The organism is Micromonospora inaquosa, assembly GCF_003857055.1.
In the GTDB taxonomy this organism is placed as follows: domain Bacteria; phylum Actinomycetota; class Actinomycetes; order Mycobacteriales; family Micromonosporaceae; genus Micromonospora; species Micromonospora inaquosa.
In genome coordinates this window covers 1-55,170 of record NZ_QGSZ01000206.1, presented here as the reverse complement: position 1 = coordinate 55,170, position 55,170 = coordinate 1, and the positions used below count along the sequence as shown (strand labels likewise).

Here is a 55,170-nt window from a genome sequence, read left to right as displayed (position 1 = left end):
AACGCCAAACCACCGCCATCTGACCCAGGTGGGGCCACTTCAAGCCGTCACACCACGACCCCGCAACGACCCCACCGGGGCCAAATCAAGCCGTCACAGTGGGGCCAGACCAAACCGTCAGAGCCACCATCGTGATCAACAAGGTGCGGCCCGAATCGCTGCGACAACCGGTTCAACACGATGATCCCCAGATCCAGGGCCACCTGCTGGCAGGCGATCGCATTGACCAGTCCCTCGAAGACGGTCGGAAAGCGAGGCGGGCGCAGCCCGCGGAACCGCTGCACCAGCGGACCGATGGCAGGGTCGTCATCGGCGAGCTCGTAGAAGGGCCGCAGATCGACCGCTAGCCCGAACATCTTCTGGACGAGCAGGCCGGCCTCGTTCAAGGCCCGCTCGCTGATGGGTGTTGCCGATTCCACGGTGACCATCAGCGTCGGTTGGACGCCGGTCGTCGCCTGAACGGCTGTCAGCCGTGCGGGGTGTCCGTCGGCGATGATGACGCGGCTGTACTGGCCGTCGTCCCACCGGTCGACGGTGTTCTTCCAGCGTCGTCGCAACGCCCGGGCCGTCAGATCCAGCCGAAATGGATAGGGTGCAGGCAGAACAATCGTGGCTTGTGCCATATCCGGTCTCAGATACTGTAGCGGCGGGCGCGGCGTACCCGTTCTGGTGACGGCCCGGGGACGGCTGCGGTGAGCCGGAACCGCCCGGCCATCGGCGACCCGCGCTGCAAAGGTCGTCCGGGGTGTTCCGGGAGGGAATGCGTCACGGAACACCGCTCGTCCGGTCGGCGAGCATCATGCGGCTACACCGAGTGTGCCGCGGGCCTCGCGGATCATCTGGTGGGTGAAGCCCCATTCGTTGTCGTACCAGGCCATCACCTTGACCAGCGTGCCGTCCACGACGCGGGTCAGGTCCAGGTCGATGACAGCGGCGCGTGAATCTCCGACGATGTCGGCGGAGACCAGAGGATCCTGCGAGACACCGAGAATGCCGCGGTAGCGCTCGTCGGTGGCCTCTTGCCGGAACGCGGCGTTGACTTCCTCAACGGTGGTCGGCCGGCTCGCGACAAACACGATGTCGGCGACCGACCCGACCGGGATCGGTGCGCGTACCGCGATGCCGTCGAACCTGTCGGCCAGCTCGGGTACCGCGCGGGTGGTCGCCCGGGCCGCCCCGGTCGAGGTCGGCACGAGGTTAGCGGCCCCGGCCCGACCGCGCCGGAAGCTCTTGGCGGGGCCGTCGACCAGCTGTTGGCCGGCGGTGTAGGCGTGGATGGTCGTCATCACCGCCCGTTGGACACCGATGTGACGGTGAGCGATTTCGATGACCGGGGTGATGCAATTGGTGGTGCAGCTGGCGCAGGAAACGATCTGTGGTGCGCCGTCGGGACGGTTCACGCCGTGCACCACGGTGGGTACCGCCTCCGACGATGTCGGGGCGGACAGGATCACGAAAGAGGCGCCGGCTTGCAGGTGCTTCTTCAGCTCGTCCTCGGCTTTGAAGACGCCGGTGCATTCCAGGACCAGGTCGACGCCGAGGTCGGCCCACGGCAGCTTCGCCGGGTCGCGTTCGGTGAACGTCGCGATCCGTCGACCGTCGACGAGCAGCGCCCCGTCTTCGGTGCTGACCCGGCGGTGGTAGCGGCCGTAGACGGTGTCGTACCTGAGCAGGTAGGCCAGGTTGTCGACGTCGGCGAAATCGTTGACCGCGACGAGGTTCAACCCGTCGGCGTCCAGCAGGATCCTCAACGCCGCACGGCCGATGCGGCCCAGCCCGTTGATCGCCACGTTCGGCATCTCAGACCACCTTCCTCTAGGTTCATTGGGTTTTCGTTCCGCGCGTACCTGCCGGTGAAGGATGTAAGGCAGTCGCCGGCGACGGTCGGGGCGTGTGGTGATCATCTGGCACCCGGGGGTGTCAGCTAGTCCATTCGGTCGCCGTGCTCCGCATGCAGGTCGCTCAGGTACTTGTCGGCGCAGCGACGCGCGCAGTAGCGGACAGAGATCAACGTGACAACGCCCAGAACCAGCCCTAAGCCGATCTTGTCGGCGTTCAGCAATGCGACAGCGATCGTGATGAGGGCGATGGCGAGGGTGAGCGCGGGTAGCTGGCACTTGGGGCCCATCCGTTCCTCCATCCCGGTGGCAGCGACAGGTGATACTCGAGGCTGCGTCGGCCGATGACGTGGCTACCGGCAATGACCTGATCGGAATTCCGCCGGTGGGTCCACGCCCGGCGCGATCTGGCACCATGTTCGTCGCGCCTACGCCGGCAGGGCAGGTGGGCGCCGCACCAATCTGGACTCGCTTGGTTGCCGACGGGCGGCAATCTGCCCGGTGCCGCCCAGCCGGACAGGACCGGAGCGGCGTCTGAACCGGGGCGCCTTTCGTCGCTTCTCTGGCGATGCTTGCTCATGACCGGCAATCCGGGGCCACCAATGTGTCCGTCGCCGACCCTGTGCGCACAGGGCAAACCGATTCACCGTTGAGGAGAGCGGCTGCGCGGTGGACTGGCACCAGAAGCTGCGCGTCTTTGCTCGCGGGACGGGTTGGGCAAACCCGGGCGGGGACGAGAGTTTACCGCAGGGCCGTCCCGGACCTTCGCCGCAGGGCTGGTTACGGCGACGCCGGCCATCCGAGTCCTTGCCGGTCGCACCGAGCTGCGGTGCAGCCGCCAATCAGGCTCTGGCGGGCGCTGCGGAGACACCGCGCCGGAGCGAGGAACGGAGACCAAGCCCGACCGTCTTCGACACACGTCCAGAAGAAGGGGATCATCATGCATTTCTATATGCATCGACCGGCATCACTGCTTGCCGCTGCGCCGAGCCATCGCGTCTCATGTCCCGCGACGGGCGGCGACGTCGGCCGGGCCCCCAAGGCGCCCGCCGGCAACGCCGACTTGAACGTCGTGTCGTGCTCCCTGCCGCGCGGACGTTCGCTCGGCACTAGCGCAGTGGTGGAGGTCTTGCGATGAGCAGGCTCGTGGTAGTCGGCTTCGACGGTTCGGCGACAGCCCGGTCCGCGGTTCACTACGGCGCGTGGGAGGCCGTGCGGCGCGGCTGTGGCCTGCGCATCGTGCATGCCTTCGGCTGGCCGGTGATCGGGCCGCCCTTCCACGCCCCGTACGATCAGCACGATCAAGGGCCGCGGGCGGCGATGCTGGACCTGTTGGCGCGAACCGCACAGCAGGCCCGCGACGATCATCCTTCCCTGTCGGTGACCACTCGCCTGATCGACGGTTCGCCTGGCGGGGTGCTGGTCGACCTCTCACGCGACGCTGAGCTGCTCGTCGTTGGTCATCGCGGCCTGGGCGGGTTCGCCGGGCTCTTGGCGGGCTCGGTGGCTGCCCAGGCCTCAGCGCATGCGTGTTGCCCGGTCGTGGTCGTGCGCGGCGACACCCCTTGCGATGACGCGCCGGTCGTGCTCGGCACCGATGGTTCACCCGGGGCCAACAGGGCGGCAGAGGTCGCCTTCGCGCAGGCGCAACTACGCGACGTCGAGCTGATCCTGGCCCATCATCAGCCGGCGCGCAGCAGCTCCGCGGGTGCGATCGCGGTGGGCGACCCCGGGTTCTGGGTCACGGTCGGCGATCCTGCGGCAGGCGAGCTCGGCGTCGGCGCCCGCTATCCGGACGTCAAGTACCGTACCGAGGTCGTGCCGGGCGATTCCGTCGCCGCGGCGTTGATCGCCCTCGTCCGCCGCACGTCGGCCGGCCTGCTGGTCGTCGGCTCCCGGGGACTCGGGGGCTTCCGTGGGCTGGTGATGGGCTCGACGTCGCGGAACCTGATCGAGCACGCCCCGTGCCCGGTGATGGTGGTTCCGGCGATCTACGACGGGGATTGACGGCGTGCCGTCATATCGATGTGTCGGGCTCGGCCGGGGCTCGCGTCCACCGACCGGGTATGAGGTGTGACGGGCGGTTCCCGTGGTTCGGCAGGTCCGACTTTCGCAGTTTGCTGTTGTCGGCCCTGTCGATGGGATCAGGTCAAGCCGGATGCTGTCCGTGGACAAACGACGGATCGGCAGGCGGCGGCTCGCGTCCGCCGCCTGCACCGGTCACATCAAACGGAGACGCCACGAGGCGGGCTGCACGGTAGGTCGTTGCGGACGGTCGCCAGTCGGAAAGGAGCAGAATGCTCAGCGACGCAGAACAGCGCAGGTTGACGGAGATCGAACGCGGACTGCGGTCAGAAGACCCCGAGTTCGCCGATCGATTCGGCCATGCCATGCAGAGCCGCCCGCACAAGTGGCGCGGCATGACTCCACGCACCTGGCTGATCGCAGCCGTGCTGATCATGGGCTTGGCGGTGTTGACGACCAGCCTCGGAATCGCGCTCATCGCGGTCGGTGTGGCCGGCGTGAGCGCGGCCATCTGGATCACCGACCACACCCGATGGACTAATGATCGACGACCACCACAGCCATAGCGCTGCGGCCCGCTCACAGACCGACCGGTGACCGCGCCCGCGGACGATGCAACAAGAGTCCGGGCGCCAGTGCGGGTCTGCATGGTGAATGCCGGGCGCCGCTCGACCAGCGGCATCCGACGAGAGGGCCTGCCCACCGCTCGCAGAGCCACGCCCATCGACCGAGCCCCGTTCATCCTGACCGACACGATGATCGGCGATTCGGTTGCGCAGGTAGAGCGACACTGTCGTCCCCCGCATACGGAGCCGTGCCGCGTCCGCCGGTGGCGCCGCCCACGTGCCCATGCCAGTTCGGTCAATGACAGTCGCGTCTGCGCACGGCGGCGTGCGAAGGGAGCACCATGACCACCACCGCTGCGTTGCGCGTCGGTCAACGGCGACCGGACAAGGATCTGGTCGCCGCGGAACTTGCCGCCGCCACGTTCCTCACCGCCCTCGGTGTCGACCTGACAGCCGGTGGGCTTGCCGAGACACCCGCTCGGATGGCGCGCGCCTACGCCGAACTGCTGAGCCCACGCGAATTCGCCTTCACCACGTTCGCCAACGACGAGGGATACGACGAACTCGTCGTGACCCGCGACATCCCGATCCGGTCGGTGTGCGAACACCACCTGCTGCCGTTCGTCGGCGTCGCCCACGTCGGCTACCTGCCCGGCGACCGCATCGTCGGGCTGTCGAAACTCGCCAGAGTGGTGCAACTGTTCGCCCACGGCCCCCAGCTGCAGGAGCGCCTCACCCGACAGATCGCCGTCTGGCTCGACACCCACCTGCGGCCCGGAGCCGTCGGGGTCGTCATCGAAGCCGAACACCTGTGCGTGACCATGCGAGGCGCACACGCCGCAGGCGCCCGCAGCATCACCTCCGCGTTCCTCGGACGTCTGCGCGACGACGCCCGCGCCCGCGAGGAGTTCCTGACCATGGCCGGTGTCGGCTCCCCCTTGATCGCACGCCGCACCGCGACACCGCGACACCCCAGGTGACCGATCAGCGCATGTCCCGATCGTCGTCGCCGGCATGCTGACGCCACAGCGGCCTCACTTGGCGCCGCACGGCCGTCCGCACCGGGTCGTTCGCACCCGGTCGCTGAGGTTGCCGGGCACCGGAAGGGTCAACGCCGGTCGTTCTGCCCGTGACGGCTCCTGCGCTTACCCGATGAGTCCCGCACGCTTGACACAGCGGTCCCGCAGGTGAGGAGACACATGATGACGACGAGAGCGTGACCTCCAGCCCCACCGTCGATGCCAGATTCGTCCGGCCGGGCGGCGCGGCCACGCCGCTGCGTCGCGGACGGTCGGACCCGACGCCACGGGTGTTCGCCGACCGGCGGCGCGATGCGGTTGCCCTCACCTGGGACCTAACGGTCCACCAGTTGCATCAGGCGTTCGGGCGGTGCGTGGCCGCGCCGTCGACCGAGGCGCTGGACGACGTCATGTCGCAGGAGTTGGCGCGGACTCGGCTTGCCGCGGCGCGATATGCCGTCGACGACATCCAAGCCGCGCTCAGTCGCATGGCCCACGGCACCTACGGCATATGCCAACAGTGTGGCTGCAGCGTCACCGCTCATGGTCTACAGGGTTCACCAACCGCTCAACGGTGTGCCACCTGCCAGGTGTAACAAACTCGCGGGATTGCGCACGCCGCAGGGCGCGGCGAGACCGTCCCATCCGAGCGTCGGTAGAAATGAGGTCGGCATGTCCGTATCCACCACGGTGGTCTCCGGCCAGCAATCCTCCAGCGGCCCGGCGGACGCGGCACCCGCCGATAGCCGGGCGAGTGCCGAGACCTCGCCCACCGCGATAGCCGTCAGCCTCGGCAGTGGCCAAACCCACATGTGGGTGGCCGGCCGCGGCGGCTTGAGCTGCCCGAGCGGCGACACCGTCGGCACCTCCCACGCTCCGGTACGCCGGGGACGCGTCGCCGACAGATCCGGCTGTATCGATGTGCTGGCAGGGCTGATCCGCCGGTACCGCGACCCGATCCCGGCCGGCTCGGTCGTGGTCGTCTGCCGGCCCGTGCTGGCCAGCGCGACGGAGCAGGACGCGCTGCGCCAGGTCGCCGCAGCGGTGTTCGCCCCGTCGCGGTTGGTGTTCATCGACACCGTACGCGCGGCAGCCTCATCATCGCCGACGTCGGCGCCGAAATCATCGAGGTAGCGGCGCTGCGGCACGGCAGAGTCCTGGCGGCGCATCGCACGGACATCGGCACCCGCGACCTCAAGCGCGGTGCACCCACCGAACTCCTCGCCCACGCCACCACCCGGATGATCGATGAGCTGCGCCAGGACCCGGCCGTCGAGGCCCTGGTCCCCGCCGCGTTGACCCGCGGCCTCATGGTGGTGGGCGACGGCGCCATGACTCCCACCCTGATGGTGAAGATCGCCGCGAACCTGCGGATCCCGGTGCGGTCTGCGGTCGCACCATGGACCGCCGCGCTCAACGGCGCCGGACTCGCCGCCATGTCCGTGGCCCGTCACCCGGCGACCCGATGACCGGCCGACGCAGCGACGCCTGCACCCAGCTCACTTACGGTCGGCGATGACATCGCGATTCTCCCGCTCCATAGTTTCTACAACCAGGTCTTGTGTAAACTCTAGATCATGATGTGCGCGATCCTCCAGCCGTGTGCGGGGCTTGTGGACCATGCGCGCCGACGGATGCCCCGTGGACCGCGCGTACGAGGTCATTCGTTCCTTACCTCCAACCCGACAAGTGGTGCACCACGGGCCCTGCAGGCTGGTTCATCGGCGGAGGTGATCGCCTTCCAAGACGACCTCGCGAGCCACCTGATGACTTATCTGCCCGAGAAGGTGTCCTGCTCGCTGCTGCTTCCCGGTCGTGCCGGTGCACGGCGACCATCCGGTGGGGCCGCAAGCACGGCTCGCCCCGCGATCACGATGATGGTGGTCGGCCCGCCGCGCCGAACCTAGGTGGAGGAAATGCCATGACGTTGCCGAAGCCGGGCCAGCACGCGGCAGGCCGCCGCGGACAGGTGTTGCGGCTGCTGCGGGACGCGCGCAGCCCGATGGCTATCGCCGAAATCGCCGAACGGCTCGGGATCCACGTCAACACCGCACGGTTTCATCTCGAGAGCCTGGTCAGTGACGGTCGGGTCGAGCGCACAACCACCGACTCCCGCAGCCCGGGACGTCCACCGCAACTGTTCCATGCGGTACGGCGCATGGATCCGATGGGCCCTCGGCATTTCCGGGTGCTCGCCGAAGTACTCGCCGAGGTGATCGCGACCGATCCTGATCCGAGCAGCCGGGTCTTGGCGACCGGACGCCTCTGGGGACGTCACCAGGCGTCCACCATCACCCACGCCACCGCACCGGACGAAGCACCCAACCCGGATGAATCTGTTGAGCGGCTGATGCGGTTGCTCGACGAGTTAGGCTTCGCACCCGAGCGACCCGCCGGTGGCGACCGGCCACAGATCGACCTGCGGCACTGCCCGTTTTTCGAGCTCGCGATCAGTCGGACCGACGTCGTGTGCCCGGTACACCTGGGCCTGATGCAGGGCGCGATGCAGTCGTGGGCCTCGCCCATCACGGTCGACCGACTCGACCCCTTTGTTCAACCAGACCGGTGCGTGGCCCACCTGAGCGCTGTCGGAGGATCCTGATGGATGCCCTGTCGTTGACCGCCCTGGCCGAGGAGCAAGTCGCCGCGGCTCATGCCTCGTCGGCCGGGCGTAGCGCCCGCACGATCCACGGCGGGCAGACACATGCCCTGCGTCAGACGGTGCTCGCCCTAGCGGCGGGCCAGAGGCTCGGGGAGCACGAGAGCCCCGGTGAGGCAACGCTGCAGGTCCTGGCCGGGCGGGTACGCCTGAGTGCCGGCGACGACTCCTGGGAAGCGGCCACAGGTGACTATCTGATCATCCCACCGGCCCGCCATGACCTGACCGCGATCGACGACTCCGCGGTCTTGCTGAGCGTCGTCACCGACCGACGGGAGTGACCGCCTCGGCCGACCACCCGGCAGGGCCGAGCAACCCGCCGGCGCAGCAGTTGAGCGCGACGTCGCCGCCCGCCCCGCGGCGCGGTTCACAGCCGAACCCGGCAACCGTCCTGACCGCGATCGGCGTCTGTTCGGTGGTGATCGGTGGCCTGGTCGCCGCGGTCACCGAGCCACTCGATCTGGCGCACGGCAGCTGGCTCGCGGCCTATCTGGTGCTGGTCGGTGGCATGACGCAGTGCGCCATGGGCCAGGCCCGGATCCGGGGACCCGAGGTCATAGCGCCGCGCGGCAGCTGGGCACAGATCGGCTGCTGGAACGTGGGCAACGCCCTGGTGATCGGTGGAACCCTGACCGGTGAACCCTTGGCGGTCGATTTCGGCTCGGCGCTGCTGGTCATCGCGTTGGCGATCGCCTTCCGCGCCACACGACCCGGTGTGGGTTCGGCTACTAGCTCGGCCGCCGGTGGGGTGTCAGCGCTGGTCGGCCATGTCCACCGGACGCTGCTGCTCGTGCTGGCTGTCAGCATCCCGATCGGCATGGCGCTGGCACACCTGCGACACCCCTGACCGCCGTCGCCGACTGCCGCTGCTGCTGAGCGGCTTCGCGCCGCAGCGGATGATTCCGCTCCATCGCCGCGACACTGCATGCACACGTTGGGCGCACGCCCCCATCGGGCCAGCCCGAGCTGCTTGTCGCCTCGGTGAGACATCCGGCGAATCACAGCTGGGCCGGCCCCTTCCCTACTCGGCGGACCCTTCGGTGCTGCCGGGCGTGGCCGCGTCGATCTCATTCAGCCGGTACAGCTCAATCGCCCTAGCGGGCGAGGACGCGTCGATTTCTCCACGGTCGGCGAGTTGGGAGAGGACCCGCAGCACGATGGAGGGTGCGTCGACGTGGAAGTGGCGGCGCAGCGCCCCGCGGGTATCGGAGTGCCCGAAGCCGTCGGTGCCCAGGGAGGACCAGGTGCCAGGCACGAACGGTGCGATCTGGTCGGGGACGGCTCGCATCCAGTCGGACACGGCGGTGACGGGGCCTGGCGCCTCGGTCAGCCGGCGGGTGACGTAGGGGATTCTGCGTGGCCGGTCGGGGTGGGTGAGGTTCCAGGCGTCGGCGGCGATGGCCTCGCGGCGCAGTTCGGTCCAGGACGTCACCGACCAGACGTCGGCGGCGATGCCCCAGTCGTCGCGCAGCAGCCGTTGTGCCTGCAGCGCCCATTGCACGGCGATGCCGGAGGCCAGGATCTGCGCCCGCGGACAGCCGGTTTCCTCGGCGGTGCTGTAGAGGTGCATGCCGGCGAGGATGCCGTCGACGTCGGTGTCGGCCGGCTGGCCGGGCTGGGTGATGGGTTCGTTGTACAGGGTCAGGTAGTAGAAGACGTTCGCGTCCTCACCGTTGCGGGTTTCGCCGTACATGCGGCGCAGGCCGTCGCGGACGATGTGGCCCAGTTCGAACGCGAACGCGGCGTCGTAGGCGACGCAGGCGGGGTTGGTGGCGGCCAGAAGCAGCGAGTGGCCGTCTTCGTGTTGCAGTCCCTCGCCGTTGAGGGTGGTCCGGCCGGCGGTGGCACCGAGCAGGAAGCCGCGGGTCATCTGGTCGGCGGCCGCCCACAGGCCGTCGCCGGTGCGTTGGAACCCGAACATGGAGTAGAAGATGTAGATCGGGATCATGGGTTCGGCGTGGGTGGCGTAGGAGGTCCCGGCCGCGGTCCAGGACGCGGTGGCGCCGGCTTCGGTGATGCCCTCGTGCAGCAGGACGCCCTGGGTGTCCTCCTGGTAGCTGAGCATGAGTTCCCGGTCCACGGACAGGTAGTGCTGTCCGTGCGGGGAGTAGATCTTCTTGGACGGGAACAGGGCGTCCAGGCCGAAGGTGCGGGCCTCGTCCGGGATGATCGGCACGAACCGGTGACCGATGTGCGGGTCCTTCATCAGGTCCTTAAGCAACCGGACGAACGCCATCGTCGTGGCGACCTGTTGTCGGCCGGAACCGCGGGCGGCGACCGCGTACGCCCCGGCGCCGGGCAGGGCGAGGCGCAGGTTTCGCGTGGGACGGTCCGGCAGATAGCCGCCCAGGACACGGCGACGCTCGTGCAGGTACTCCAGCTCCGGGGAACCGTCGGATGGGCGGTAGTACGGCGGCAGTATCTCGTCGAGTGCCGTATCGGGGATCTCGAGATGTAGCCGGTCCCGGAAGCCCTTGAGGTCGTCGAGGGTGAGTTTCTTCATCTGGTGGGTGGCGTTGCGTCCCTCGAAGTGCGACCCGAGTGTCCAGCCCTTGATGGTCTTGGCCAGGATCACGGTCGGCTGGCCGGTGTGCGTCACGGCGGCCTGGTACGCCGCGTACAGCTTCTTGTAGTCGTGGCCGCCGCGGGTGAGTCCCCAGATCTGGTCGTCGGACATGTCCGCGACCATGGCGGCGGTGCGCGGGTCACGGCCGAAGAAGTGTTCCCGTACGAACGCCCCGGATGCGGCTTTGTAGCTCTGGTAGTCGCCGTCCGGGGTGACGCTCATCAGGTTGAGCAGCGCGCCGTTGGTGTCCGCGGCGAGCAGCGGGTCCCACTGCCGGCCCCAGATCACCTTGATGACGTTCCATCCGGCGCCGCGGAAGTACGCCTCCAACTCCTGGATGATCTTGCCGTTGCCGCGGACCGGGCCGTCGAGGCGCTGCAGGTTGCAGTTGATGACGAAGGTGAGGTTGTCGAGGTTCTCGCGGGCGGCCACGCCGATCGCGCCGAGCGCTTCGATCTCGTCCATCTCGCCGTCGCCGAGGAACGCCCACACCCGCTGGCGGCTGGTGTCGGTGATCCCGCGGTGGTGCAGGTAGCGGTTGAACCGGGCCTGGTAGATGGCGTTGATCGCGCCGAGGCCCATCGAGACGGTCGGGAACTGCCAGAAGCCGGGCATCAGCCGCGGATGCGGGTAGGACGGCAGGCCGCCGCGGGGATGCGACAGCTCCTGGCGGAACCCGTCGAGCTGATGTTCGGTCAGGCGGCCCTCGAGGAAGGCCCGTGCGTAGATGCCCGGGGAGGCGTGGCCTTGGAAGTAGATCTGGTCGCCGCCGCCCTGCGCGTGGGGGCCGCGGAAGAAGTGGTTGAACCCGACCTCGTACAGCGACGCGGCCGAGGCGTAGGTGGAGATGTGCCCGCCGACCCCGATCCCGGGTCGCTGCGCCCGGTGCACCATGATCGCGGCGTTCCACCTGATGTAGGCGCGGATGCGCCGTTCGATGTCCTCGTCGCCGGGGAACACCGGCTCCCGCTGCGGCGGGATGGTGTTCAGGTAGTCGCTGCTGTGCAGTCCGGGAACACCGACGTGCTGTTCGCGGGCCCGCTGCAGCATGCTGAGCATCAGATACCGGGCCCGATCGGTTCCGGCGTGTTCTACGACCGCGTCGAGGGAGTCCCGCCATTCCTGGGTCTCGGCGGGGTCCAGGTCGACCAGTTGGCTGGGCAGCGCGCCGCTGATCAGTGGCTGCCGGTGGAGTTCTGCGGTCATGGCGTGGGCCTTTCTCACAGCGTTGCCGTGCTGTTGTCTCGACTGCCTGATCGGATGGTGCATCGCGCACGCCCGGGGCAAACGTTGACGTCCATGGGTCCAGGTGACGGGATCGTCGTGGTGGTTGAGCACGGCCGGGCCGATGGTCGCCGGACCGTGCGGATTGCGGTCGGCGCGCTGGCCGGGGGACTCGGCATCGGGTGGCGGACTCATGGCATGAGCCGTAGGGCGACCACGATCCCGAGCGTGGGCAGGAGAATGACTTTGGCGCATTCGGCGGCGGTGTAGGCCAGGTGAAGACGCGATCGTGGTGGTACCTGCCCGCCGATGATTTGGTGGGCACGACGGTCCAAGCGGGGGCGTAACACCGCCACCTGGACGACCAGGAACGCCCAGAGCCCGATCAGCACGGTCGTCGGGACGCCCGCGATGGTGGATCTGCCGGCAGTGCTCGTGAGCACCGCCAGTGTGAGCGCGGCGGCGAGGAGGAGTTCTGCGGCGTTGAGCGCCCGGAAGACCAGCCGGCCGATGCCGAGCCCGAGCGGCAGGGTGATGCCCGGCGCCCGGAACTTCAACGGGGTCTCCAGGAACGAGATCGCCAGGACCATGCCGAGCCAGACGAACGGGACAGCGAGAAGCACCACGGCAGCCAGGCGAGCGGTCACGGCTTGCCTCCGGAGCCGGTCGACGGCGGGATCTGTCGCCCGGGGGACGGCGCGGTCACGGGAGTGATCCGGGCGAGGCACAGATGCGGCTGGACGAACGGTTGCAGACTGACCGCGGCGGGCGGGGCATCAACGTCGGCCAGAGCCCGCCGCAACAGACCCCGATGCATCGAGCAGACGACGTCCGGGTGTTTTATAGCGACCGCGCGGAACGGGCAGGCATGCAGCCGGATCTCCAGGCTGTCACCGTCGCGGACGAGATCGGGCTCGAAGCCCAACTCCGCGAACAGCGCGTTCACGTGTACCGCCGCCTCGGCCAGCGTCGCGGCGGGGACCGCCGGTCCCGGTTCCTGGTGTCCGGCCCAATCCCAGCCGGCCTGTTCGGCCCGCCGCGCCCGTTGCTCACTGTCCCCGGCCCAACGCGCGGCGAGGATCCCGGACAGCAGTTCGTAGCCGGTCTGCCCGCCGGCGACGGCGCGGCTGGCCGGCAGATAGAGCCGTCGAGGTCGCCCGCGTGTACCGGACTGGACGGCCCGGCTGGTCACCAGCCCCGCGTCGGTGAGGACGTCCAGATGGAAGCGGGCCGTGGTGACGTGTAGGCCACACGCCGCGGCCAGCTCACGCACGTCGAGCGGGTCGTCGGCGGCACGCAGCGCGTCCAGCAGTCGTAGCCGACTGGCGACGGCCAACGCCCCATGCGTCTGGCTACGCACATCCGCTCGATCGTCATTGCTCACCCCACCATCATAATAGAACTGATGCTGATAGTCTAAAATCGTTGAGCACTTCACCCGTGCACGGAGGAGGTCGGCGTGACGTATGTGATCGCGGAGCCCTGCATCGATGTCGTCGACCGGGCCTGTGTCGAGGAATGCCCGGTGGATTGCATCTACGAAGGAGACCGGGCGCTGTACATCCACCCCGACGAGTGTGTGGACTGCGGCGCGTGCGAGCCGGTCTGTCCGGTGGAAGCGATCTACTATGAGGACGACCTTCCCGCGCAGTGGTCGGTGTTCACCGCGGACAACGCCCGGTTCTTCGCCGAGCCGCTGCCGGGAAAGGCAACGGCGTTGGACTCCCCCGGCGGGGCGGCCAAGCTCGGCCGTGTGGGACTGGACACTCCGCTCGTCGCCGGGCACGCGGGTCCGGCCTGACGCGAGCACCGAACGGAGCGTGCGCCACGGCCGCAGACCGGGCAGAGCGACGGTGTGTGGCGCAGGCGGCGTGTTGAGGTTCTGGCCGGGCGAGTGGTGTGGGCGGCGGCTACGGCGATGAGTTGCTTGGTTTTCTCGGGCAGCGCACCATCGGCGAACACGGCACGGGTGAACGCTTCGAACGCGTCGTGGGTCTCGGGTGCGAGCTCTTTGCGCTGCGCGGCGATCTCGGGAGTGGTCGGGTGATACATGGGATCGCTCATGGGTGGGCTCCTGTCCAGGTAAACGGTTTGAACATCGAGCAGGGTGGGCGGTTCTGTCAGTAGCGCAGGGTCGCGGCTATCGGGTTGGCGTCGGGCATGCGTGGGGCGGGCACGGCGTAGACGGTGCCGGCGTGGCGCAGCGTTGCCGCGGCGGCGAGGTCGAGTTGATCGCTCGTGGTGGGTGTGTCGGTGAGCAGGATCAGCGGCTCGCGGTCCGTGCGGGTGCGCCATGCGGGGGTGTCGGTGCAGAGGAACAGTGTCTCGACCTGGCCCTGCCGGGCTGCCGCGAAGATCTCGTCGGGTGTGTTGCTGGTGCGTCCGGTGCCGTGCAACGCGCGGTATCCGGCGGCGGCTGCGGTCTCTTGGCCGCGCAGCACGGGTTCGACCAGCGCCCACGCCCGGCGGTGAAGTTGATCGGGATTCGTGTCCCGTGGGCTGCCGTCGATGCCGTCGGGCAGTAGCTCAGAATGCGTGTTGGCCTGGTGGTAGATGGCTTGCAGGTAGCGCACACCAGCGAGGACGACGGGGGCTTGGTCACCGGCGAGGAGCTCGCGCAGGGCCTGGTCGACCCGCCGGAAGTGCTGCAATATCAGCGGCTTGACGTCGTGGTCGTCCCCGCCGTGGAACACGGCCCGGCCGCCAGCGCCTCCGCGGTCGGCGAGGAAGGCGTGCACCTGTGGTCGCCGGCGCGGCATGCTCAGCCACACCGCCAGCGGGAGCCCGTCGAGGTTGACCTGGTCGAGGCCGAACCGGGTGCCGTGGAACAGCCGGATCTCGTCCTGGCTCAGCGCCAGGATGTAGAAGTGGCCGCCCGCGTTCAACAGCGGTAGCAGCGGTCGGACCATGAACCGGTCGCCGACGGTCACCAGTTCGGGTAACCGCAACGCAACCCGCAGGTGTTCGAGGCCGTCCGGTCCGAGGAACACCGCCAGACCGTCGCTGGGCTGGTCCCACAACCCCACCAGGTCGAGGAGTCGATGCCCGGGCTCGAGTATCGCGTCGGTCCGAGCGGTGGGCATGCCGTCGGTGCGCAGCGCGTGGTGCGCGTGCTGGAGCTGGTTCTTCAGCCGGATGCGGTTACGCTCGGTTTGAGGCCCGCCGCGGTGGGTGGGCAGGAAGATGGAGACCCGTATGCCGCCGCGCTGGTCGGCAAGCCGGAGCAGATCATGCGCGTTCAGGATGTCCATGCTCATCTCTCATGGGAAGTCGTCCGGCGCGCCCATGGGGCAGCGCCTCTCCGATTCGATGCCGGCATCTTCGTGGCTGGACCAGCGTTTGCGCGCGTGCCCCAGGCTGGGTGGCCCTCGCAGTCACCATCGGCATCGGCATCGGTGAGTGGTCACCAGTTGGCCGGTGGGTCACTCGCCGGGAATGATTGCCTGCCCCATTCGTCGACAATGTCACCGGCGAGCCCGCTGGAGTCGTCGTCGATTCCCGGCGGCTGCCGGGGCGCATCCGGTGTTCGGTCGTGCAGATCGATGATCGTGTCGTGGTGTTCGCCGTCCGGATGCGATGACACCGGCGATGGGCGCGGGTCCGCCTGCGGCCTGGTCATTGCAGTGCCGCCGATCGAGTCACGATCTGCTGCTCGTGGTCGCCGATCCGGTCTGCGGGTCCGCTGCCGGCTGACCAGGCGGGAAGGCGCCCGATCCACCAGCCGAGCAGAGGATCACGCTCGGCCGCCTGACGCGCGGGAGCCGCCGCGACGGTGTCGTCGACGTCAAAGGTGAGCTGGTCGACGACGCCGGTGACGCCGGGGACAGCCTCGTTCAGCCGGGCGGCGGCGACGACGGTCGTCTTGCGCGCGGTGGGCCCGGTGAGGGTGACGACGCCGTCGTCGACGGCGACCTGGACATCCCCCGGCGGGATCCACAGCGTACGACGCAGGACCTGGTGGATCACCTCGTCGCGGATGACGGCGTCGAGCCGAGCGTGGACCTTCAACAGGTCCGACCGGGTGACGATGCCTCGCAGTCGGCGGTCGCCGTCGACGACCAGCAGCCGGACGACCTCGCTGCGGTACATCACCCGGGCCGCCGCGGGCAGCGGCGCGTTGGCTTCGATGGTCAACGCCGGGCCGCTCATCACCTCCACGGCGGTGCCCTGCTGCCACCACACCGGCGGCGCCGCCCACCGGCGCCACCAACCGACATGCGGCGGGCTGCCCGGCGCAGCGATGTCGATCTTCCTTCTCATGTCGGTCCAGGAGACCACGCCGAGCACCACGTCGAAGCCGTCGACGATTGGCACGGCGGTGATCTGCCGGCCGGTGAGCACAGCGACGATCTCCGCGACCGACGCGTCCTCGGGTGCGGAGATCACGTCCGTGGTCATCACATCGCGTACCCGCCACTGCGGCATGCTGTTCCTCCTGTCGGCGACGATCTTGTGAGGTGCGCGGCGGCGCAACCGATCGGTGGTGACGAATGCTGGCGTGATGGGGGCGAGACCGTTGGGGTTTGGGTCGACCAGACCGCCGTCTGCGTGGGTCCCGCCCATGCGTGGTGGTCGCTTGGCCGGCATACGCGTCAGGGATGCGCTCACCTCCGGTTGCGAACACGACGGCAACACGCGGCGCTGGTAGCGCCGGATGCGGTCACGTCTCGACGGCCGGCCACAGGCACAGTGCTGACCGGTTCGCCGTCAGGGTGCCGTCGCCGCAACTCCCAGCGGCGGCGGTACGGCAGCACGGCGCGGGCGTAGCGCCGCAAGTGGTACAAGCCGGTTAACGCGGCGACGATGGCGATCATCAACAGCGCATCGATGACACTGCGGCTCACGAGCAGCGCCACGGCGAACACGAGGACAGCCGCAGCAACGGCGATCGTCAGCCACAGTCGAGATTTACGGAACCGCATGACGTTCTCCCCTCTGCGAGCAAAAGTCCACCGGTGCCATGACATGAAGGAGCTAGGGCCTGCCGGGAATCTCATCGACGCCTACGCGCCGGCGTCCGCGCTGCGGATGCAATGGCCTGAGGTCAAAGTCCATCGTCGTCTCGCCGGGCCTGTCCTCGGCAGGGCCCTGACCCACAGACACGACGGGTCTAGACTGCCGACTGTCAGCAACAATGGACTGAACCCTCGGCGTCGCCGGACACCGCCGACATGCACACAAACGGGTGCCGAGCCAGCGGAGATACGAATATCTGCGCCGGCCACCACCACGGGTGGCGTGACAAGTGGCGGTTCGAGGAGGCGAGGCGGAGATGACCGACAGCACGCGGCGACGCGGCGAGCGGCGGCCTGCGACACCGGAACCGGAAGATGCGTGGCTACTCAAAGTCGCCGAAGGAGCCAGCCGAGACGCCGGCGGAGTCCCGGTGGAGCTACTCGGCGACTACCTGCGGATGCTCGCCGACGCGGCCACGCACGGCCGCCAAGCCAAAAGTAGAGAACTGGACGCGGTCGGCCTGCTCGGCCGCCGCGCCGCCGAACAGGGCATCTCCGCGGGGCCGGTCGTACAGCTGTATCTGTCCGCCGCGCGGCGGCTGTGGCAGGACCTGCCGATGGTGGTGCGCTCCCGCGACCGTGAAGCAGTCCGCGCCGCCGCGACCGCCGTCCTGCAGGTCATCGACGACGCGGTCGCCACCCTCGCCGAGGGATACGCAGTCGCCCGCCGCGACCTCGTCCGCCGCGAGGAGACCCTGCGCCGCGAACTCATCGACGACCTGCTGCGCGGCGACTCCGACCTCGGCACCCTCGTCGAACGTGCCGAACCGTTCGGGCTCGACCTCGCCAGGGTCCACCAAGTGGCGCTGGCCGCACCGAGCCGACGACTACCCGACGCCGACGCGGCGATCAGCGCCCTTGAGGCGGTCATGTTCGACCGGCTCGGCGACCGCGACGTCCTCGTCGCGACCAAGGACGGCCTGCTCGTCGTGCTGGCACCCGCCGACACCGGAACAGTCGACCGACTACCGCCGGCGATGGACGCGAGCAATGAACTCGGCCGCCTCATGCACCGCGAGCTGAGCCGACTGCCCCGGGGAGGACCCTGGCGGGTAGCTGTCGGCCGGTCCCATCCCGGTCTGTACGGCATAGCCCGCTCCTACGAGGAGGCCCGCGAAGCACTCGCCATGGCCGGGCGACTCCACACAGACACCCCCGTCATCAACGCACACGACCTGCTCATCTACCGAGTTCTGCTACGCGACCAACCTGCCATCGTGGACCTGGTGCAAGCCGTACTCGCCCCACTCACCCGGGCGCGCGGCGGCGCCGAACCGCTACTCGACACCCTGCACGCCTACTTCGACACCGGTGCGGTGGCCACCGAATCGGCGAAACGCCTGCACGTATCGGTACGCACCGTCACCTACCGCCTGGCTCGTGTCAAAACATTGACCGGCTACGACCCCACTGACCCCAGCCACCGTTTCACGCTGCAGGCGGCGGTGCTCGGCGCCAAAGTCCTCAACTGGCCGCAGGAACTCCTACCCATTCCCACCTGACCCTCAGATTGTCGGGCACCGCCACGCCCGACACGAACAGAACACGTGACCAGCGGACACCCACACGCGATGTCCGCGTCCCTCGGGTCTGTGGATCTAAAGGTGTTTCCGGCCTGACCTGCTGGGCGTTGTGCCTGGTGAGGAGGGTGCCGTGATGACCGCCACGCAGAACGATCAGTCCGGACGTAAGAAGCGGGCGGAGCCGTCGGCGGAGACGAAGGCCGCCGTCGAGCTGGTCCGGGCGGCCAAGGAACAGGGCCTGTCGCTGACGGGTCCGAATGGGCTGCTCCGGCAGTTGACCAAGACGGTCCTAAAGACCGCGTTAAACGAGGAGATGACCGAGCACCTCGGCTATGATAAGCACGACGTGTCGGATGCCGGAGCGGGCAACATCCGCAACGGCAGCCGGTTGAAGACGGTGCTGACCGCAGCATTGGCCCGGTGCAGATCGACGTTCCACGCGACCGGGCCGGCACCTTCGAGCCCCAAATCGTCAAGAAGCGGCAGCGGCGCCTGTCCGGCGTTGACGAAGGGTCGCCGTTGAGTTGAGTTCGACTACGGTTCGAGCGGCCGGCCGATGCAGGATTGCTCGCAGTTACCGACGCGAGAATGCCCCCTACACCAGGTCGCGAGCGACCTTGGTTGGGCGTCCTCCGGACGGCGGATTCTCCAGCTGCCGTTGGCCGAGCGAGCTGGTCAGTGCTGCGCCTCAGCGCAGTCTGCACTTCGTCAATCAGGAGGCCGGGGTCCGAGTTCGCAATCGGTTCAGAGGTCGATGGCGGCCATGTTGGCTTCGTCGTAGCGGTCGCCGGAGGCCGACGCCAGGTTGTTCAACCGGGCCACGTGCCTGTCCGTGAGTTGGACGCGGTCAGCGGCGGCATTTTCTTCCAGCCGGTCGATGCGCGTGGTGCCGGGGATGGGCACGATGTCGTCACCTTGGGCGAGCAACCAGGCCAGGGCGACCTGTGCGGGTGTTGCTCCGGCTTCGGCGGCGACGGCGCGGACCTCGTCGACGATGCGCATATTGCGTTCCAGATTGCCGCCGGCGAAGCGTGGGTTGGTGCGGCGCCAGTCGTCGGCGTCGAGATCATCCAGCGTGCGGATGTTGCCGGTGAGGAATCCGCGGCCGAGCGGGGAGTACGGCACCAGGCCTATCCCCAGTTCGCGCAGGACCGGCAGAACCTCCGCCTCCGGATCGCGGGCCCACAACGAGTACTCCGACTGCACCGCGGCGATCGGATGAACGGCATGCGCCCGCCGGATCGTCGCGGTCCCGGCCTCCGACAGGCCGACGTAGCGGATCTTGCCCTGCGCCACCAGTTCGGCCAGCGCTCCGACGGTTTCCTCGATCGGGGTGTCCTGGTCCACGCGGTGCTGGTAGTAGAGGTCGATGTAGTCAGTTCCGAGGCGTCGAAGCGATCCCTCTACCGCGAGCCGGATGTTAGCCGGGGTACTGTCCGAGCTCGGCCGGCCGGTGTGCGAGACGAGACCGAACTTGGTGGCCAGCACGACTTCGTCCCGGCGCCCCTTGACGGCGCGCCCCACCAGCTCCTCGTTGGTGTAAGGGCCGTAAGCCTCAGCCGTATCGACGTGGGTGACGCCCAAGTCCAGGGCGTGCCGGATCGTGCGGATCGACTGATCGTCGAGCCGCCCGGCTCCGGTATAGAAGGCTGACATTCCCATGGCGCCCAACCCGATGCGGGAGATCTTCAGCCCGCCGAACGACGTGGTTCTCATCTGGTGGTCCTCTTCCTTGACGTGAGTCCGACCGCTTTAAGTTCCGATCGGTCCAGAACGCTAGCACATATGGACCGCTCGGTAGTAAAGTCCGTGTGAGCAAAGAAGCAGCTGACCAAGCCCATCGGCCGGCCGCTATCGGGCCCGACTCGAGGAGGATGCCCCATGAGTGGTTCCCGGAGCACTGCGTTCGGCCGCCCCCGGGAGTTCGACATCGACGAGGCGCTGGAGCGCGCCATGCAGGTGTTCTGGGCGCGGGGATACGACGGCACGAGCCTCACCGACCTGACCGGCGCCATGGGAATCACCAAGTCGAGCATGTATGCCGCGTTCGGCAACAAGGAGCAGCTCTTCCGCAAGGCCGTGGAGCGCTACGCCGAGGGCCCGGCCTCCTACGCGACTCGCGCCTTGCGAGAGCCAACCGCCCGCTCGGTGGCCGAGGCGTTCCTACGTGGAGGCGTCCGGACCACGACATCCCCTGGCTGCCCCACCGGGTGCCTGTCCGTTCAGGGAGCGCTGGCGCTGACCGAGCAGAGCCGGCCCGCGCACGACACGCTCGTCGACTGGCGCAACGATGCGGGCGTCCGACTGGAGGAGCGCTTCCGGCGTGCCATCGAGGAGGGTGATCTATCGCGTGACGCCGACCCAGGCCGCCTCGCCCGCTTCATCATGACGACCGCGTTCGGCATCGCCGTCCAAGCCGCGAACGGGCTGAGGGCCGACGAGCTCGACGAGATCGTGGACACAGCGCTGCTCGCGTGGCCGACGTAGCGCGAAGGAGGAGGAAGTGATGGACGGACCCGGGATCGCGACCAAGCCACCAGACGCGAGACTCCCGGTCGGCGTCGGAATCGTCGGGCTAAGCGCGGCGGGCGGGTGGGCGGCCGGGGCACATTTGCCCGCGCTGTCGGCAATCGACGGCATGGACCTCACAGCTCTGGCGACAAGCTCACCCGCATCGGCCACCGCCGCCGGCGCCACGTTCGGGGTGCCCGGATACGCATCGGTCGAGCAGCTCGCGGAGGACGAGAACGTCGACCTTGTGGTCATCGCGGTCAAGGTTCCCCGCCATCGTGAACTTACGCTGCCCGTGCTGCACGCGGGAGTGCCGGTACTGAGCGAGTGGCCGTTCGCCGTCGATCTGGCCGAGGCCAGGGAGATGGAAGCCGCTGCCTGCGGGACACGTAATTTCGTCGGTCTTCAAGGACGTTCCTCGCCTAGCTTCCGTTGGCTGGCCGACCTCGTCGCCGACGGATACGTGGGCGAGGTGTTGTCCGCGACGGTGCTGGCCTCATCGATCGAATGGGGAACCCCGATCTCCGAGCAGATGCGATACACCCTCGACCGCACGCTCGGGGCCACGATGCTCACCATCGCTTTCGGGCACGCCAGTCGACCTTGTATCGATGGTCGTCGGCGAACTGCAAGACGTGACCGCTTCGACAGCGACCCGGCGCCCTTACGTTCCTCTCGGCCGCACCGGTCAGGCGGTTTCGATGACCGCCGAGGACCAGATCGCCGTCTCCGGCACATTGCCCGGTGGAGCGATTCTCTCCGTCCACCACCGTGGCGGAACGCTGTCGGGACCTGGATTCTCCCTGCTCATCGACGGCACCGACGGAACCCTCGAGGTCACCTCCGCCAACGGGTATCCGCACCTCGGTCCCGTCACGGTACGCGGCGCACGAGGTCGCGCCCAACTCACGCAACTGACCCTGCCCGACGGATACGACAACTACCCCCATTTGGCCGGAACACCGATTCACACCCTGGCGCACGCGTACGCGGCGATCCGGAACGACCTGGTCGACGGCACCACGACCGCCCCGGATTTCACCCACGCCGTCAAACGACACCGGCTCCTGGACTCGATCGGCCGGTCGGCCGCTGAAGGACGACGGGTGCGCCTGCGGGCCCCTTGACGAGCAAGCCACGGAAACACACCCATGAAACGGAACACGAAGGAGCGGGATCGATGATCGATAGTGGTGCACGCGAGTAGTACATGCGATACATAGCGGCACTCAACGCCCACGAGTTCGACGGCATGGACGAGTTTGTCTCCGAGGAAGTCCTGCTCAGCGGCGAGCCGGGCACCCGAGACGCTGTCGTGGAAGTCCTTAAGGGGATTGTCGACGCGGTCCCGGATTTCCATTGGAAGGTCGAGGAGATGCTGTTTGACCGCGACGGGATCGCCGTCCGCTTGACGAACACCGGCACCCCAGCCAAGGAATGGCTCGGCGTCAAGCCGTCCGGCGCCTCATGTAAAACCGCCGAGTACGCCATCTACAAGGTCCGGGACGGAAGGTTCATCCACATGACAAACCTGCACGACTCGGCCGCGATTTTCCGCCAACTGACCGCCCGAGAGGACGGCTAGCTCCAATTCCGGTGCGCTGTCATCGGCTACTTGTTTCATTGACCTGCGGCCGTGGCCCGGCCAGGCTTCGGTCGAGGCGTCCGGGTTGTCGCTCTCATTGCGGCTGCCCACGCTGGTCGTGTGGCTCTCATTTGGCCTGCGCGGCCCGGGCGTCGCCCCAGGGCGGGGAGAGGCTCAAGAGGGGTTTGCTCGGCTCGAAGTAGCGTTGCCCTCCCGGCTCGACAACCCAGGTGGATCGAGCATCGGAGGACGCGGTGAGTGGCACGTCGGATCGTGTGGTCATCGGTATGGACCCGCACAAGCGCTCTGCCACGATCGAGGTCATGGCCGGCGACGAGACCGTCGTCGGCGGCGGCCGGTTCGACACCGGCCGGGACGGCTACGCGGCGATGAGGAAGTACGCCAAGCGGTGGCCGAGGCGGGTCTGGGCGATCGAGGGCTGCCAGGGTATCGGCCGGCACATCGCCAACCGGCTACTGGCCGACGGCGAGCAGGTCGTCGACGTGCCACCGAAGCTGTCCGCCAGGGCGCGGGTGTTCGCCACCGGGCAGGGCCGCAAGACCGACGCCACCGACGCCCACTCCATCGCGCTGGTCGGCACCCGAATGACCGGGCTGCGCCCCGTCGTCAACGATGAGCAGCTGGCCCTGCTGCGGATTCTGGTCGACCGGCGCCGCTCGCTCGGCGAGGACCACACCCGGATGGTGTCCCAGCTGCATCAACTGCTGCTGGAACTGATTACGGGTGGGGCGAAGAAGAGTCTGTCCGCCGCCCAGGCCAAGGCGCTGCTGGCCACTGTCCGGCCCCGTGACGCGGTCGGCAAGGCCCGACGGCGGGTCGCCGCGGAGCTGAACGCCGACCTCGAACGGGTCTACCGCCGCTCCAAGGAGGCAGACAAGGAACTGAAGGAACTGGTCGCCTCCACCGGCACCACGTTGATGGACCTGCACGGCATCGGACCGTCCGGCGCCGCCCGGCTGCTGGTCGAGGTCGGTGACATCACCCGCTTCCCGAACCGGGCCCACTTCGCCTCCTGGAACGGCACCGCCCCCATCGACGCATCCTCCGGCGAGCAGGTACGCCACCGGCTCTCCCGTGCCGGGAACCGGCAGATCAACCGGGTGCTGCACATCATGGCCACCGTCCAGCTGCGCAACCCCACCGAAGGACGCGCCTACTTCGACCGGAAGAAAGCCGGCGGCAAGACATCGATGGAAGCGATGCGCGCCCTGAAACGACGCCTGTCCGACATCGTCTACCGGTGCATGATCAGCGACGCGGTGGCCACGGCGGCGGGCCCGGGAGGACACCGGGGAACGACTACTGACTCCAGCGTGACCGACTCTCATCCCCCAGCCGGCTCTTCGGAGAAGTCACTTCCCGGACCCGCCGAGACCCAGGATAGAACTCTCCTCCCGGCGATGTCTTGACACAGAGGGGAGCCAGATGCTCGGCAAGCACGGGGGATACGTGCAGGGCTACAACGTGCAGATCGCCAGCGCCCGCAACCAGGTCCTCCTCGCGATGGAGCTGCACGACAACCCTCCGACACCACCGCCCTGATCCCGGTCATCAGACGCGCTCAGCACAACAGCGCGGCCGCGGGCCTCACCGGCGCCGTCGCGGCATGGCTGGCCGACAGCGGCTATGCCAGCACCGCGAACTTCGCAGCCCTGGCCGATCTCCCGCTGCTGGTGTCGATCACCAAGGAGTACGAGCCGACCCACGCGAGCACGCCACCCAGGCACGACGTCCCCGCCGGTCACCGCGAGATGGCCACCCGGCTGGCATCCGCCGAAGGCAAGAAGCTCTACGCCCGCCGCGGCGCCCTCGTCGAACCAGGCTTCGACCAGCTGTTCCAGCGCTTCGGACGCCGCGTGCACCGACGCGGCATCGCCGCCGTCGACACCGAGATCAAACTCCTCGGGGCGGTGCACAACCTGAACAAGATCTTCCACCACGATGCCAGGCAGAGGACCTCTTGACAGTTGAAGATCGGAAGCTGTGCGACAGCCTCTGACCTGCCCGGCCAGTGCACCCAAACCCTCCCGGCCAGGACCAGGGCGGCCACCCGGACACCGCAACACTCACCCCATCGCGCGTTACGACGTCCACATCCGACCACCACCAACGCCAAGACACCGGCTACAAGAAGGCGAAGACCGTCAATCCCCGACCACGCCGCACAGGTTAAAAATCAAGTCAGTCCTGTTGTTGACAGTGTCACCTATTTGAGGTTGCGGGAAGCTGAACTCTCGGTAGGCCTGAGTGGGTTGACACAGAGCCGACAGTCAGCGAGGTCGGGTGCCAGGGGTGCTGTCGACCTCGCCGAACTCGACTCCCGAATCCGGGTTGACGTCGGTGCCGTCCTCGGCGTCCGGGCCGTAGTCGTCGGGGTTCCGGTCCGCCGTCCGCTGCGCGGTTGTGCGACTCTTCGGCGGCTGACGGTCCTGATCGTGCCCATATGCTGTCGTGTTGTCCACCGGCTGGTTCATCGCCGCTATCCTCTCCTGCCCCGGGCCGGTATCGGTGGTTCCGCGCCAGCTCCCCGGGCCCATCCTGCGATGCATCTGTGGCTTCTCCGTCTACGACCTCACCTCGGCGATGTCGGCCATCACCTCGTTCTTCAGCGAGCCGACCACACCGTCGTCCTTGCCCGTCATCAGTGCCTCGAAACCCGATGGCCGCCTGCTCCGGATCGTCCGTCATGCCCGCGCCGAGGGGGAGGCGGTCGGACCCAGATGCCCTTACCGAGGCGCTTGCCGATGAGGTGATCGATGGTCACGGCCTCTGTGGCCTCCTTGGTGCCCCGCAGCGAGCGACGACCCGACCGAGGTCGCCGGTGGGCAACGCCCAATCTCGCCCGATATTCGACCATCGGACCGGCAGGTCGAGTCATCCACCGGTGGTTGTGGTCATGGATCAGCCAGACCGGCGGTGCGGGACATTGGAGTGCCGGCGCCCCATAGATGCCGCCCTTCGCCGTGTGCACCGCCCGATCCGACCCCGCGAGGGGCACCTCGGCGGCCTTCCGCATCGTGGCAGTCGACCGCCAGTAGTAGAAGCTCGAGCGACTCAATGATCTGACACAACCGCGTCTCCCCGGCGAAATACCCGGGCTGCCTTCCGCAGAATGTCCCGTGCCTTCTCCAACTGTCGCACCCGCCGCCGCAACGCGGCGTTCTCCTCCTCGGCCGAGCCGGCCACCACCTGCGGATCCACCGCCGATGCCAGGACCGACGATTACCGCACCTGATGCAAGCTGGACCTGTCGCGGGTTGACTACTTGTATGTGTTGGGCCGATGGCATCCACGTCCATGTGCGTCTCGGCGAGGACAGACTCTGCCTGCTCGTGATGGTCGGGGTTCGCGCCGACGGTCACCAAGGAGCTAGTCGCCCTGGCCGACGGCTACCGCGAATCGACCGGATCGTGGGCGGACCTGCTGCGAGACTGGTAAGTAGGCCGACCTGGTGGGCGGCGTGGCTGGCCGACGGTCGGGTGGGAGCGTTCAGTGGCCGGCGGCGGCACGGCGAACCAGGTGGCGTGCCTCGTCGCGCCGCACCCCGGTGGCTCGCAGCAGGTCGTTGGTGACGGTACGCAGCTGGGAGACCACGATCGTTCCGGAGAAGCCGATCTCCTGCCGGCACGCCTCCCCGGCGAGCCGCACTGCCGACAGCGCCCGATCGCGGGCCTGGACCGGTTCCTCGCCGGCCAGGAACTCTCGGTGCAACAGCCGCACCGACGCGCCGTACTCTTCGATGGCGGCGGGTAAGTCCGGTGGCACCGGTTCAGCGTCGCGTAGGGCTGTGCCAGCGCGGCGGGCCAGAGTCCGGCTGTTGCGGTACGCCCGCTCCATGTGCTTGACGCCATCCCGGTAGGCGCTTACCGCCCGACGCCGGCGCCACCGTAGCGGGGAGAACTGGGCCACCTCGTCGGCGGCGGACACCGCCTCCCTGAGCTGGATCAGCTTCGACTCCGAGTTGCGCATCTGGTCCAGCACCGCTTCCGCCTGGCTGGCGTCACCATTGGCGAGGGCCTCGGCGCAGGCGGTCATCTGGCGGGCGAATAGGTCCAAGGCGGAGCCGGCGACCCGACGTATGGTGCGTAACGGGTTGAGCGGCGCCAGGACCAGCATCACGACGAGCCCGACCAGGCCGCCGACCAGGGCGTTGATCGCCCGGGGCAGCTCCAAGTCGGGGTTGGCCGGGGTGAGCGTCGCCACCAGTACCGCGGTGGCGCCGGCCTGCGTCATCAGCAGGCCGGTACCCCGAGCGGCAGCCGCGCCGGTGACTGCCAGGAAGACGATGATCCCGGTTTGCCACGCTCCGGTGCCGATCAGGGCGATCAGCAAGTCACCGGCGGCGATGCCGACCCCAATGCCCAGGAGCAGCTCGACGGTGCGCAGCGCTCGCCTGGCCAGCGACGCACCGATCACCGCCACCGCGGCACCCGGAGCGAACGTGGGCTCCTCGATGCGCAGCAGCTGATGGGCGATCACCCAGGCGAGCGCTGCCGCGAGACCGGCCTGGACGCCGATAATCAGGTACGTCCGGAACCGCCGGTACGCGGCCCGGCTGGCTTTGGCCAGCCGGCTCCGCAGCCGACCGACCGGTGAGCCGGGGCTTTCCGCTGGCGCGACGCGGGCGAACATGGGGGCGGCTACCCGGATTCACGTTCGTCACACGCGGTTAGGCGAGGAACGCCATCGCGCCGGTCAGCGTGACCGCGCCCGGCAGCCGAGTGTCCTGGCGGAGGAACTGCACGACCACCGGCACCGGCGAACGCAGCACGCATCCGTACGGTCGATCGACGTGGACCGCCTCGTGATCGATCAGGTCGTTGAGCCGGCCTGGCCGTACGTCGTTTGGCCTTGCTTGAGCCGCCGATAGGGCCCGCAAGCGACCACCCAGCGCGACGAGCGTTCACCGCTCAACTGCGGCGCCTCACCGGCGCGGACGCGGTGGAGTCTTCCTGACCAGCATGGGTCGGCGTCCCCGTCATACCGAGCCCCGGCGATCTTGGTTAGTAGGTTTCAGCGGCTGGGAAGCGGTCGCTGAAGGTGATGGCGAAGGCGTTCAACGCGGGTTTCCAGCGCATCGTCCATCGCGTTCTGCCTGCTCCGGTGGGATCCAGGGACCTGGTAACCAGGTACAGACACTTCAACGCCGCCTGCTCGTTGGGGAAGTGGCCGCGGGCCTTCACTGCCCTGCGGTAGCGGGCGTTGAGATGACGGGTTGTGGGACGCCGGTTTGGGCCGGCGGCGACACAGAGTGGGGCGCGCGGCGGTTTCTGCTGCGGCGGGAGGGCAGCGGGCAGCAGGCCGCCTTTGCGGAGGTTGTTCTTCGACTGGTGATGGTGCTCGCGTTGCGACTACCCGGCGGCGGCCCGGCGGACCATCCGCCGGGCCTCGTTGCTGGACACCCCGGTGGCGCGGAGCATGTCATTGGCAACAGTGCGCAGCTGCGCCACGACGATGGTGCCGGAGAATCCAATGTCTTGCCGGCATGCCTCGCCGGCTTCCCGCACCGCGCTCAGCACCCGCTCGCGCGTCTGCACGGGTTCGCGGGCGGCGAGGAACTCGCGGTGCAGCATCCGCACGGCCTCGCCGAGACGTTCGACGGCGGCGGGCAGGTCGGCCGGGACCGGTTCCTCGTCGCGCAGCGTGGTGCCGATGCGGCGCACCATGGCCTGGCTGTTGCGGAAGGCCCGGTCCATGTGCTCGACAGCCCGCCCGTAGGCGGCCAGCGTTCGACGGCGGCGCCAGCGCACCGGGGGGAGCCGGACGACCTCCTCGGCGGCGGTCACCGCCTCGCTGAGCCGCTCCAGCTGTGGCTTCGCGGCGCGCATCCGGTGCAAGATCTCCTGAGCGGCGCGGGCGTCAGCGCGGGCCAGCGCCTCCGCCGAGGCGGTCATTTCCCGGGCGAAAAGGTTCAGTGTCGGGTCCGCGACCCGGCGTACGGTGCGCATCGGGTTCAACGGGGCGAGCACCAGCACCACCAGCAGGCCGATCGCTCCCCCGACCGTCGCGTTGGCGGTCCGGGACCACTCCAGGTCGGGCGAGGTGGGGGTGACGGTGGCGACCAGCACCGCGGTACCGCCGGCTTGGGTCATCAGCGCACCGGTGCCGCGAGCCGCCGCAGCCACCGCCGCCGACAGGAAGACGATGACGCCCGTCTGCCACGGGCCGGTACCCAGGATTTCCACCAGCGTATCGCCGACGAAGATGCCGAGTAACACCCCGACGACCAGCTCCACGGTGCGTCGGGCTCGGTTGCCCAGTGCGGCGGCGATCACACCGACCGCTTCAGCCGGGGCGAAGGTCGGATCCTGGTTGCCCAGCAGCTCCCGGGCTGCCAGCCAGGCCAGGGTCGCGGCCAGGCCGGCCTGCGCCGCCACGATGAGGTACGTCTCCAACCGGCGGCGACCCGTCCGGCCAGCGTGCCGCAATCGGACCCGCAGTGCCGTCGTCACCGTGTGTCCGCCGGGAACCGCGTGGCCGGACATACCCGGCGCGGACGGTCGCGAACCTTCGCCGCTGTCATGCGGGATGGGCCATCGTGCCAGTGAGCGCGACAACGCCCGGCAGCCGGGTGTCCTGCCGGAGGAACTGCACCACCACCGGCACCGGCGAGCGCAGCACGCACCCGTAGGGCCGGTCCAGCCGTACCGCCGCAGGGTCGATCAGATCGTTGACCCGGACATGCCGGATGCGCCGGGCGCCGACCAGGATCCGGTACGGCCCGACCGGGTCCGCGTCCTCGTAGTAGATGTCCAGGCCGAGCTCGGCGTCCCGGTCGGTGGCGTTGAGTACGCAGAGCTGGTCGAAGCCGGTGAACTCCGGTTCCGGGCCGTGGTTGGGAAACGGCACGTGCCCGCCGGGTACCACCCAGGTCCGCGCGCCGATTTCCGGGATCACCGCTCCTCCAGCAGCCGGGTCTGGTCGGGGCTGAGGAACACCCCGTCCGGGTCGAGTCGGCGCCGCAGCGCCTGGAAGTCGTCCCAGCGGGGATAGAGGGGGCGCAGCTGGCGGGCGGTCAGCCAGTGTTTCTTGCCCCAGTGCGGCCGGCCGCCGTACTGCCGGAAGACCGCCTCCATGTCCCGGAAGTACTCCTCGTAGGGCAGCGAGGTGTTCTGAAGGCAGGCGATGGTGGTGGTGGGCCGGCCGTACGCGTTGCTGAGCCAGATGTCGTCGGCGGCGATGCTGCGCACCAGCACCCGCCATCCGGCCACCCGGCGGTGCCGTTCCCGGATCCGCCGCCGAACCTCGGCGAAGCAGGCCGGGAACGCCTCCGCCGGCAGCATGTACTCGATCTCCTCGAATCGCAGCTCGCGGTGCCGGGGGATGGTGCGGTGCGTCGGTCCGACCTGGACCTCGCGGGCCTGTGCCCACGGGTCCGACCCGGGCACCCGGGGCAGGGCCCAGACCTGCTGCTCGGGTGTCTCGTCGGCCCGGTTCATCACCCGGATCTGCGTTTGGTCGCTGCGTGGGTACCAGTAGAAGTCCATGTTGCGGTTGGTGTGCTGGAGCTCCGCGAGGTGGTCGAGGGTCCAGTCGATGGGGGCGCACCAGGACCGTCGGTGCAGGTCGTAGCGGGGCTGCACCTGGAGGGTGACCTGGGTGACCACGCCTAGGGTGCCGAGGGACAACCGCACCGCCGGCAGGAGTTCGGGGTTGCTGTCCGCGCCGATGTCCAGGATCTCGCCCGTGCCGGTGACCAGTCGGACGCCGGCCACCTGGGTGGACAGGTTCCCGAAGCGGAGGCCGGTGCCGTGGGTGCCGGTGGCGGTCGCCCCGGCGATCGACTGGTAGTCCACGTCGCCGAGGTTGTCCATCGCCAGACCGGCGTCGTACAGGCCCTCCCCCAGCGTCTTCAGCCTTGTGCCCGCCCACACCGTGGCCAGGTTGCCCCGGTCGGAGATCACTCCGGCCATCCGGTCCAGGCTGAGCAGGATCCCGTCGGTCCGGACCAGCGGGCTCGACGAGTGTCCCGAGCCCACCGGGCGGACCGGGGTTCCGTCCTGCCGGGCGCGCCGCACGAGGGCGCGGACCTCGTCCTCGTCGGCCGGTTCCGCGTACTCGGCGGGCGTGAAGGACAGGCTGCCGGACCAGTTGACGAACTCCTGTCCCACGACCCTTCCTCCCCCGACTGGACGCGGTGGCGTACCCACCGCCGCCGGGAGTATTCACCGGCATGACCGACCCGCCCGCACCACCCGCGCCCCGGAGCCACCATGGCTGAGCTGGGCTGGGCCCAGCTGGCGCTGGTGGCCTGGCTGGCGGCGGAACTGGCTACCGCGGCGGTCTTCGTCACCCGCGGCGGGTACCGCAACCTGCTCTGGTACCTCGTCGGCGGGCTGCCCGGCCCGCTGCTCGTCCCGATCGTCGTCGAGCGTGGTCGGGCCGCCCGGCAGCGGTTCGACGTCCGCTTCCGGGCGCCGGCACCCACCCGGCCCGGCCTTGCGCGCGCTGGTCGGCCTGGACGGCTCACCCGGCTCCGACCGGGCGCTGCGCGCCGTCGCCCACGCGCTGACCGGGACCACCAGCGAGCTGGTCCTGGTCACCGTCACCGACCCGGACCTGGTTGACCTCGAGGCGAACGCGGAGCGCCAGCGGGCCCGGCGGATGCTGGACGAGGTTGCCCGCACCCTGCCGGACGGGTTGGGCGACGCGAGCACGGAGATCGTGGCCGGCCACCCGGCCGACGCCATCCTGGCCGCCGCCGACGTCCGCGACGTGGACCTGCTGGTGATCGGGCGGCTGGGGCACGGGCTCGACGAGAAGCTGCTGGGCAACGTGGCGGAGGACCTGGCCCACGCAGCAGCCGCGCCGTCCTGCTCGGCAGCCTGCCCGGCAGTGATGGGATCCTGCCCGGCCGGTTCGGGGCGTCGTGCCGCCGGGTGCGGGCGTCGTTTCCGCGCGGGAAGGGCGGGTAAACCGGGTCATCCGCACCCGGCGGAGCACCGACGGCGGGAGGAGCCCATGCCGGTCCTCGGCTTCCACGCCTCGCACGAGCAGTTCCCGCCGAGCGCGCTGCTGCGGCTGGTCGAGGCGGCCCGGGCGGCCGGTTTCACCCGCGCGATGTGCTCGGACCACTTCGCCCCGTTTGGGGCTGAGCAGGGCCACTCCGGATTCGCCTGGTCCTGGCTGGGGGCGGCGCTGGCCCGTACCGACCTGCCGCTGGGCGTGGTGAACGCGCCCGGCCAGCGCTACCACCCGGCCATCGTCGCGCAGGCCGCGGCCACCCTGACGGAGATGTTCCCGGGTCGGTTCTGGCTCGCCCTCGGCAGCGGCCAGGCGCTCAACGAGCACATCACCGGCGCCCGGTGGCCGGCCAAGCCGGAACGCAACGCCCGGCTGCGGGAGTGCGTGCAGGTGATCCGCGCCCTGTTCGCCGGCGAGTGCGTCGACCACAGGGGGCTGGTCACCGTCGACCGGGCGGTGCTGTGGTCGCGGCCGGCGCAGCCGCCACCGGTGTACGCGGCGGCGGTCACCCCGGAGACCGCCCGCTGGGCGGGTTCCTGGGCGGACGGGCTGATCACCATCAACCAGGGCATCGACAGGGTACGGCAGGTGGTCGACGCGTACCGGGACGGCGGGGGTGGCGGGCCGGTACTGCTGCAGGTGCACCTGTCCTGGGCCGCCGACGAGGAGACCGCCCTACGGGTGGCCCACGAGCAGTGGCGTACCGCCATCCTCGGCAGCGATCTCGGCTGGGACCTGGCCACCCCGGACGACTTCGCCGAGGCCACCGCCTACGTCCGCCGGGAGGACATGCGGGAGCACGTGCTGGTCTCCAGCGACACCGGCCGGCACACGCACTGGCTGCGCGAGTACGCTGACCTGGGCGTCGACGAGATCTACCTGCACCATGTCGGGCGGGACCAGGACGGATTCCTGGAGGTCTTCGGCTCCCGCGTGCTGCCGGAGCTGGTATGAGCTTCCCGCCCGTCGACTCGTACGCCTTCCTCTCCGACACCCACACCGCCGCGCTGGTCGCACCGCACGGGACGGTCGAATGGTTCTGCGTACCGCACTTCGAGGGTGACGCCGTCTTCGCCCGGTTGCTCGACCGACAGGTCGGCGGCGCGTTCTCGCTCACCGTCGACGGCTGCCCGGCAGCGGCCCGCCGGTACCTGCCGGACACCCTGGTGCTACACAGCGAGTACGACGGCCCGGGCGGCAGGGCCGTCGGCCGAGACTTCCTCGCCGTCGGGCCGGGCGACGCCGCGCAACCGATCCGGGCCGGCAAGGTACTGGTCCGCCAGGTGACGGCCGAGCGCGGTGTGGTGCGGCTGATGGTGCGGATCACCCCACGACCCGGCTTCGGCGCCGGGGCCACCGGCTGGACGCAGGTCGACGGCCGGTGGCACGCCTCCGGGGTTCCGCTGCGGGTCGGCGCGGACCTGCCGCTCGTCGCGGACGGGGCGGCGCTGACCGCCGAGGTGGAACTGCCCGCCGGCCGGACGGCCACCATCCTGCTCGACTACGGCGACGCCGCGGGGCCGGCGCCGGATCCGACCGGGCTGCTCGATCGGACCTGCCGCACCTGGCGGGACTGGTCCGGCCGCAGCGACTACGCCGGCTTCGCCGCGGAGGCCGTGCGGCGCAGCGCCCTGGTGCTGCGCGGCCTGTCGTTCGACGAGACCGGCGCCCTGCTGGCCGCCACCACCACCGCGCTGCCCGAGGAGATCGGCGGGGTGCGGAACTGGGACTACCGGTTCACCTGGCACCGGGACGCTTCGCTGCTACTGCTCGCCCTGTTCCGACTCGGTCACGCCGAGGAGGGCCGGCGGTACCTGCACTTCCTGCTGGACATCTGCGCCACGCAGGCGGACCCGATCGCCCCGCTCGTCGGCATCCACGGCCACACCACCACCGAGCGGGAACTGCCGCACCTGTCCGGCTATGCCGACTCGCGACCGGTCCGCACCGGCAACGAGGCCGCCGACCAGGTCCAGTTCGACACCTACGGTCACATCCTCGACGCCGCGCTGGTCTACCAGCAGCTCACCGGCGACCTGACCGGCGACCAGTGGCGGCTGCTGCGGCGGCACGTCGACACCATGGCGCGGCGGTGGCGCGAACCCGACCACGGCACCTGGGAGATCCGCGGCCCCCGCCGGCACTACGTCAACTCGAAGGTGATGACCTGGGTCTGCCTCGACCGGGGCATCCGCCTGGCCGACCTGCTCGACGACCGCGCCGCCGCCGTCGACAGCTGGCGGCAGGCCCGCGACGACCTGCACGCCGAGGTCCTCGACCGCGGCTACGACGACGCGGCGGGCAGCTTCGTGCTGGCGTACGGCTGCACCGATCTCGACGCGTCCCTGCTGCGGATCCCGCTGGTCGGCTTCCTCCCCGCTGACGACCCGCGGATGCTCGCCACCATCGACCGGATCCGGCAGCGACTCGCGATCGGCCCCGCCCTGATCCGCCGGTACCAGGCGGACGACGGGCTGCCCGGCGAGGAGGGGGCGTTCCTGCTCTGCTCGTTCGAACTGGTCTCCGCCCTCGTGCTGGCCGGCGAGCGAGACTCGGCACGGCAGCTCTTCAACCAACTCAGCGCATACGCGGGACCGCTCGGCTTCTACTCCGAACAACTCGCCGGCGACGGAACCGCCCTGGGCAATTATCCTCAGGCGTTCACCCACCTCGCCCTCATCGAGGCAGCGCTCAACCTGGACGCCGCCGGCGACCGCGACGCCCTGCACACCTGGGCCGAACGCGCCCGACCGGTGCCCGCCGGCCGGCCGGTCCCGCCACCACCACCCACTTGAGGCGGACGTCGCCGAACGGCGCGGCGAGGCGTCCGTGACGCGGCGGACGTGTGCGGGGCCGACAACCGGGCGATGCGGAACAGGGTCTCTGCCCGCGCCAACCGGCAACCCCTCGCGCAGCGTGATGCCCTGCGGTACTCGGCGTCCTTACGTCCCCACCCGATTGGCGTCGGCGAAGACCACGATGTCGGCGACGACGATCTTGATCAGGGTGACGGTGATTGCCTCTTGTGATTCCGGAATCGGGGACGTGTGCACGTTGAGGTCGTGTACGAGGTGCCGGGTTGTCCGGCGAACCCGGAACGCGGCCGCCCGCCGGGCTTCGAGATCGTCGATCGCGTAGGACAGATCGCCCAGCGTGCTGGCAAGGTCGTCGAGGTGCGTCGCCGCCAGGCCGGCGGTGGCTCGGCGACGCGGCGGGCGCGTTTCTGCTCTGCGGCTTCGCGGCAGCGCTCGCCGCCTTGAAGGCGGCGACCCGGTCGGGGTGAACCGATGGTTCGAGCGCAACCGAGCGGCGTGCGGGCCGCCGGGCCTCTACACCGAGGAGTATGACGTCGGCCAGCGGCAGTTGCGCGGCAACCTGCCGCAGGCGTTGGTGCATGCGCTGATGCTGGAAACGGCAGTGAGCCTAGGCCAGCCAACTCCTGTCGGGCCGGTTCCTGTACCAGCGCACACCGAGATCGCTGGCGGCGTGGGCGACGCGGACCCCTGAGGAATGCTGCCGGCGGGTGCCGGGTGGCTGCCTCGCCGGAGCGTCACGGCCGGCGGGCTCGGCGCAGCCGGAGTTCGGCCGGTGCCCGCGGCCGCTCACGCCTCACCGGTGCCAGCCACCGAACGCAGCGTGGCTGCACAACTGGACGGTGCCGGCCACCGCATGCAATTCCGGCCCAACCGCGGCCGCGTACCGGTTGGCCTGAAGGGATGGCCGCGAACTCGTCGCCGGGGCCGACCCTTGATTGGCTGTCTCCTTGCCTGACCCACTCGGCACTCGGGCGAGATTTGTACGCTATGGCGATCAGTCCCGTCGGGTAACTGAGGGTTTGTCCGCCCTGGTGCGCGCTGTCTGGATCCGGCCGGTGCCGGTTCGCCGCGTGGATCGACGCAAGGAGGCGGATCAGCGGTTGACGGAACTCGGAACGAGGAGTGCCCGACGACGAGGACGTGAATCGGTTGCGGGAGCAGGCCGTCACCTGGGTGCGGCAGCTGAACCCGTCGGCGAGGAGCACGTCAGTGTCCGCGGCGTCCCGCACGGCCGGCAGCAGAACTCGCTCGGCGCATGCCTCGGATACCTCGTAGTGTCCCTGTTCGAAACCGAAGTTGCCGGCCAGGCCGCAGCAGCCAGAGCAGGACGTCGGGCTGCACCCCGGCTGCGCGGAGCACGGCCTCGGAGTCCGGCTCGGCATCCTGATGAAAAAGTTACGAGCTTAAGGTTCCACCCATCTGCACCTGGTTCTCATCCTCGGTTTCGGCGCGGGTGGTGGCGGTGGGCAAGGCCTACTTACCGTGCCGGTAGCCCCGGAACTCGTACCGGTACAGTCCGGAGCCGTCAGCGTCGGGTCTCCCGCTCGCCGCGTCGATCAATAGCTCATAGACCATCGAGGTGCCTCTCCGCTGATGTGATCGCCCAGCGAGGTCTCCGGTGGCCGTCCCTGGAGTCGGCTCGACGTAGGTCGACGGCAGGTCCTGCTGAATCCGGCGGGTACCGTCGAGGGGCCCGCCCTGGAACTCTGCGATGACCGGCTGGTCCATGTGGTCAGTGTTGCATGTCGGCGTGACCGCGCAGACCCTTCGGCGGTATAACCGCCGCTCGGCAGGCGAACTGTCCTGCTGCCTGATCTCGTGTGCCGAATGCTATTGCTTGGCCGGCCCGCCCTGCGGCCAACAAGCGGAGCGGTGCCTGGATCCCGTGGCTGACGGACTCGCTGGAGGTCGGCGTTGACCTGGCCACGAGACACCTGGCCGGCTTCACCGAACACCACACCCTCGACAATCGCCCGTAGCGCCGCGACCAGCAGGCCGCGCGGTGTCTCGATCGCTACCGGGATCGGGGCGTCCGCGCTGTCGCCCGCCGCGGCCAACATGTCCACGAGCTGGGCGGATCCTTCGACGGTCTCGTGGAGGCGTTTCTTGGCCACGAGGTTGCCGTCTTGGTCGACCAGGGCCACATCGTGATGCCGCTCAGCCCAGTCGATACCGCAGTACACCTGCACCTGTACTCCTTCGCGTGTCGGAGCTGGTTCGGATCCCTGGCGGGAACGCGCGGCGCCCTGATACGAGACTCAATGGTCTTCCCTCCGATTGAGCCGTTCGCGATCCCAGCGACCCGCGCGGCTCCCGTCTCGCGTCAGAGCTCAAGGGCTCGCCTGTAGCGAGGTGTGTGCCGAGCCGGGCGGGCTCGAACCATGATCAGCATCGCTGTCCCGCCTGTGGTGCTACGACTTGGGCCAGCAGGTCGCCGATCTACCCAGGGATCACGTCCCGTGCTGTCCCACAGACGTCACCCGCTGGCCCAAGCGGCGCTGGAGCGCACCACGCGCGGTCTTGACGAAGGACTCGATGGTCCCGGCATTACCAGGCGTCGACGTGCCAAGTTACAAGCAGTGGCCCCGCCGTGCTCGTCTACGCGGAGGTCTCCGCAGACCCTGTCACATCCCAGGCGTCGACGGGCCGCTGCCGAACGACATCCATCCAGCCGCAGACGTCGTTTGCTCTTTATCAGCTGTCTCAGCCAGCCAAATATTGAATCTTGAGTGATGCTGACCGTCGGGGTGTCCGTTAGCGGAACCTGGAGGCGACCCGACAGGTTCTGCTCGACCTCGGGGTGCCGGCCGAACGGATCTACCTCGACCGGGGCTCGCCGCAGTGCGGCCTGGCGGCACCCCCTGGTGGTGTCCACGGCAAACGTCGCTTCACGCCGCCGCGGCCCCGGCAGTGTCCAGTATTCTCGGATTGATCCTGATTATCGCGGTTCAGGCGAGGCTGGAGGTGCCGGTCAGATGATTGAGTTTTTGCGGTCCCTGGTCGGTATCGGCGCGGACAATCTCAATCCCGGTCAGATGGCGCTGCGGGCGGTCCTGACCTTCGTGGTGGCGGTGATCATCGTCCGTCTGGGCCACAAGCGGCTGTTCGGTAAGGGGACGGCGTTCGACCTGGTCGTGGCGATCATGTTCGGCTCCGTGATGAGCCGCGCCATCACGAACACCTTGGGGCTGCTCGCGATCTGGCTGGCCGGTTTCGTGCTTGTCATGTTGCATCGGCTGATGGCGGCCCTCGCGTACCGCCTCGACTGGTTCGGTCCGCTCGTCAAGGGGCATCCGGTGCTGCTGGTCAAGGACGGGCAGGCCGATCCTGCCGCGCTGCGCGACGCGCACATCTCCCGGATGGATCTCGACCAGGCGCTGCACGAGACGGGCAGCGAAAACGATCTCTCCCGGGTGCGGCTCGCCTACCTCGAACGGGACGGCACGATCAGCGTGATCCCGCGCCACGAGCGGCCCCGGATCCTCGAGGTGAGCCTCGACAAGGACGTTCAGGTGGTGCGGATCGCGCTGGAGTGACGCACCGGCGCTCCGCACGCCTGGTTCGAGCGTGGGCGCACAAGGCGGCTCAACCGTTCGGGGTGGCGGGGGCGGACTCACTGCGGCGCAGCACTGCTGCCGCAGGGAAGAGCAGCGCGAAGCCGGCGAGTGACGCCGCGATCACCATGACCAGGGTGTCGTTGTCGGCGAAGCCCTGGGTGGCCATCACCGTCGCCGCGGAGATGTTGCGCTGCGCGGTGCCGAGCCCGAGCACCTCGCGGGCATTGCGGTCTTTGCCGCCGAGCAGGAAACCAATGACGAACGCGCCGACGATCAGCAGCACGGGCGCCACGATCGCGCCCGTCGTGAACAGCTCGATGATCGTCGGGATGTTGGCCAGCGTGGTACCCGCGACGAGCACCACCAGCGCGACAGTGGAAGCGTGGCGGACGACCGGCGTCGACCGCCGGGCCAGCGCGGGCCAGCGCGCGTGGACCAGCAGGCCCACGGCGAGGGGCAGCAGCATGGTGAGGACCAGCGGCACCGCGAGGGCGACGGCGGAGACGTCCGCCTCGGGCAGGACCCGGGGCACGACGATCGGCGCGTACAGGACGGTGAGGGGTAGCAGCAGCACCAGCAGCGTGGCGCTGAGCGCGACCTCGGCCTTGGCCAGTGCGGTCAGTTTGATCAGGAACGGTGCGCCGGCGGCCATCGCGACCAGGACGAGCCCGGCCTCCAGCGGGCGCTCGAGCGGCCAGAGCCGGACGATGGCGAGCCCGAGGAGGGGGACCAGGACGAAGTTGGCCAGCAGCGCCCGCAGCAACTTCGACACGTCCCGCAGTGGGCTGAGGATCTCCCGGGCCGAGTGGACGAACCCGACCGAGAGCATCGACGTCACGGCGAACACCAGGACCGCCAGGTTCGCCAGCCCGGACAGGACATCGCGCAGCATCATCACACCACCTCAGTCCGGCTCGCTGTGCTCGGCCGTCGTCGCCGGCACGCCGGGGTGTTCCGGCGGGAAGGTCAGCAGCTCGGCGTCGATCCGCGTCCAGGTCGTGCGCAGGTCGTCCAGCAGTTCGGGATGGTGGTCGGCGATGTCCGCCTGCTCACGGCCGTCGACCGTCACGTCGTACAGCAGGTGGAAGGGACCGGGGCGGCGCGGCCAGTTGCCCAGCACCGAGCGGTCTCGGCGGTCGAACAGGTACTTGTACCGGCCGCGGCGCAATGCTCCCTGGTTGGAGGTACGCCAGAACAAGTCGTGCTCGGGGAAGTCGACCCCGTCGACCAGCCACGGCAACAGGTTCACCCCGTCCAACGGATAGCCCTCGTCCGGCGCCGTCCCCCCGGCGTCGAGCAGCATCGCGGTCAGGTCCAGGGTGTGAACCGGTTCGTCGGTGACCTGGCCGCCGGCCACGGCGGCCGGCCAGCGCAGGATCAGCGGCACCCGGATGCCGCCCTCGGCGAGGTCACCCTTCTCGCCCACGAGCGGCCAGTTCTTCGACCACCGCTCACCGCCGTTGTCGGAGGTGAAGACCACGATGGTCTGCTCGGCGCGTCCGGCCTCGGCGAGCGCGGCGAGCACCCTGCCGATGCCCGCGTCCATCTCCTGCACGAGCTCGGCGTACTTCGCCAGCGAGCCTTCGTCGGGGTGGATCAGGGGGGTGGGCACCGACTGCCGACTGAACCTGCGCCGGATCTCCGCACCGACGTCGCGGTCGCCAGGGCCCTCCCAGGGCCAGTGCGGCGCGGTGTAGTTGAGCTGCACGTAGAACGGGCCGGTGCGGTCCGCGGCGACGAACTCGGCCGCGCGGTCGGAGATCAACGACGTGTAGTAGCCGGCCTCCTCCACCGGGGTCTCTCCCTCGTACAGGTCGGCCTCGCCCGTGGTGTTGAGGTGCTCGAAGTAGTCGATCGCCCCGTCGAAGTTGCCGTAGAAGCTTTGGAAGCCGATGCGCAGTGGGCTGTACCAGGGCAACCACCCGCAGTGCCACTTGCCGAACATGGCCGTCTCGTAGCCGGCGGCGAGCAGCAACGACGACAGGGTCGGCTGGTCGGCGGGGATCCCGTTGCCCTCCGCGCGCGTGGTCAGTGGCTCCTCCAGGCCCGCCTGCAGCCGGGTGGGGTAGCGCCCGGTGTACAGCCCGATGCGCGTCGACGAGCACCACGGCGAGCATGCGTAGCCGTGCCGGAACAGCAGGCCCTCCCCGGCCAGCCGGTCGAGGTTGGGGGTACGGATCTCCGTGGAGCCGTAACAGCCGAGATCCGCCCAACCCAGATCGTCGGCCAGGATGAAGAGGATGTTGGGCGGCTCGGGCGGCCGACCTCCGCCCGCCACCGTCCCCGTGCCACCTGCCGTCGCCATGCCCCCCTATACCTGTTCTTCGCGGCACCTAACGTCCCGCCGCACCGCAGATGCGGGCGCGGCCTGCGGCCCCGACTCCCGCGACGTCCGGAACCAGGCCGGCAACCCTCGAACACCAGCGCCCCGGCCCGCGCCGTTCTACCATCGGGTACCGGTCCTGCCCTTGACGACCGAACCGGACGGGACGGGAGGTGGGAATGCCATGGCCAGGGAGACCGAGAAGAAGCGCCTGGAGCGCAACTTCACCGACGAGTTGAAGGAGCTGCGCGTCGCACAGACGGGCGTGCAGATCCTCTTCGCCTTCCTGCTCACCCTGCCGTTCACCGCCGGATTCCCGCACGTGACCCCGTTCCAGCGCGACGCGTACCTCGTTGCGCTGGTGTCCGCCGCCGCCGCGACCGCCCTGATCATCGCGCCGGTCGCGATGCACTCGGCACTGTTCCGCCGCGGCCGCAAGTCCGAGCTGGTCCGATACGCGCACCGCGTGTCCACCGGCGCCCTGGGCTTCCTGCTGATCGCCATGGCCAGCGCGGTGCTGCTGATCACCGACTACGTGCTCCCCCGCGGCGTCGCCCTGCTCCTGTCCGCCATCACCGCGCTGGCCTTCCTGCTGCTCTGGGTGGGCCTGCCGCTCACCCGACGCGACTGGGGACGGGCGAGGTAACCGAACCCGCACCCCCGCGCCGGCAGCTTTCGGAGGGGTACCGGCACGGCCAGCTAACCGCCCGCCCCACGGGGATTCAGGTTAGAGTCCTGTCACCGCAGGTACGGATAGCGTGGGCGTGAGTGGTGAGCCACCGCTGCTGGCTGGTCAGCGGCAGCGTGAGGAAGCGGGATTTCGCCTGCTGCTGCTCGGGGGTCGGGGTCACGTGGCACGAACAGGCTGTCGTCGCCGACGGCCCAGGCGACGAGGAGTTGCGCCATGGGCCCGGCCGTAGTTTCCAGCCCGCAATCAACGGCAACGCTGGTCAACCGATCGGCGGCACGAGCGACACCGCCGCCCTGCGGTACCGGCTCTGACCAGCGTTGTCGGTGATTTTTCGCTGATTACTACTGGGACGCCTGGTGATCCCTGCGCCGCCCTGGCACTGATCGCCAACGCGGTCAGCGGTGGTCCAGGGCCTTGCTCATCGCGATACCGCAGCTGGGGGTTGGCGCCGGGCGCAGCATCTCCAGCCCGAATACCCGCTGCCGTCTGCCAGCGCAGGCAGGTCCCGCTGCCGGTATGGCAACTCCGCATCGGCCGACGCTGCTCCGCCAGAGTGCGGTACATCCAATCGGCGCGCCCCTGGGGCGGAGCAGGCGGGGCGCGTGGCCGGCCGACGGTCGGGTGGGAGCGTTCAGTGGCCGGCGGCGGCACGGCGAACCAGGTGGCGTGCCTCGTCGCGTCGGACCCCGGTGGCCCGCAGCAGCTCGTTGGCGACGGTACGCAGCTGGGAGACCACGATCGTTCCGGAGAAGCGGATCTCCTGCCGGCACGCCTCCCCGGCGAGCCGCACCGCCGACAGCACCCGATGGCGGGCCTGGACTGGTTGCTTGCCGGCCAGGAATTCCCGGTGCAGCAGCCGCACTGCCGCGCCGTACTCTTCGATGGCGGCGGGTAGGTCCGGTGGCACCGGTACGGCGTCGCGTAGCGCGTGCCAGCGCGGCGGACCAGGGTCCGGGCGTGGCGGTACCGCACCCGACAGTGGTATCACCTCACGCTCCCCGCGTGATCTGCACCACAAGGGCACTCGACTGTCCAGATAAAGCAGGAACAACCGGTCGCGTCGGTGGGCGGCGCCGATGTCGGATGCTCTTAGGCACAGCCAGCTCGTGTCGTACCCGATCGAGGCCAGGTCGGCTTCGACGACGTCGAGTCCGCGTCGGAGGAGGGCGGCGACGTTCTCCACGAAGACGAGCGGCGGTCGAAGTACGCGAACGGCGTGGGCGACGCAGGTCCAGACGCTGGAGTGCTCGCCGCCAATGCCGGCGCGGACTGGTGCAACGCACGTATTCGTGACCGGTCGTATTCGTCCGCGTCCCGGGCCAGCAGTGTCGGCCTACGGCTTCGAGTGCAGAGCCGGGTACGCCACCGAGTACACGGCAGCTATCGGCATCTGCGAGTGTGGCTGCGGCTCGCTGCCGAGCTTGCTCTGCAACGATCAACTACCGTCAGTCATGCTGGTCGACCCGGCGGCGTCCGGATCTAGCCGATGTGAGTGCAAAATTCCCTTGCTCAACTTGCCCGATCCGCAACGATCTGGACTGTGTTCTCGTTGCCGGGATACTCGGCCTGAAGGTCGCCGTCAAACAAGCGCCAGCAGAAGTCGTTCATCCGGGCGGCGGCGGGGGCATGTCTGGCGATGATTTCCCCTATGGGCGGCGGCAGGTCCGGTGGGATATCGCCGGCCGCGCATCGGCGCACGAACTGGTTGCGTGCGACGGGACCGCTGCCGACCGGCACGGGCACCCCGCATACTGAGGTGACAAGCCAGTTCACCAACCGCATTGAGGCATAGTCGGCATCGTGACCAGCATTGCGGGCAGCGAAGTGGCGCTCGGCGTCCGACAGGTCGAAGCGCGGCGAGGTGGCGAGCCCGAAGTCGACGAGGTAGAGCCGCTTCTTGTCGGCCCGGATGTTGCCGAAGTGTCCGTCCAAGTGCAGCATCTCGCGGTGACGCAGGAACGCCACTATCTCAAACAGTTGCCGCTCGACCGCCGCGGCTCTGCCGACCGGGTCGCTCAGCCAGCGAGGCAGTTCGTCGGGGAGATGTTCGAGGAACAGTACGAGGCTCGCGGTGGCGCCCGCCAGCGCTTCGAACCGCGCACGCACGGCCTGGTGACCGCCGAACTGGGCGACGACGGCGTCGATGTCGAGGTGCTCAGCCGCGACCGGCGGGCGACCGGGCAGCACCCGCCAGTGGTGCAGTAACGGGAACGATTCCGCCTCGCCAGCGAGTACGCCCTCAGTGACGCTCTGGTTCGCGGCTAGCTCGCGCCACGCGCCGAAGCCCGGGCCAGCAAGGCGGTACATGCCGTATTGCCAATGGACTGGCATCCCGAACAGGTTCGCGGTGCTGTGCGGATGAGCCAGCTCTCGGTCGGTGATCGGGACCCGCTTGACGAACACGGGCACACCGTCGATGTCGGCGATCGAAGAGCTGCCGCCCACGCCCACACCCTTGAGTGACGCGTCCCGCACCAACGCTGCCAGTTCACCATCAGTGCGGCCGGCCAGCAGCGCCGCGACGTCGTCATGGCGGGAACGTCGCGTGAGGAACATCGCTGCATCATGCCATCGAGCGACAGCCCTTTGACACGGTGCGAAGCGGTCTCCTTCAGGCAAGTTGATGGGCCCGATTGGACAGTGACGATTCTGGACGGGTTCGGAAGAACGCTGGCAGGGCGCTATGACAACTCCCTGTAATGCCGCGATTCGGGCGACGGCCCACGTCCACCGGTTACTCATCGTAAGCAACGGACGTGCGTCGCTGGGGCGACCGGCGCCGCAAGGTCCCCAGCGCCACTCGCCCAGGCATCTGCACATTTGGCGTACCTGGCTCCGCACCGGCACCCGTACGCCGACAAGCAGGGCTATGTCGTGTCGGTTCGGGCTTGGAGGTAGTGGGTCCAGTCGCGGCTGGTGAGGCGGTTCCACTTGTGGGTGGTGCTGGCGCTCATGCCGAGGAGGTCGGCGAGCACGGCGGCGGGGATGTCAGCGGCGAGGTCGAGCATGGCGGCGTTGCGGCCGAGGTGGGCTGTGATCCCGTTGCGGGTGAGGGTTCGGCTGAGTGCTTGCAGGGTGATCGGTGTGGTGGCTGGCCGGCCGGGGAAGAGCAGGTGCGGCTCGTGGTTGGAGAGGGCTGGACGGCCGCGGTCGTTGATGAGCTTGGCGACGATCGCCGCGACCTTCGGTGGCAGCGGGATTGGTTGCTTGCCGAACGTGATGCCGGTTGGGACGTCTTTGCTGAAGGTGACGTCGGTCGTGGTCAGGTAGAGCACGCGTGTGAGTGCGATGCCGAAGAGTAGGACCAGGGCGCCGGCGACGCGGGCTTTGGTGGGCATCGTGGTGTCGACGATGCATCGGCGCAGCTGCGTCCAGCGCTGCTCGTCGGTGAGGAAGCGGCTGGGCATGCTGGAGGGCCGGTTGGGAACGTCGAGCGCGGTGGTCAGGCGACGTTGGTTGGTCCATTTGATGAATGGTCGTAGGTGCCGAGCAGCTGGTCCGGTGTCGATCCATTCGTCGATGTGCTGCTGGTTGATCGTTGGCAGGGTGAGGTTGTGCGTGTCGAGCCAGGCGAGGAACGCGGCGGCGGTATGGATGTAGCGGCGGTCTTTGGCTGCGGCCTGGACGGTGCGCGGACCGAATTGGTGTGAGCGGCGCCGGGCGCGGTGCAGCACGTGCCAGAGGCCGAACGGTTGCACGAGCTGACGGTGCTCGGGGGGTAGCTCGGTGAGGGTCTGGTTGAGCCAGGTCCGGGTGCGCTCGAGATGCTCGTCGCGGGTCGGGAGCACGTCGGCGAGGACGAGCAGTTTGCGGAGGTAGTGCAGGTGCTGGACGGCGGGGAGCTCGTCGAGGAGTTCGTGGCTGAGGTCGTCGGGGTGGGCGGCGAGGAAGGCGAAGAGTGTGCGGGTGCGGGGCCGGCGGATCCAGGTGAGGACGGATTCGGGGCGGTCGGTGTTGGTCAGTGCGGCGTGCAGCGGTCGCAGCTGGGCCGCGATCGTGCCGTGATCATCGGTGAGGAGGTCGCTGACGCGTTCGTCGAGCACGCACCAGGCGCAGCGCTGGTCGGCGTAGGTGTGGCCGGGGCGTCCGCATCCGGTGCAGGTGTAGTCGCGTGCTCCGGCGCACGGGCCGCAGATCCGAGCGCCGCCGGCGTCGGTGCCGGTGAGGACTCGGGTCTCGGCGCAAGTTCGGGCAGCGCGCTGGGTGTTTGCGGATGGTGTTGTAGCAGGACGAGCAGACCGGGCCGATCGGCCAGACGGCTTGAACGGTGCGCCGTCGTTGGCAGCCGGCGCACTGGCGCAGTGGACGTGGAAGGCAGCCCTCGCAACGGAACCCGCCGTGAGGCGTCTTGCGGCCGGGGCGGAATCGCCCGCATCGGCTGCAGGTGCCTTCCGCGCCGCGGTAGCAGCCGTTGCACAGATCTGGCTGGTCCGTGGTCGCGCGCCGGTCGATGAGGCGTGAGCGCCCGCATCGGCCGCAGACACGTCGTGGGCGATGCCGTTCGCGGTAGCAGGCCGGACATACCGGTCCGATATCGGTGATCTTCTGGGTCCGTGCGAGCGCGCCGCAGTCGGTGCAGGCACGCAAAGGCCTGCCCTGAGCCTGGCAGCGTAGACAGCGCAGCGAACCGTCGTCCTTGCAGATGATCAGACGCTGGACCCGGCCGCAGCGCGTGCACGGGCCGACCCGCTCCGGGTCAGGATTGCGGCGCCGGCAGTTGCCGCAAATCCCGGTCTGCGTGCCGGCGTGCGTGATCCGCTTGATCTCCTTGCAGATCTCGCACCGGCGAACGTAACGCCGGTGCGAGCACGGAGTGCAGATCCGTCCGTCGTCCTGCCGATGCGACAACACGCGCGTTCGCCGGCCGCACGCGGCGCAGGCAGTTGCTGGAAGGTCGTAGCCCTCGACGTCGAGGATCGCGAACAGCTTCAGCAGCTGCAGCGGGCCGCTGCGGGCGGGAGTGATCCCGTGCGCGCTGAGGTGATCCTCCAGGGCCCAGAGCGACACCGGGGCCGTGACTCGCGCGGCCTCCATCGCCGCGTGAGCCGTGCTCGCGGTCAGCCCGGGGACCAGGGCGGTCAGCCGGGCGACGACCCGGTCAGCGAGGAAAGGGTCAGGCTCCCGGCGTTGGCGGATGCGGGTCACGGCGCCGGCTCTGGGCGGCGGATGGTGCTGCGCCGCGCGGTCGGCGCCGGCCCGCCTGCCGTCGCTGTCTTCCGGGTGCGTTCCTCGGTCGCCTCGACCTCGATGAGGTCGTTGGGCTGGCAGCCCAGGATGTCGCACAACGCGGCGAGCGTCTCCATGCTCAACCGTTGTGGCGGCTGGGTCACCAGCCGGAACACCTGCTCACGTGACAGATGAACGCCTCGTTCGACCAGCAGTGGCACCAACTCGGTGGTCGCGAACATGCCCCGTTCGGCCATGCGCAGCCGCAGCTGCCAACGGATCCCCATCGTCTTCACGCGCGTTCCCGCCCCCAGAGATCATCCTTGTGCTGCTCCAACTTGCGGTTGATCAAGCGGGTCCGGTACTCGTCGGAAACGCCGCTGTAGATGGCGGTGGTCGAGGCGTAGGCATGCCCGACCTGGTCCTGCACGAACTTCTCCGGATAGCCGAACTCGATCAAGTGCGTGACGTAGCTGTGCCGCAGGCAGTGCAGGTCCAGCTCCTGCGGCAAGCCGGCGAGGTCGCGCACCTCGGCGAAGGCGAAGTTCAGGCGGCGCAACGACATCCGGCCGCTCCGCTCGGTCACCCACAGCGCTGGATGGGCCTGGCCAATGATCCGCGGCCGGACCTCGCTGGAATACTGGTCCAGCACCGGCACGATCCAGTCCATCTCCGGGACGGTCAGCACGGTGCGCCGCTTGGGTGGACTGCCTCGCGACGACTTGCCCCACCGCACGAACACCCCACCGAACTGCCCCATCTGCTTGGCCTTCGGGTTGTGGCGGAAGTCCGACTCGTCCAGCCCGCACGCCTCAGCCCGGCGCAGCCCGAAGGCATACACCGTCTTGAGCATCGCCGTGTCGCGCAACGCCGCGAAGACGCCCTTGCGCTGATGCGTACGGATCTGTTCGACACGGCCGTCGGCCGCGTCGAACAGCGCCTGCACCTCGTCGTAGGTGAGCGGCCGCCGACCCGGCTGACCGTCGAACTCCGTCACGTGCACGATCGAGTTCCACTCGTGCAGGATCTGCGTCGGCGCCCGACCGAACCGCTGCAAGCACTCGCCCACCCAGCCGTAGCGGGCGTCGGTGACGAAGTCGCAGAACATCCGCAACGTTGTCTGGTAGCTCCTCGCCGTCGACACGGTGATAGGCCGCGGACCAGCCGACCGCAGGTGATCGAAGAACGCCTCGACCTCGGCCGACTCCCACTCCCACGGATACTGGTTCGTGTACCGGTGAAACCGACGCACCATCAACACCCGCCCCGCGATCGTCGACGCCTTCAGAAACCGCGTGCGCTGCTGACGCTGCCAGCCCTCCAACATCGCGTCGAAGACCGCGGTCGCCGGATCGAGATACGCCACCCCGGACGCCAACGTCAGGTGCACTGCTCCAGTCAGATCCACCGCCCGCTCCACGTTGCGCTTAACGCAACATCGATGCGCCGGTTACGCAGCCCGCGCGGCGGACCCGAACGAGCATGCAACCCTGCCAGAATGTCCGCACCGCCGCGCTGAGACCGAAAGGTCGAATGGTTGCATCAGAAGCAACTCGGCCTATTCCTTGCCGGCGTTGGAGATGTCCTGGCACGGGAATCCGGCGGTGAGGATGTCGACGGGCTCGACGTGGGTCCAGTCGACGGTGCGGATGTCGCCGAGGTTGGGCACGCCGGGCCAGTGGTGGGCGCAGACGGTGCGGGCGTGGCGGTCGGTTTCGGCGTACCAGGTGAGCTGGCCGCCGAGCACCAGCTCGACGGCCATGTCGAGGCCGCCGTAGCCGGTGCACAGCGATCCGATGCGGGGGGTGGTGGTGTGGGCAATGCTCACGCCACCTCCCCGCGCCCGGCGTCGCCTGTCACCGGCTCGCCGTGTGGGCAGGACCAGGGGCCACAGCCGGGCGCTTCTGTGGGTTGAGGACGTGGCCGCAGCTGTACCTCGTCGAGCGGCACTCGCTGTCTGTGCAGGAAGAACTGGCCGCGCATGGGGTGTCCGTCCGCGTTGGCCCGGGCGGAGCCGTTGCGGATGGACCGGTCGAAGGCGACGGCGTCCGCCCACTCCTGCGGGCTGTGCTCGCGCAGGGCGAACCAGAAGCCGTCGTCGTGGAAGGGGCATCCCACGCACGACGACTTCGGGGTGTCCGCGAGGCCGTGCTCGGCCAGGAAGCGTAGGCAGTCGGTGCGTCGCCAGCCGACGTCGAGCAGCGGGTGCACGTTGTGCATGTAGGCCACGTCAGAGTCGCGGGCTCGACCGATCTCGTCGAGGCTGATCCCGATCGCGACCTCTGCCCGGACCCCTGCCGGGACGCGCCTCGGGTGGGGGTAGTCCAGTCGGCGCCGCACCTCAGCCTTGATGGGTTTGATCTTGTATTCGGAGGTGCACTGCCGGCGGGCCATACCCCGCTCACCGTTGGGGCCGAGGGTGAACAGGGGCATGGAGGCGAACCGGTGGCGTGGGTCGAGCGCGTCAGCTCGGATGTCACCGGCGCTGACGCGCACCACCTCGATTCCGGCCTGTTCGGCGATGCCGGTCAGGCGGTCCAGGTGCCGGTAGACCGCTGCCGGTTCCCAGGCGGTATCGGCGAAGATCGCCGCGGTGAACCCGGGGATCGTGCCCTGGGCGGCGAGCAGCAGGAGCGTGGAGCTCTGCACGCCGGCGCCCAGGGACAGGTAGCGGTGAGTGGGTGGGCTCACGCGACCACCCCGGATCCGTCCTCAGGCGTGCGCGTCTTCGTGAAGATCAGAACGTCTTCGTGGGCGATGAGGTGCATCGGCACCCCGGACGTGCGGGCCTTGCGGACCTGTTGGAGTTGGAAGAACGACGGGCGGGCGACGAGCTGCCCGTGTCGGACGGCGGCGAGGAGGGCGACGCACCGCTCGGTCGGCACGAGTCCGGCGCGCAGGCCGGCGGCGATGACGGCGCTGGGCAGGTCGACCAGCTCGCCGCGTTTGCGCCACGGGCGGGCGGTGACCACGACGGCGCCGCCGGGTCGTAGCAGGGTGGTGCAGCCGCGCAGGATCTGGGCGAACCCGTCGGTGAGGCCGGTCAGGTCGCGGTAGGCGAGGTTGCCTCTGTCCTCGCCGTCGTTGTACCGGTCGTCGTACTTGACGACCCCGTGCTCGCCTGGGCGGACGAGGCCGTGGACGGTCGGCCCGTACGGCGGTGAGGTGACCACGAGCGCCACCTGTCCGTTGAGGGCCGTCGGCACCAGCGACATCAGCCGGGTCGCGTCGCCGCGGATGACCGACGCGCGTCCGCTGGCGCCCTGGTCGTGGGCGTGGCGGATGTTGGCGTCGGCGATGTTCGACCATTGCGGCTCGTATTCGATGCCGAAGGCGTCGCGGCCGGCGTGGACGGCCTCGACCAGGGTGGTGCCGATGCCGCACATCGGGTCCAGGACCAGATCGCCGGGCTGGGTGTAGGCGGCGATCGCGTGGGCGGCGATCGCGGGCAGCATCCGGGCGGGATGCTTGACCGATTCCGGCACGTACCGGCCGCGTCGCTGGACGGGGCCGGTCGACTGAGCGGTAGCCCAGACGGACAGGCTGCTCGCCTCGGCGCGGTGGCGGCCTTCGTAGTCGCGGTGCCGGCCCGGGTGATCCCTGCCGACGGCGGGGCTATCGGTGTCCGGCTCGCTCGCGCCGAAGGATCCCGCAGTGGTGTGCTCAGCCATTGCGCTCACCACCGTCGCGGCCACGGCGCCGTCCCACGCCAGCGGCGGGAGTCGAGGGCGGGGTGAAGACCATCAGGTCGGCGTGCACCCGCAAGTGGGCGACCGACCATTGCTCGGGGTTGGCGTGGGCCAGGGTGAGCAGCTCCTCATCCGTGCCGAAGTAGTTGAATTGGTCGCCGTCGGTGTCGGCCTCGACGGCGACGATGTGCTGCAGGTAGCCCAGTCCCGCTGCGGAGGCGGCGGCCACAAGCGGTCCGAAGTCCTCCGGCGTGGGCTGCGTGCCGGCGGGGACGCCGACGACGAGGACGAGGCAGCCGCCGGGGCGCAGTAGCCGCGCGCAGGCAGCGAGGAGCCAGGCGAGGCGGACCCGGGCGGTCGTGCCGGCCTCGTGCAGCGGCCAGGAGGCGACCACCAGGCTGATGGCCGCGTCCAGCGGCCCGTCGTGGGGCGGCCGGATGACCGTGGCGTCGGCGCCGGGCAGGTCGGGGTCGGTGAGGTCGTCGCCGAACCAGTCGACCAACTCGGGCGGGTCCTGCGCGTCGCCGGCCTCCGGCTCGGGCGCGGTGAGCGGGTTGGTTTCGGTCGTGGGTGCCGGCGGGCCGGCGGTGGCGGGTCCGATGATCAGGCTGGAGCTGTCGGTGAACCAGGCGCGGTGGTGCTGGCGGCCGCCCTGGGCGCAGATGGGTGCGAGGACGTGTTCGGTGGTGAGGTCGGCCACCGCCTCCCCGGGCCGGCTGTAGGCGGCGACGAGGCGGTAGGCCAGACGGGTGGGCAGGATGGTGTGCGGGTCGGCGTCGGTACGGGCCGTGCGCCAGACCGTGATCGGTACCGGCGGGTCGCCGGCGATCAGGTCGATGAGAGTGGCGTCGGCCGGCTCGCTGTGGTCGGCCTGCGGGTGTGGGTGCGGCGGGTGCTCGCTCATGTGCTGTCGGCTCCGCGCCGCGCCGTGAAGCGCTGACATCCCCAAACCGGGTTTTGTGAGCCTCCGCGAACACTTGCCGAACCCACAACCGCTCACAACGCTCGGCCCGGCAGCGGATTGTCCCGATCTCCGTCGTCCTGCCTGGTGCGCGGGACGTGGCGGCAGCCATCGGCAGGCGCCCTACCGCGACGGGACCGGCTTCGTCCCTACTCCCTTCTGACAGTGGCGTTGGGTCACTGACAGAAGGCGCTGACGGTGCCGACGTCGGTCAAGAAGAACGCTTCGAGCGTCGACGTGGACATGAGCCTCGACCGGCACTGTGAGAGGTTGCCGAGCGTCGTGTGCCGGGCCGTTGTCATCGGCGCGGCGTCGCCTGTCACAGGGTGCGGGATGTCCAGCGGTGACAGCCCGCCCGCGACTGTCACGGGTACGTCGGCAGTTCGCGCGGGACGTCCCCGGCGAGCGGTGACAGTGGCGCTGTGAGCCGACCCGGTTGTCACAACGGGCCGCGCGTGTCCCTGTGAGGTCGTCCCGCCGTCTCGCGGGTCACGACGTGAGCCTGTGCCACCACCTCCGAACAGCGCGGTCACAGGCTCTGTCAGGGTGTCACAGGGCAGGCCAACTGACCCTTGTCAGACTCATGCCCATGATCAGCGGCGATGGCGCGCCGTGCGGGCGAGCCACTGACAGAGGCCCAGGCCGAGGGCGACGAACAGTGCCGTGAGCAGCTCTGTCAGTACCCTGTGAGCCCTCTGTGGCGCAATCGATGCCACCGATCGCCGTGACAACGCCGGCGACGGCATTCGCATCCTTCGCTGTCACAGGAGTGTTGACATGAGCGCGCCCGACGCTACGAACTGGCCGACGTCCGCCCTCGACGCGGCGGCGACCGCCTACGCCGCGCTGACCTGCGAGCCCGCGCCGCTGACCCTCGACTGCACGGCGTTCTTCTCCGACGCGCGTCTGCCGCAGCCGGTGATGCCGCTGCCCGCGCTGCGGGACTGGCTGTTGCGACACCCCCGCGCCTACACGGCGCGTGACGAGGTGTGGCGGGAGCTGATCCGACGCGCCCGGCTCGACGGGCCGCACTGGGTCGTCGCCGCGGTCGGCATGGCGATGCCGGCGCTGCAGCAGTACGCGGCCCACCTGGGCGAGGGCTACACCGGCGACCCTGCCGATATCGACGCCGAGATCCTGACCGGGTTCCTGACCGCGCTTCGCGACCGGGCGGACCTGACCAAACCCGCGCCGTACGCGAGCCTGTGCAAGGCGGCGTGGCGAGCCGGGCGGGACCTGCGGCTGCAGCAGCATCAGTGCCTGCCGGTGCAGGATATCGAGCACCTCGCCCTCGGTTCCCGCACCCCGCCGGTGCCGTACGGGCATCCGGATCTCCTGGTCCGACGCGCGGTGACCCTCGGGATCCTCGACCCCGAGGACGAGCAGCCCTACATCGACGTGCGGCTCGGTCGACGGGCGATCGAGCCCATAGCCGCGAGGAATGGCGTCAGCGTCGACGCCCTGCGCATGCGGCTGTCACGCATCGACAGCCGCGTCGCCGAGGCCCTCGCCGACGGGCTACTGACCGGGGTCGCGTCGCCGGAGACCACGGCGCGACTGCGGCGGCAGGCCGAGCAGCGCGGTCGGCGCCGCGCGGGACGTGCCGCGGCCGCCCGCCGCGAAGCCGCCCGGCAGCATGCTGCGGCAGCCGCCTGACAGCCCACCGGCACGGCTGTGGCCCGACGTACCGCGTCGGGCCACAGCCGTTTCCGCGTGCCGAGCACCGGTCCCCAGTAGAGGTGCTCGGGAGGCACCCCGCTGCGCTGGCAGCAGAGTGACGAGAGAACCGGCGCAGGATTGCCAGCCGACCTGCCCCCGCCGTCACCTTCTGCCGCGCGGGCGCCGCTCGGCCGTCCCCTCGGCTCCGACGATCAGAAGCTGTCCGTCACCGTCTGGAGCACCCGGAAGGGGCGAACCGACGCGGCCGCGTCAAGCGCTGTGAGCGCCAACGGCACTCACACCGCCCCACAGACAGCCCGTCTCGGTCCGGCTGTGAATCCTCGCCCGCGGGCCGCGCGATCGGCGGTCAAAAGGTCCTGACCTGCGCTATGAGCCGTGCCCGGACCGGGGTGAGCGCGGCGAGTGTTCGCCAGGGCTCACAAATCCCGGTTTGGGGGTGCGGGACCTTTCGAGCTGTACCGCTCGCCGGTCCCGTCCGCCGCCGGGCGACACGAGCAGCCGCGATCCGCGCGCCTCGGGTGCCGCGCCAGTTGATGCGCTGACACCACATTGATGACCGCACCCACCCATGAGGGAGGACGAGCTCCTCCCGGGGCTCACGCGGTCGGTGCTGCCTGCGTGCACCGGGCGGCGGTCCCATCGGACCGCTTCGAGCAATCGCCGCCCCCGGTCACGCCTGTTCGTGGCCGGGGGGCGGCGGGAGGTGAACCGCAATGTCCCGCACCCCACAGCACACTCTCCGAATCCCGCGAGTCGTTCGTCTCGCGCTCCGTGCGGCCGTACCGCTGGTCGGCGTCGGCCTCTCACTCGCCGCCCCTGCCGCCGCGTTCGCCGATCCGGGCGCCGCCGTCTACCTGGCGGCGAACTCCCTGCCGGTGGTGATCGCCAACCTGCAGGCCTGGGTCATGGGCATCCTGGCCGCCATCGCCACCCTCTTCCTCGTCTTGGCCGGCGTGTACTGGGCCACCGCCGGTGGTGACCCGTCGCAGGTCGAGAAAGCCAAGCTCGCCCTGCGCAACGCGCTGCTCGGCTACGGCCTGGCCGTTCTGGCCCCGATTCTGCTGCAGGTCGTCCGGGGCATCGTGGGGGGCTGATCGTCATGGGATGGGTCCTCGACCATGTTCTTGATTGGCTCACCACGGCGATCCTGGCCTGCCTCAACGCGATCTTCGACCTCATCACCGGCATTCTGCTCACCACCCCGAAGGTCACCGTGCTGCCTCAGGTGCAGGCGCTCACCGGCCGGTCGGTCTGGATCGTGGACACCGTCTTCGTGTTGGCGTTCGTCGCCGCCGGCGTGCTCGTCATGGTCGCCGGCGGCGACGAACAATCCCGGTACACGGTCAAGGACCTCCTACCGCGGCTGGTCGTCGGGTTCACCGCGGCGCACTTCTCTCAGTTGGCCTGCGACCAGCTCATCGATCTCGCAAACGCCCTGACCGCGGCGATCAGCGAGGGCGGCTACGACGGCGACGGCGCGTTCACCGCGATCCGCACCCACCTCGCGGCGGCACAGGACCGCACCGTTCCGCTGTTGTTCCTGATCCTGATCCTGCTCATCACCGTCTTGGTCGTGACGGCGGCGTTTCAGCTGATCGGCCGGTTCGTGGCGCTGCTGGTGATGACGAGCATCGCGCCGCTGGCGCTGGCCTGCCACGCGCTGCCGCAGACCGATGCCCTGGCCCGCCTGTGGTGGCGCGCCTACGCCGGATGCCTGGCGATACCCGTGGCGCAGGCGTTCTTCCTCACCGCGGGGCAGCAGACACTGCTCGACCCGGCGACCATGCTGCCCGTGTTCGGCCTGCCCGTCGACCCGGGCGGCACGCTGAACCTCCTGGTCGTGGTGGTGCTGCTGTGGACCACCGTCAAGATCCCCACATTGTTGGCCCGCTGGGCGGGCCAGAACGGACGTAGCACGAGCACCATGCTCGGCGCGGTGGTCCGCGTCGTCGTGGTGCAGCAGTTCGCCCGCACCGTCCCCGGCCTGAACACCCTTCGGAGGAGCATCAGATGACCCGGCCTGATCCCGAAGCGCCGATGAGGGCACGGATGCCCGCCGACGTCGACGCCCCCGACAAGGTCGCCTACGGGCTGACGTTCCACCAGCTGGCGGTCGTCGCCGCCGGCGCGCTCTGCTTCTACGCCGCGTGGCGCACGCTGCACGGCGTTGTGCCGGCGCCGGTGTTCATCGGTGCTGGTGTGGTGCTCGGCGGGCTGGTCATCGGCCTGGCGCTGGGCCGCCGAGACGGCCTGTCGATGGATGTGTGGCTGCTGCACGCGATCCGCTACACGCGCACACCCCGGTCACTGTCCACCGCCACCGTCGCGGAGGACACCGGGACGCCGGATTGGGTCGAGACCCCCACCAGCGGCCGGGTGGCGCTGCCGGCGCCGTTGCGGCTGCCCGCCGACGCCATCGACGACGACGGGGAGATCAGCCTCGGTGGCGCGCGGGCGGCGATCGTCGGCACCACCACGGTGAACCTCGCGCTGCGCACACCCGGCGAACAGGCGGCCCTGATCGAGGGGTGGGGGCGGTGGCTCAACAGCCTGTCGACGCCGACGCAGATCGTCGTGTCCGCGCAACCGGTTGACCTGGCCTCCCACAGCCGGGCTCTCGCCGCCGCCGTGGACGCCCAGCCGCATCCGCGGCTGCGGGAGGCGTGCGCTGATCACGCGGAGTTCCTCGGTGACCTCGCCGCCCGGCGGGACCCGCTGCGTCGGCAGGTCCTGGTCGTCACCCGCGCGGCGGCCGGCGAGCGCGCGCATGG

General features: G+C 69.3%; 53 protein-coding genes and 9 pseudogenes. 30 read left to right on the top strand and 32 right to left on the bottom strand.

Annotated features, from left to right (window positions below; all coding sequences use genetic code 11):
* Positions 1 to 47: 47 nt before the first annotated feature.
* From DLJ59_RS15380 to DLJ59_RS15370, 3 genes are all read right to left on the bottom strand, one after another.
* Positions 48 to 623: a DNA glycosylase family protein gene (locus DLJ59_RS15380; protein ID WP_124773236.1), complete on the bottom strand. Its 576-nt coding sequence runs from the start codon at positions 621 to 623 to the stop codon at positions 48 to 50.
* A gap of 174 nt (positions 624 to 797) precedes the next feature.
* Entirely contained in the window at positions 798 to 1,799 is a 1,002-nt protein-coding gene (gene gap / locus DLJ59_RS15375; protein ID WP_124773234.1) for a type I glyceraldehyde-3-phosphate dehydrogenase, read from the bottom strand.
* Between the two features lie 125 nt (positions 1,800 to 1,924).
* Positions 1,925 to 2,128 carry a hypothetical protein gene (locus DLJ59_RS15370; RefSeq protein WP_124773232.1) on the bottom strand — a complete coding sequence of 68 codons (204 nt, stop codon included), beginning with the start codon at positions 2,126 to 2,128 and terminating at the stop codon, positions 1,925 to 1,927.
* 844 nt (positions 2,129 to 2,972) lie between these two features.
* Here DLJ59_RS15370 and DLJ59_RS15365 point away from each other — a divergent pair.
* From DLJ59_RS15365 to DLJ59_RS15325, 9 genes are all read left to right on the top strand, one after another.
* On the top strand, positions 2,973 to 3,845 hold the full coding sequence (locus DLJ59_RS15365) for a universal stress protein (RefSeq protein WP_124773230.1): 873 nt from the start codon (positions 2,973 to 2,975) through the stop codon (positions 3,843 to 3,845).
* A gap of 290 nt (positions 3,846 to 4,135) precedes the next feature.
* Positions 4,136 to 4,429 carry a DUF3040 domain-containing protein gene (locus tag DLJ59_RS15360; RefSeq protein ID WP_112674646.1) on the top strand — a complete coding sequence of 98 codons (294 nt, stop codon included), beginning with the start codon at positions 4,136 to 4,138 and terminating at the stop codon, positions 4,427 to 4,429.
* A 341-nt stretch (positions 4,430 to 4,770) separates the two neighbouring features.
* Positions 4,771 to 5,409, top strand: coding sequence for a GTP cyclohydrolase I FolE (gene folE / locus DLJ59_RS15355; protein ID WP_124773228.1), 639 nt, complete (start codon positions 4,771 to 4,773; stop codon positions 5,407 to 5,409).
* Positions 5,410 to 5,645: 236 nt separating this feature from the next.
* Complete coding sequence (locus DLJ59_RS15350) at positions 5,646 to 6,044, top strand: TraR/DksA family transcriptional regulator (RefSeq protein WP_124773226.1); 399 nt, start codon at positions 5,646 to 5,648, stop codon at positions 6,042 to 6,044.
* A gap of 76 nt (positions 6,045 to 6,120) precedes the next feature.
* A complete protein-coding gene (locus DLJ59_RS15345; RefSeq protein ID WP_124773224.1) occupies positions 6,121 to 6,582 on the top strand; it encodes a hypothetical protein in 462 nt (153 codons plus the stop codon).
* Between the two features lie 107 nt (positions 6,583 to 6,689).
* Positions 6,690 to 6,917 carry a hypothetical protein gene (locus tag DLJ59_RS15340; RefSeq protein ID WP_124773222.1) on the top strand — a complete coding sequence of 76 codons (228 nt, stop codon included), beginning with the start codon at positions 6,690 to 6,692 and terminating at the stop codon, positions 6,915 to 6,917.
* Positions 6,918 to 7,369: 452 nt separating this feature from the next.
* Positions 7,370 to 8,050: a helix-turn-helix transcriptional regulator gene (locus DLJ59_RS15335; protein WP_124773220.1), complete on the top strand. Its 681-nt coding sequence runs from the start codon at positions 7,370 to 7,372 to the stop codon at positions 8,048 to 8,050.
* Complete coding sequence (locus DLJ59_RS15330) at positions 8,050 to 8,388, top strand: cupin domain-containing protein (protein WP_112674638.1); 339 nt, start codon at positions 8,050 to 8,052, stop codon at positions 8,386 to 8,388. The genes DLJ59_RS15335 and DLJ59_RS15330 overlap by 1 nt, the downstream gene beginning before the upstream one ends.
* Positions 8,385 to 8,954 carry a hypothetical protein gene (locus tag DLJ59_RS15325; RefSeq protein ID WP_124773218.1) on the top strand — a complete coding sequence of 190 codons (570 nt, stop codon included), beginning with the start codon at positions 8,385 to 8,387 and terminating at the stop codon, positions 8,952 to 8,954. The genes DLJ59_RS15330 and DLJ59_RS15325 overlap by 4 nt, the downstream gene beginning before the upstream one ends.
* Positions 8,955 to 9,128: 174 nt before the next feature.
* On the opposite strand, the gene aceE is transcribed toward DLJ59_RS15325, so the two are convergent.
* The 3 genes from aceE to DLJ59_RS15310 all read right to left on the bottom strand — a co-directional run bounded on the left by aceE (position 9,129) and on the right by DLJ59_RS15310 (position 13,281).
* Positions 9,129 to 11,879 carry a pyruvate dehydrogenase (acetyl-transferring), homodimeric type gene (gene aceE / locus DLJ59_RS15320; protein ID WP_124773216.1) on the bottom strand — a complete coding sequence of 917 codons (2,751 nt, stop codon included), beginning with the start codon at positions 11,877 to 11,879 and terminating at the stop codon, positions 9,129 to 9,131.
* Positions 11,880 to 12,088: 209 nt separating this feature from the next.
* A complete protein-coding gene (locus tag DLJ59_RS15315; protein WP_208648705.1) occupies positions 12,089 to 12,544 on the bottom strand; it encodes a hypothetical protein in 456 nt (151 codons plus the stop codon).
* Positions 12,541 to 13,281: a helix-turn-helix transcriptional regulator gene (locus DLJ59_RS15310; protein WP_158630842.1), complete on the bottom strand. Its 741-nt coding sequence runs from the start codon at positions 13,279 to 13,281 to the stop codon at positions 12,541 to 12,543. Before DLJ59_RS15310 ends, DLJ59_RS15315 begins: the two co-directional genes overlap by 4 nt.
* Positions 13,282 to 13,356: 75 nt before the next feature.
* Here DLJ59_RS15310 and fdxA point away from each other — a divergent pair, with 75 nt between their 5' ends.
* Positions 13,357 to 13,698: a ferredoxin gene (gene fdxA, locus DLJ59_RS36945; RefSeq protein WP_124773212.1), complete on the top strand. Its 342-nt coding sequence runs from the start codon at positions 13,357 to 13,359 to the stop codon at positions 13,696 to 13,698.
* 101 nt (positions 13,699 to 13,799) lie between these two features.
* Here the strand turns inward: fdxA and DLJ59_RS38290 are convergent.
* From DLJ59_RS38290 to DLJ59_RS15285, 4 genes and pseudogenes are all read right to left on the bottom strand, one after another.
* A pseudogene (locus DLJ59_RS38290) lies at positions 13,800 to 13,949 on the bottom strand (carboxymuconolactone decarboxylase family protein); the annotation flags it as partial.
* A 68-nt stretch (positions 13,950 to 14,017) separates the two neighbouring features.
* Positions 14,018 to 15,154, bottom strand: a complete 1,137-nt coding sequence (locus DLJ59_RS15295; protein ID WP_124773208.1) for a baeRF3 domain-containing protein — start codon at positions 15,152 to 15,154, stop codon at positions 14,018 to 14,020.
* Between the two features lie 358 nt (positions 15,155 to 15,512).
* Positions 15,513 to 16,322, bottom strand: coding sequence for a CBS domain-containing protein (locus tag DLJ59_RS15290; protein WP_158630841.1), 810 nt, complete (start codon positions 16,320 to 16,322; stop codon positions 15,513 to 15,515).
* Between the two features lie 179 nt (positions 16,323 to 16,501).
* Entirely contained in the window at positions 16,502 to 16,819 is a 318-nt protein-coding gene (locus tag DLJ59_RS15285) for a hypothetical protein (RefSeq protein ID WP_124773204.1), read from the bottom strand.
* A 464-nt stretch (positions 16,820 to 17,283) separates the two neighbouring features.
* Between DLJ59_RS15285 and DLJ59_RS15280 the strand changes: the two genes are divergently transcribed.
* Complete coding sequence (locus tag DLJ59_RS15280; RefSeq protein ID WP_244236041.1) at positions 17,284 to 18,414, top strand: PucR family transcriptional regulator; 1,131 nt, start codon at positions 17,284 to 17,286, stop codon at positions 18,412 to 18,414.
* Between the two features lie 154 nt (positions 18,415 to 18,568).
* Positions 18,569 to 18,945: pseudogene (locus DLJ59_RS15275) on the top strand (transposase); the annotation flags it as partial.
* A gap of 234 nt (positions 18,946 to 19,179) precedes the next feature.
* Here DLJ59_RS15275 and DLJ59_RS15270 read toward each other — a convergent pair.
* Positions 19,180 to 20,151 (bottom strand): aldo/keto reductase, encoded by a 972-nt coding sequence (locus DLJ59_RS15270; RefSeq protein WP_124773200.1) that lies wholly within the window; start codon positions 20,149 to 20,151, stop codon positions 19,180 to 19,182.
* A gap of 165 nt (positions 20,152 to 20,316) precedes the next feature.
* Here DLJ59_RS15270 and DLJ59_RS15265 point away from each other — a divergent pair, with 165 nt between their 5' ends.
* The 4 genes and pseudogenes from DLJ59_RS15265 to DLJ59_RS15255 all read left to right on the top strand — a co-directional run bounded on the left by DLJ59_RS15265 (position 20,317) and on the right by DLJ59_RS15255 (position 22,531).
* Positions 20,317 to 20,922, top strand: coding sequence for a TetR/AcrR family transcriptional regulator (locus DLJ59_RS15265; protein ID WP_124773198.1), 606 nt, complete (start codon positions 20,317 to 20,319; stop codon positions 20,920 to 20,922).
* 19 nt (positions 20,923 to 20,941) lie between these two features.
* Positions 20,942 to 21,529, top strand: a pseudogene (locus tag DLJ59_RS38285) (Gfo/Idh/MocA family protein); the annotation flags it as partial.
* 25 nt (positions 21,530 to 21,554) lie between these two features.
* Positions 21,555 to 22,073 (top strand): annotated as a pseudogene (locus tag DLJ59_RS38085) (hypothetical protein); the annotation flags it as partial.
* Positions 22,074 to 22,156: 83 nt separating this feature from the next.
* Entirely contained in the window at positions 22,157 to 22,531 is a 375-nt protein-coding gene (locus tag DLJ59_RS15255; RefSeq protein ID WP_208648703.1) for an ester cyclase, read from the top strand.
* A 127-nt stretch (positions 22,532 to 22,658) separates the two neighbouring features.
* Here DLJ59_RS15255 and DLJ59_RS36335 read toward each other — a convergent pair whose 3' ends face one another.
* Complete coding sequence (locus DLJ59_RS36335; protein WP_158630840.1) at positions 22,659 to 22,814, bottom strand: hypothetical protein; 156 nt, start codon at positions 22,812 to 22,814, stop codon at positions 22,659 to 22,661.
* 40 nt (positions 22,815 to 22,854) lie between these two features.
* Here DLJ59_RS36335 and DLJ59_RS15250 point away from each other — a divergent pair, with 40 nt between their 5' ends.
* A complete protein-coding gene (locus tag DLJ59_RS15250) occupies positions 22,855 to 23,961 on the top strand; it encodes an IS110 family RNA-guided transposase (protein WP_244236038.1) in 1,107 nt (368 codons plus the stop codon).
* A 129-nt stretch (positions 23,962 to 24,090) separates the two neighbouring features.
* A complete protein-coding gene (locus DLJ59_RS15245) occupies positions 24,091 to 24,516 on the top strand; it encodes a transposase (RefSeq protein WP_341869600.1) in 426 nt (141 codons plus the stop codon).
* A gap of 306 nt (positions 24,517 to 24,822) precedes the next feature.
* Here the strand turns inward: DLJ59_RS15245 and DLJ59_RS15235 are convergent, their stop codons facing one another.
* Positions 24,823 to 25,026, bottom strand: a complete 204-nt coding sequence (locus DLJ59_RS15235; protein WP_124773190.1) for a hypothetical protein — start codon at positions 25,024 to 25,026, stop codon at positions 24,823 to 24,825.
* A 770-nt stretch (positions 25,027 to 25,796) separates the two neighbouring features.
* Between DLJ59_RS15235 and DLJ59_RS15230 the strand changes: the two are divergent.
* Positions 25,797 to 25,981, top strand: a pseudogene (locus DLJ59_RS15230) (transposase); the annotation flags it as partial.
* A gap of 60 nt (positions 25,982 to 26,041) precedes the next feature.
* Here DLJ59_RS15230 and DLJ59_RS15225 read toward each other — a convergent pair.
* From DLJ59_RS15225 to DLJ59_RS15200, 6 genes and pseudogenes are all read right to left on the bottom strand, one after another.
* Entirely contained in the window at positions 26,042 to 27,184 is a 1,143-nt protein-coding gene (locus DLJ59_RS15225; protein ID WP_124773188.1) for an FUSC family protein, read from the bottom strand.
* A 37-nt stretch (positions 27,185 to 27,221) separates the two neighbouring features.
* The gene (locus DLJ59_RS37440) at positions 27,222 to 27,431 is read right to left on the bottom strand and encodes a sensory rhodopsin transducer (protein WP_244236037.1); all 210 of its coding nucleotides are present in this window, start codon (positions 27,429 to 27,431) and stop codon (positions 27,222 to 27,224) included.
* 124 nt (positions 27,432 to 27,555) lie between these two features.
* A pseudogene (locus DLJ59_RS15215) lies at positions 27,556 to 27,759 on the bottom strand (transposase); the annotation flags it as partial.
* A gap of 144 nt (positions 27,760 to 27,903) precedes the next feature.
* Positions 27,904 to 29,004 carry an FUSC family protein gene (locus DLJ59_RS15210; RefSeq protein WP_244236036.1) on the bottom strand — a complete coding sequence of 367 codons (1,101 nt, stop codon included), beginning with the start codon at positions 29,002 to 29,004 and terminating at the stop codon, positions 27,904 to 27,906.
* A gap of 67 nt (positions 29,005 to 29,071) precedes the next feature.
* Positions 29,072 to 29,449 carry a sensory rhodopsin transducer gene (locus DLJ59_RS15205; protein WP_124773184.1) on the bottom strand — a complete coding sequence of 126 codons (378 nt, stop codon included), beginning with the start codon at positions 29,447 to 29,449 and terminating at the stop codon, positions 29,072 to 29,074.
* A complete protein-coding gene (locus DLJ59_RS15200; RefSeq protein WP_124773182.1) occupies positions 29,446 to 30,663 on the bottom strand; it encodes a D-arabinono-1,4-lactone oxidase in 1,218 nt (405 codons plus the stop codon). The genes DLJ59_RS15205 and DLJ59_RS15200 overlap by 4 nt, the downstream gene beginning before the upstream one ends.
* A gap of 102 nt (positions 30,664 to 30,765) precedes the next feature.
* Between DLJ59_RS15200 and DLJ59_RS37435 the strand changes: the two genes are divergently transcribed.
* From DLJ59_RS37435 to DLJ59_RS15185, 4 genes and pseudogenes are all read left to right on the top strand, one after another.
* Positions 30,766 to 31,119 (top strand): hypothetical protein, encoded by a 354-nt coding sequence (locus DLJ59_RS37435; protein ID WP_244236035.1) that lies wholly within the window; start codon positions 30,766 to 30,768, stop codon positions 31,117 to 31,119.
* Entirely contained in the window at positions 31,001 to 32,470 is a 1,470-nt protein-coding gene (locus DLJ59_RS37425; RefSeq protein WP_341869599.1) for a TIGR03885 family FMN-dependent LLM class oxidoreductase, read from the top strand. Before DLJ59_RS37435 ends, DLJ59_RS37425 begins: the two co-directional genes overlap by 119 nt.
* Positions 32,467 to 34,311: a glycoside hydrolase family 15 protein gene (locus tag DLJ59_RS15190; RefSeq protein ID WP_124773178.1), complete on the top strand. Its 1,845-nt coding sequence runs from the start codon at positions 32,467 to 32,469 to the stop codon at positions 34,309 to 34,311. Before DLJ59_RS37425 ends, DLJ59_RS15190 begins: the two co-directional genes overlap by 4 nt.
* A 389-nt stretch (positions 34,312 to 34,700) precedes the next feature.
* Positions 34,701 to 35,023 (top strand): annotated as a pseudogene (locus DLJ59_RS15185) (hypothetical protein); the annotation flags it as partial.
* A gap of 475 nt (positions 35,024 to 35,498) precedes the next feature.
* Here DLJ59_RS15185 and DLJ59_RS15180 read toward each other — a convergent pair.
* Together DLJ59_RS15180 and DLJ59_RS15175 are read right to left on the bottom strand one after the other, a co-directional pair.
* Positions 35,499 to 35,697 (bottom strand): annotated as a pseudogene (locus tag DLJ59_RS15180) (hypothetical protein); the annotation flags it as partial.
* Positions 35,698 to 36,305: 608 nt separating this feature from the next.
* Positions 36,306 to 36,521: pseudogene (locus tag DLJ59_RS15175) on the bottom strand (IS110 family transposase); the annotation flags it as partial.
* 678 nt (positions 36,522 to 37,199) lie between these two features.
* Here DLJ59_RS15175 and DLJ59_RS15170 point away from each other — a divergent pair.
* Positions 37,200 to 37,868, top strand: coding sequence for a DUF421 domain-containing protein (locus DLJ59_RS15170; RefSeq protein WP_158630838.1), 669 nt, complete (start codon positions 37,200 to 37,202; stop codon positions 37,866 to 37,868).
* A gap of 49 nt (positions 37,869 to 37,917) precedes the next feature.
* On the opposite strand, the gene DLJ59_RS15165 is transcribed toward DLJ59_RS15170, so the two are convergent.
* The gene (locus DLJ59_RS15165; RefSeq protein WP_208648702.1) at positions 37,918 to 38,784 is read right to left on the bottom strand and encodes a bile acid:sodium symporter family protein; all 867 of its coding nucleotides are present in this window, start codon (positions 38,782 to 38,784) and stop codon (positions 37,918 to 37,920) included.
* 9 nt (positions 38,785 to 38,793) lie between these two features.
* Positions 38,794 to 40,194 (bottom strand): sulfatase family protein, encoded by a 1,401-nt coding sequence (locus tag DLJ59_RS15160; protein ID WP_124773174.1) that lies wholly within the window; start codon positions 40,192 to 40,194, stop codon positions 38,794 to 38,796.
* 202 nt (positions 40,195 to 40,396) lie between these two features.
* On the opposite strand from DLJ59_RS15160, the gene DLJ59_RS15155 reads away from it, so the two are divergent.
* Both DLJ59_RS15155 and DLJ59_RS15150 read left to right on the top strand, forming a co-directional pair.
* Complete coding sequence (locus tag DLJ59_RS15155; protein ID WP_124773172.1) at positions 40,397 to 40,858, top strand: DUF6328 family protein; 462 nt, start codon at positions 40,397 to 40,399, stop codon at positions 40,856 to 40,858.
* Between the two features lie 122 nt (positions 40,859 to 40,980).
* Positions 40,981 to 41,214 carry a hypothetical protein gene (locus DLJ59_RS15150; RefSeq protein WP_089020012.1) on the top strand — a complete coding sequence of 78 codons (234 nt, stop codon included), beginning with the start codon at positions 40,981 to 40,983 and terminating at the stop codon, positions 41,212 to 41,214.
* 320 nt (positions 41,215 to 41,534) lie between these two features.
* Here DLJ59_RS15150 and DLJ59_RS37420 read toward each other — a convergent pair whose 3' ends face one another.
* The 9 genes from DLJ59_RS37420 to DLJ59_RS15100 all read right to left on the bottom strand — a co-directional run bounded on the left by DLJ59_RS37420 (position 41,535) and on the right by DLJ59_RS15100 (position 50,662).
* On the bottom strand, positions 41,535 to 42,161 hold the full coding sequence (locus tag DLJ59_RS37420; protein WP_244236042.1) for a DNA cytosine methyltransferase: 627 nt from the start codon (positions 42,159 to 42,161) through the stop codon (positions 41,535 to 41,537).
* A gap of 251 nt (positions 42,162 to 42,412) precedes the next feature.
* Positions 42,413 to 43,459: a serine/threonine protein phosphatase gene (locus DLJ59_RS15135; RefSeq protein WP_124773170.1), complete on the bottom strand. Its 1,047-nt coding sequence runs from the start codon at positions 43,457 to 43,459 to the stop codon at positions 42,413 to 42,415.
* Between the two features lie 311 nt (positions 43,460 to 43,770).
* Positions 43,771 to 44,946, bottom strand: a complete 1,176-nt coding sequence (locus DLJ59_RS37415; RefSeq protein ID WP_244236034.1) for a hypothetical protein — start codon at positions 44,944 to 44,946, stop codon at positions 43,771 to 43,773.
* Positions 44,947 to 46,044: 1,098 nt separating this feature from the next.
* Positions 46,045 to 46,356 (bottom strand): helix-turn-helix domain-containing protein, encoded by a 312-nt coding sequence (locus DLJ59_RS15125; RefSeq protein ID WP_167493858.1) that lies wholly within the window; start codon positions 46,354 to 46,356, stop codon positions 46,045 to 46,047.
* 5 nt (positions 46,357 to 46,361) lie between these two features.
* Positions 46,362 to 47,477, bottom strand: coding sequence for a tyrosine-type recombinase/integrase (locus DLJ59_RS15120; RefSeq protein WP_124773166.1), 1,116 nt, complete (start codon positions 47,475 to 47,477; stop codon positions 46,362 to 46,364).
* Positions 47,478 to 47,627: 150 nt separating this feature from the next.
* Complete coding sequence (locus tag DLJ59_RS15115) at positions 47,628 to 47,897, bottom strand: DNA cytosine methyltransferase (protein ID WP_244236033.1); 270 nt, start codon at positions 47,895 to 47,897, stop codon at positions 47,628 to 47,630.
* Positions 47,894 to 48,760, bottom strand: a complete 867-nt coding sequence (locus DLJ59_RS15110) for a hypothetical protein (protein WP_124773164.1) — start codon at positions 48,758 to 48,760, stop codon at positions 47,894 to 47,896. The genes DLJ59_RS15115 and DLJ59_RS15110 overlap by 4 nt, the downstream gene beginning before the upstream one ends.
* Entirely contained in the window at positions 48,757 to 49,740 is a 984-nt protein-coding gene (locus DLJ59_RS15105; RefSeq protein ID WP_124773162.1) for a TRM11 family SAM-dependent methyltransferase, read from the bottom strand. The genes DLJ59_RS15110 and DLJ59_RS15105 overlap by 4 nt, the downstream gene beginning before the upstream one ends.
* Positions 49,733 to 50,662: a hypothetical protein gene (locus DLJ59_RS15100; protein ID WP_124773160.1), complete on the bottom strand. Its 930-nt coding sequence runs from the start codon at positions 50,660 to 50,662 to the stop codon at positions 49,733 to 49,735. Before DLJ59_RS15100 ends, DLJ59_RS15105 begins: the two co-directional genes overlap by 8 nt.
* Positions 50,663 to 51,496: 834 nt before the next feature.
* On the opposite strand from DLJ59_RS15100, the gene DLJ59_RS15095 reads away from it, so the two are divergent.
* From DLJ59_RS15095 to DLJ59_RS15080, 4 genes are all read left to right on the top strand, one after another.
* Positions 51,497 to 52,375: a hypothetical protein gene (locus tag DLJ59_RS15095; RefSeq protein ID WP_124773158.1), complete on the top strand. Its 879-nt coding sequence runs from the start codon at positions 51,497 to 51,499 to the stop codon at positions 52,373 to 52,375.
* Between the two features lie 737 nt (positions 52,376 to 53,112).
* On the top strand, positions 53,113 to 53,493 hold the full coding sequence (locus DLJ59_RS15090; protein ID WP_124773156.1) for a pilin: 381 nt from the start codon (positions 53,113 to 53,115) through the stop codon (positions 53,491 to 53,493).
* 5 nt (positions 53,494 to 53,498) lie between these two features.
* Positions 53,499 to 54,413, top strand: coding sequence for a hypothetical protein (locus DLJ59_RS15085; RefSeq protein ID WP_124773154.1), 915 nt, complete (start codon positions 53,499 to 53,501; stop codon positions 54,411 to 54,413).
* Positions 54,410 to 55,170 (top strand): PrgI family protein (locus DLJ59_RS15080; RefSeq protein ID WP_425271425.1); only part of this gene is annotated, 761 nt, incomplete at its 3' end. The genes DLJ59_RS15085 and DLJ59_RS15080, both read left to right, overlap by 4 nt.

Excerpts from the sequence above, each read along its gene's own strand:
- DLJ59_RS15380 (WP_124773236.1), bottom strand. The coding sequence starts at position 623 with ATGGCACAAGCCACGATTGTTCTGCCTGCACCCTATCCATTTCGGCTG.
- gap (WP_124773234.1), bottom strand. The coding sequence starts at position 1,799 with ATGCCGAACGTGGCGATCAACGGGCTGGGCCGCATCGGCCGTGCGGCG.
- DLJ59_RS15370 (WP_124773232.1), bottom strand. The coding sequence starts at position 2,128 with ATGGGCCCCAAGTGCCAGCTACCCGCGCTCACCCTCGCCATCGCCCTC.
- DLJ59_RS15365 (WP_124773230.1), top strand. The coding sequence starts at position 2,973 with ATGAGCAGGCTCGTGGTAGTCGGCTTCGACGGTTCGGCGACAGCCCGG.
- DLJ59_RS15360 (WP_112674646.1), top strand. The coding sequence starts at position 4,136 with ATGCTCAGCGACGCAGAACAGCGCAGGTTGACGGAGATCGAACGCGGA.
- folE (WP_124773228.1), top strand. The coding sequence starts at position 4,771 with ATGACCACCACCGCTGCGTTGCGCGTCGGTCAACGGCGACCGGACAAG.
- DLJ59_RS15345 (WP_124773224.1), top strand. The coding sequence starts at position 6,121 with ATGTCCGTATCCACCACGGTGGTCTCCGGCCAGCAATCCTCCAGCGGC.
- DLJ59_RS15340 (WP_124773222.1), top strand. The coding sequence starts at position 6,690 with ATGATCGATGAGCTGCGCCAGGACCCGGCCGTCGAGGCCCTGGTCCCC.
- DLJ59_RS15335 (WP_124773220.1), top strand. The coding sequence starts at position 7,370 with ATGACGTTGCCGAAGCCGGGCCAGCACGCGGCAGGCCGCCGCGGACAG.
- DLJ59_RS15330 (WP_112674638.1), top strand. The coding sequence starts at position 8,050 with ATGGATGCCCTGTCGTTGACCGCCCTGGCCGAGGAGCAAGTCGCCGCG.
- aceE (WP_124773216.1), bottom strand. The coding sequence starts at position 11,879 with ATGACCGCAGAACTCCACCGGCAGCCACTGATCAGCGGCGCGCTGCCC.
- DLJ59_RS15295 (WP_124773208.1), bottom strand. The coding sequence starts at position 15,154 with ATGAGCATGGACATCCTGAACGCGCATGATCTGCTCCGGCTTGCCGAC.
- DLJ59_RS15290 (WP_158630841.1), bottom strand. The coding sequence starts at position 16,322 with ATGCCGCAGTGGCGGGTACGCGATGTGATGACCACGGACGTGATCTCC.
- DLJ59_RS15285 (WP_124773204.1), bottom strand. The coding sequence starts at position 16,819 with ATGCGGTTCCGTAAATCTCGACTGTGGCTGACGATCGCCGTTGCTGCG.
- DLJ59_RS15270 (WP_124773200.1), bottom strand. The coding sequence starts at position 20,151 with ATGAGAACCACGTCGTTCGGCGGGCTGAAGATCTCCCGCATCGGGTTG.
- DLJ59_RS15265 (WP_124773198.1), top strand. The coding sequence starts at position 20,317 with ATGAGTGGTTCCCGGAGCACTGCGTTCGGCCGCCCCCGGGAGTTCGAC.
- DLJ59_RS15255 (WP_208648703.1), top strand. The coding sequence starts at position 22,157 with ATGCGATACATAGCGGCACTCAACGCCCACGAGTTCGACGGCATGGAC.
- DLJ59_RS36335 (WP_158630840.1), bottom strand. The coding sequence starts at position 22,814 with ATGACCACACGATCCGACGTGCCACTCACCGCGTCCTCCGATGCTCGA.
- DLJ59_RS15250 (WP_244236038.1), top strand. The coding sequence starts at position 22,855 with ATGGCCGGCGACGAGACCGTCGTCGGCGGCGGCCGGTTCGACACCGGC.
- DLJ59_RS15235 (WP_124773190.1), bottom strand. The coding sequence starts at position 25,026 with ATGAACCAGCCGGTGGACAACACGACAGCATATGGGCACGATCAGGAC.
- DLJ59_RS15225 (WP_124773188.1), bottom strand. The coding sequence starts at position 27,184 with ATGTTCGCCCGCGTCGCGCCAGCGGAAAGCCCCGGCTCACCGGTCGGT.
- DLJ59_RS37435 (WP_244236035.1), top strand. The coding sequence starts at position 30,766 with ATGGCTGAGCTGGGCTGGGCCCAGCTGGCGCTGGTGGCCTGGCTGGCG.
- DLJ59_RS15190 (WP_124773178.1), top strand. The coding sequence starts at position 32,467 with ATGAGCTTCCCGCCCGTCGACTCGTACGCCTTCCTCTCCGACACCCAC.
- DLJ59_RS15165 (WP_208648702.1), bottom strand. The coding sequence starts at position 38,784 with ATGATGCTGCGCGATGTCCTGTCCGGGCTGGCGAACCTGGCGGTCCTG.
- DLJ59_RS15160 (WP_124773174.1), bottom strand. The coding sequence starts at position 40,194 with ATGGCGACGGCAGGTGGCACGGGGACGGTGGCGGGCGGAGGTCGGCCG.
- DLJ59_RS15155 (WP_124773172.1), top strand. The coding sequence starts at position 40,397 with ATGGCCAGGGAGACCGAGAAGAAGCGCCTGGAGCGCAACTTCACCGAC.
- DLJ59_RS15135 (WP_124773170.1), bottom strand. The coding sequence starts at position 43,459 with ATGTTCCTCACGCGACGTTCCCGCCATGACGACGTCGCGGCGCTGCTG.
- DLJ59_RS15125 (WP_167493858.1), bottom strand. The coding sequence starts at position 46,356 with ATGGGGATCCGTTGGCAGCTGCGGCTGCGCATGGCCGAACGGGGCATG.
- DLJ59_RS15105 (WP_124773162.1), bottom strand. The coding sequence starts at position 49,740 with ATGGCTGAGCACACCACTGCGGGATCCTTCGGCGCGAGCGAGCCGGAC.
- DLJ59_RS15100 (WP_124773160.1), bottom strand. The coding sequence starts at position 50,662 with ATGAGCGAGCACCCGCCGCACCCACACCCGCAGGCCGACCACAGCGAG.
- DLJ59_RS15095 (WP_124773158.1), top strand. The coding sequence starts at position 51,497 with ATGAGCGCGCCCGACGCTACGAACTGGCCGACGTCCGCCCTCGACGCG.
- DLJ59_RS15090 (WP_124773156.1), top strand. The coding sequence starts at position 53,113 with ATGTCCCGCACCCCACAGCACACTCTCCGAATCCCGCGAGTCGTTCGT.
- DLJ59_RS15085 (WP_124773154.1), top strand. The coding sequence starts at position 53,499 with ATGGGATGGGTCCTCGACCATGTTCTTGATTGGCTCACCACGGCGATC.